Source organism: Bacillus sp. FSL W8-1202 (assembly GCF_038006165.1).
GTDB lineage: Bacteria > Bacillota > Bacilli > Bacillales > Bacillaceae > Bacillus > Bacillus subtilis.
Window position 1 is genome coordinate 1,705,459 of the sequence record NZ_JBBOUR010000001.1, and the last position, 57,671, is coordinate 1,763,129.

Consider the following 57,671-nt stretch of genomic DNA (forward strand, 5'->3'; position numbering starts at 1 on the left):
GGAAAAGTTTGCTCCAAAATATTTGCTGTTCGCAGTATGGCTGTTGTGCACAGTCGGGCCGACATCTATATTTCCGTTTTGCGTGACGCCGTTGATCTTAATATTTGCGATGTTAATTTGATATGGCATAGACGAAACCCCTTTAATCTAAAATTGGCGGTGGTGCAATCGGAGGAGCATTAACGTTGGATGTATCAGAGTTGCCGATAGATGTCTGGTCATTTACATCAGGATCGTTTAAGAAGTTTTCCATTACGGATTCTGTAGGTGATGTATCACCGAAAGAAGAGTTGGTCCCTTGAGATTTTTGATTGTTGGTAGGGCTGTTATAAGCAGCTTCGCCTATTGTAATTGAACCATTGCCCGAAATACTGTTGATCTTCAAATAATATAGGTTGATTACTGTAGACGGCATCCCATCACACCTTTCCATCTTTCTGTACAGTACATTATGCGCCGCTGCACCCAATTGTTCCTTGCATTTGCGGGCAAAACTCTATCTGGCCCCGGAGTGATGCTCGTTAGAAAAAAAGAATAAAGTTTGTCACAGCCTGAATGTCAATCTATTCAGAAAAAACTTATCAGTGAATGAAAAGCCATTGATATAGTAATCAATGAATTTATTCAGTTATTCGAAATACATGAGACCCTTTAATAAAGGAAGCTGGCAAACAGGATCAGTTTGAAATCATTGACAATGAAGCTAATGGCATGGAATAATACTCATGAGTAACATTACTTGTGAGTATTATTTTTGGGGGTGGTCCTCGTTGAAAAGTAAAAAAGGACGTAAAGGAGAAGAAAGCCGGAAACGGTTACTCAAAGCTGCTGCTAATGAATTTTCGGTTCGGGGATTCCATGACGCGAAGGTAAGTGAAATTGTGAAAAATGCTGGGTTCACGCAGCCTTCATTTTACCTGTACTTTCAAAGCAAAGAAGCCATCTTTGCCGAGTTAATAACCGATTTTCACTCTCGAGTCAGAAAGCTGACAGAGTCACTTCTTCTGGAAAACGGATTAAACACGGAGGATGTGTCAAAACGGGTACTGCTAGCTGTAGAGACTGTTTTTCAATTTTTGGATGAGGACAAGGATTTAACCAAGATCGGCTTTTTTCTCAACCCGGAAGCAAAACAAATGAAAAAAGACTTGGCGATGGTTTTGAAAGAGAACTTAGAAGCAGAACAGCGGCTTGGCTATTTTCACTCTGAACTGGATATGGAAACTGTCGCTGAGTGTTTGGTCGGCATGATTGAACATTTAACCGATTCATTTTTGTTAACCGGAATCAAAGATCCGGCAAGCCTCGCAGCAGAGGTTGTGAATCTTTTAATTTACGGGATGCTTCCGAAAGGGAATGATGTAAGATGATATCTATTATTACGAAAGTCAGTTTGGCAGTTTTTATGCTTGCGGGAGGCATCATAAAGGTAAGCCGCGTTCCCTTTCAAGTTGAGCATTGGTGGCATTATCAATATCCATTATGGTTTCTGACTGTTACTGGCATTCTTGAAATAGCCGGGGCACTTGCTATGACAGCGGGAATTTGGAATCGGTATGCAGCGATTGGAGCAGGTGTTCTGTTTGTCGTTCTCATGGCGGGAGCCATTCATGCGCATATGTTTCGAGCAAGACAATCGGTCATCATGGTGATACCAGCGATGATTTGTTTGATTGTTTCTATCATGATCATCATGGGGAGTTACACGTAAGCTTTTCACTAATGTTTAAGAACAAGCCCATTTGCAGGAAATCTCCTTTTCTTATCGAATAATAGAAAGTCCAGGAATTAACTGAATCAGTAAAATAGAGCTCCATTTCTGCGTTATTCGTCCGGCATCAGCTGGGCTTTTTTTATAAAGGAGGAATACAGGATGGCATTCACTTTGGAAGACATGACTGAGGAAGAGTTCGAAGCCTTTCGCGGGATGTCCGTGCAAAATTATGCGAAACAAAACATAACGTCAGGAACTTGGACGGAAAAAGAGGCGCTTGAGAAATCGGAGCAGGCATATGAGAACATGGTTCCGAATGGGCGAGACAGCAGCAATCATTATTTTTGGAACATCACAAATGACCAAGGGGAAAGAATGGGCTGGCTCTGGCTGTATGCTGATCCGTTTCATCCGCAAAAGGAAGCGTTTATCTATTCCTTTGGGTTGTATGAAGCCTTTCGCGGAAAAGGACTTGCTCAATTGGCGCTTCAAACGCTTGATGAAAGAGCAAGAGAGCTTGGTGCGGAAAGGCTGGCTCTTCATGTGTTTGCACACAACGAGACAGCCGTCTATCTTTATCAGAAGATGGGTTATGCCATGACCAACATACGTATGCGGAAACAGCTATGCTGAAAAGCCGCTTACGTTACCCAAATACAACATGCCTATCTGGAAGCAGTGGCAGGGTACTATAAGTCATCATTAGAAACATTAAGGTCATGGGAAGGCTTGAACATATAAAGAAAAAAGGACAACAGCTGTTGTCCTTTTCAATGCCGCTTGAACTTTCTCCCTCAGTCTTTTTTGTCTTGATGATCCAGCTCTTTTATTCGTTTCGTAAGCTCATTGAAAGCTTGATCAAGCTCTTTATACCCTTTATCATTTGGTATCATAAAACTGAGCTTTCCCAGCACTTCTTGTCTTTCTGTCTCAAGCTTTAACCGAAGCTCCTCCCGCTCATTTCTTTCTGAAGGAGCGTCGTTTAACTGCTTTTCGATGCCGTTGTTTGAGATGACGAGTTTACTGTTTGTTGTTTTTTCGAGAAAGTATCGGTCATGTGAAACCGCCAGCAATGTGCCGCTGTATTGTGATAGTGTTTCTTCCAGCTGTTCGCGTGACGGCAGGTCGAGATGGTTTGTCGGCTCATCTAAAATCAGCACGTCTTTTTCCTCCAGAATATATGCCATCAGCTTGATCTTTACACGCTCACCCATACTCATATGCTTGATCGGTTCAGTCCATTGGGCGGCTGTAAAACCTAAGTGCCTCATCAGATTTTGAACGTGCCCCCTTGCTTTGAATGTTTCATTCTTAAATAACTCTTCCGGTGTTTGTTCTAAAGGCAAATCAAACACCTCCTGCGTTAAATAGCCGATGTTTGCGGACGGCGACACCCATACGCTTCCTTCTGCTGTTTCCTGTCCAAGAATGATGTTCAGTAATGTCGTTTTTCCGCTGCCATTGGGGCCTATGATCGCAACCTTTTCGCCGTGCTGAATCGTAAAGTTTGCGTTTTTAAAGAGGGTCCTTTCTCCAAACGCTTTTGTTACATTCTGAACTTCTAAAAAACGTTTTCCTGTTTTGTGGGTTGTATCGATTGAAAAGCGGACTGTATATTCTGGGGTAACGGGTTCCGCCTTTGCTTTTTCAAGCTCTTTTTCAAGCCGCTTCTGCTTGGATTTTATCTGGGCATCCGTACGCTTCGCTTTTACCCGGTGATATTCTTTAAACCCTTCCTTTTTCGTCGATTGAGCATGGGCTTTTTCCGACCAAGAAGCGAGCCCATTCATTTGTGCTTCAATCCGTTCAATCATTTTTTGCTGCTTTTCATATTCACGCTGCTGGGTGAGTCTTTTCTTCTCCCGGAACTTCATATACCCGGAGTAATTCCCTTTGAATTCAATCAGCGTCTGATCCTCAAGCGACCATATTTTTGTTGCGGCTTCGTCTAAAAAATATCGATCGTGAGAAACGAGAATCACAGTGCCGTTATAATGTTTCAGCTGTTGGATGAGAAATTGCAGGCTTTTTTCATCAAGGTGGTTTGTCGGTTCATCTAACAGCAGCAGATCTGCATCCTCTGATAGTCCTTTCGCCAGCCGCGCTTTTAGTTTTTCACCGCCGCTTAACTGATGAAAATCACGAAGAGGCACATGCCATTTCTCCAGTAACTTCTTTTCGGCAGGTGTCTGATCCGCAAAGGAATATGCCGCTGTTTCCTGTTCAACCAAAGCCAGTTTTATATCCTTTCGAAGGATTTGACCCTGTGCAGGGGCTAAGTCATTGTGAATGAGGTGCAGCAGCGTAGATTTCCCAGCGCCGTTTTTTCCGATAATCCCAATGATATCTCCTTGCTGAACACTGGCGTTTACATGTTTAAAAACAGTCAGATCCTTTACTTCATAGCTAACGTTTGTTAATGTTACGATCTCTTTCATCCATATCCCTCGCTTTAAAGGGAGAATAAAAAAATCCTCCCAAATGTGTTGGAAGGATTAGCCGTGCCTGTGCATGATCAATAAGCTATTTTTTATAAATAGCAGTGTCGTTTATATAGAAAATGGGCAGACTAATCCTATTTTTTTGATTTGAAATATTGATTTCAAACGGTAAAAATAAGATTAGTTAATCATTGTCCACCCATCATCCCTTCTTGTTTTGATTACAAACACTATAGCATACCTTCAAATTCAAAAGCAAAGGTCATTTTCATCAAAAAAACTCCTGCTCTCATTTTTGAGGCAGGAGTTTCGAGTGTTATTGATGCTTCGCTTTTCTCACTTTATAAATCACAATCAGCAAAATAAACCAAACCGGTGTGACAAATAAGGAAACACGAGTATCCTGTGCCAGTGCCAGCACAACCAGAACAAACGCCAGGAACGCAAGAATCAGGTAATTTGTAAACGGATAAAGCGGAAGCTTAAACTTGTTTGTTTTCGCTAATTCAGGTCTTGTTTTGCGGTATTTCATATGGCAGATGACCGTAATTCCCCAAATGTAGATAAAGCATACGGTTGAAATACTTGTGATCAGGGTGAATACGCCTTCTGGCATGATGTAGTTTAACGTAACACCGATTAAAATCACGATAGCTGAAAAGAATAAAGCATTTCTTGGCACTTTACGCTGAGTCAGTTTCGCCATTGACTCAGGCGCATTGTGATCTTTCGCCAGGGAATAGACCATACGGCTTGTACTGAATACAGCGCTGTTGCACGCTGAAGCAGCGGAAGTCAATACAACAAAGTTGATAATACTTGCAGCCCCGACGATGCCAACCGCGACAAATACTTGTACGAATGGGCTTTCGCTGGGATTGATGACATCCCAAGGATAGATGCTCATAATCACGAGAAGAGCCCCGATATAAAAAAGCAGCACACGGACAGGGATATTGTTGATCGCCTTAGGGATTACTTTTTCAGGGTTTTCTGTTTCACCGGCCGTAAGCCCGACAAGCTCAATGCCGACAAAAGCAAACACAACCATCTGGAACGAGAGGATAAACCCGTGCATGCCATTCGGGAACAGGCCTCCGTGGCTCCAGAGGTTTGTGAAGCTGGACACTCCTGAGCTTGTGGAAAAGCCTTTGAAAATCATCACAAGGCCAATGACGATTAACGCCAAAATGGCAATGACTTTAATCAAAGCAAACCAAAATTCTAATTCTCCAAAAAGCTTGACTGTCGCCAGGTTCATAATCAGTAAAATAATTAGAGCGATTAAGCCGGGCACCCATTGCGGCACACCCGGGAGCCAATATTGAGTGTAGAGCCCGACTGCTGTCAGATCAGCCATCGCAATGGAAATCCAGCAGAACCAATATGTCCAGCCGGTGATAAATGCTGCCATATCGCCTAGGTAGTCTTGTACAAAGTCCACAAAAGAGTGATAGTTCAAGTTTGATAACAACAGTTCACCCAGCGATCTCATAATTAAGAAGCAAATAATCCCTGTGATCATATAAGCAAATAAAATCGAAGGTCCGGCAAAATGAATCGATTTGCCAGAGCCGAGAAATAAGCCTGTCCCAATGGCTCCGCCGATGGCGATGAGCTGGATATGCCTGTTTTTCAAGCCTCTCTGCAACGTTTGCTGATTTATATTGTCTTTCGTCATGTCGTCTGTCACTTTATGTGTTCCTCCATTGAAAATTGTTTATTGAGTCAGCAATCTATTTTTAATGATTATTATAACACTAAAATTTCTATCTTTTTTACTAAAAAAGGATTGATGAAAAGAATTTTAATGTGATTTGGACTATTTCCCGAAAAAAGCGGCTCCATTTAGGGAGCCGCTTTCTTATGCTTTTTCAGTTTTTTTCATAAACAGGTAGAGCCCGTAATCTGTCGGTGCGGATGCGTAGCCTGCCTGCCGCAGCATTGCTGTGATATTGCCGCGGTGGTATGTCCCGTGGTTGACAACGTGGGGAAGCAGTTCGGAAACAGTTGTTTTCATGATTCCGCTTGAGGGATTTTGAATCTGGAGTGGCTTATTGAGCTGTTCTTTTTGCTGTAAAAATAGTATATAGCGCTCGGATAACCTCAGAAAAAGGTCTTCCATTTCCTCTATTTCTTTAGCCTCTGTCTGTTCTTTAAGCTGTTCAGCTAAAGCCAAAGCATCGCTCAAGTTTTTGCCGGAAAACACTTCAATCCAGCCGAGATCAGAAAGATAAACATGAGACAATACATGGGATATTGACGGAAACACGCTTTGAATTTCTTGATGGTATACCTCTTTTGGAAGCTCTTTTAATCGGTTGAATATTTGTTGATTGGCCCAGACGTTATATTCATACAATTTGAATGCAAAATCTGACATGTTAAAATTCCCCCTTTCGTGTGTATAGCTTCCATTATACACGAACATGAGTTCCTATGTGGAGTTGCCCGTGAATAAAATTTGTTGACATATATAGTTTAGAGGAATAAACTAATTGACATTGGACTTAAAGTTTAGCGGGGTAAACTATAATAAGGAGGGGAAGATATTGAATGAACAAAAGCTATGTCAGGCGATAAACCTGTTTGTGGAAGTCCTGCTTGAAGGGACAGAATTTGTGCATCGTGAAATCAATCAGGATGTCTTCAAGCATATCTCAAGGGAACAGGCAGACCTGTTGAAAATTTTAAAAGTCAAGGGCCCAACATCTCCCGGCAGCCTGGCCATGTACCAAAATGTACATAAGAGCGCGATCTCTAACAGACTGAAAAAGCTGCTCGAAAAGGGATTGGTTCAATGGGACGACTGTCCGGAAAAAAGTGATAGGCGCTCTAAGCTTATTAACATTACACCCAGTGGTGAACACATACTAGAAGAATTAGATTCTGCCATCTTTAACGCGCTCAAACCGCTGATTGATGATATAGATGAGGAACACTTACATTCCATTATCGAGATATTCACCATTTTAAAAAGCAAATTTAAAGGAGGAGATTCTGCCGAATGAGAGCAATCATCAAATTCAAGTGGGCAATTGCAGCCATAGTATTAGCACTTACCGTCGTTTTGAGTTTGTTTTCTCCGAACTTAACGGAGCTGGCCAATCAAAAGGGGCAGGCCCAGCTTCCCGCTGATGCTGTTTCAGAAAGGGCAAACGCCATTTTAAAACAAGCGGGAGAAGACAATAATTCGATCAGTGTTGTCTTTACATTAGACAACGCTATAAAGAAAGAAACAGAGAATCAGCTCCGGATAATGATTGATAAAATTAAAAAGATCGACGGTGTAGAAGAGGTAACATCTCCTCTGTCAGCGGAAAAAGAAGTCAAAGACCAGTTGATGTCGAAAGACAAGAAAACCGTTCTCATGCCTGTCACGATTACAGGTTCTGATAAAAAGGCGGAAAAAATCGCGGACGAGATTTATCAAATCGTTCCTGATGATTTGACGGCTTATATTACGGGAGCTTCCCTTATCAACCAGGATTTCGCTCACAGCTCAGAGGAAGGGCTTAAGAAAACGGAAGTGATCACAGTCTGCCTGATCATCGGTTTACTGTTGATCGTGTTCCGATCTGTTGTGACGCCTTTTATCCCGATTGTGGTTGTCGGTTTTTCTTATCTGATCAGTCAATCCATACTGGGCATCCTTGTATACAATGTTGATTTTCCTATCTCGACGTTTACGCAAACCTTCTTAGTTGCGATCCTGTTCGGCATTGGAACAGATTACTGCATACTGCTTCTTACACGGTTCCGTGAAGAATTGGCAAACGGGCATGATAAAAAAGAAGCGGCGCTTATCGCTTACCGTACAGGGGGAAAAACCTTATTTATCAGCGGATTTGCGGTATTGATCGGATTTTCCGCCTTAGGATTTGCGAAGTTTGCGATTTTCCAATCCGCAGTAGGGGTAGCAGTCGGTGTGGGAATCTTAATGATCATCCTCTACACACTGCTGCCATTATTTATGGTGACGCTGGGTGAAAAATTATTCTGGCCTTCTAAGAAAGTGCTGTCACACAGTGATAACAAACTATGGGCGTTTCTCGGCAGACACTCCGTTGCGCGTCCGTTTCTGTTCATTGTCATAACGGTGGTGATTACGCTTCCGTTCATCTTGACCTATGATGACCAGATTTCATTCGACTCAACTGCGGAAATCAGCAACGATTATAAATCTATAAAAGCTCTCGAGGCCATTAAGGATGGATTCGGGGAAGGAAAAGCGTTCCCGATCAATGTTGTCGTAAAAGGAGACAAAGATCTTACAACAGCTGATACAATCCCTTATCTAGGAAATATCAGCAAAGCGATCGAGAAAGTTGATCATGTTGACTCTGTTATGACCATTACGCAGCCGACTGGTGAAAAAATCAAAGATTTATATATTGATAACCAGCTAGGATCGGTTTCAGACGGGCTGAATAAGACAGTAAAAGGGATTGCCGATGTCCAAAGCGGATTAACGGATATAGAAAACGGACTGAATCAAATGGCAGGGCAAACCGGCTCGGCCTCAAATGGAGGGTCTGGCGGTTCACTGGGCGATGCGGCAGATGGCTTGGGCAAAATCAATCAGCAGCTGCAGCTCGTGAGCAAACAGATTTCCCAAACCGGCAATACCGCACAGACCGTGCAGCAGCTTACGGCAATCAGCGGACAGCTTGGCCAGATTCAAACCGGCCTTGAACAAGCGAACCAACAGCTCTCAGGCCAGCAGGCACAAGCCGGAACGCTGACAGAAAGCCTAAAAAAGCTGTCCGAAGGCGTGAGGAGCGCAAATCAGGGCCTGACGAAAGTCTCTGACGGTATTACAGCTTCCAGTGATATGTTAGAGGACATGAGCAAAAGTCCAACTGTAAGAGATACAGGCATATTCATTCCTGGTCAAGTAATGAAGGACAAAGACTTTAAGAAGTCAATTGACCAGTATTCCTTTGCAGACGGCAAAGGTGTTCAATTAAGTGTCGTTCTGGATTCAAATCCGTACTCAGAACAAGCTATTGCGACAATAAACCAAATTAAAAAAGCGGTCGCAAACGAAGTTGACGGCACTCCTTTGGAGGATGCACAGATCGTATACGGCGGGGTCACGAGTATGAATGCGGACTTAAAAGAGCTATCCACAACGGACTTCTCCAGAACAATGGTGATTATGATTATAGGCCTGTTTATCGTGTTAACCATTTTGTTCCGCTCAATGATCATGCCGATTTATATGATCGCGTCATTGCTGCTGACGTACTATACGTCGATATCCATAACAGAATTAATTTTTGTAAACGGCTTAGGAAACGCCGGCGTCAGCTGGGCAGTGCCATTCTTCAGCTTTGTCATCTTGATCGCGTTAGGGGTAGATTATTCGATCTTCTTGCTGGATCGATTTAAGGAAGAGGTGCACCTTGGCATTGAGCAAGGTGTTGTCAGGTCAATGAGCAAAATGGGATCTGTCATTATTACAGCTGCCATTATATTGGCCGGTACGTTCGCGGCGATGATGCCTTCAGGTGTCAATACACTGATGCAGGTGGCAAGTGTTATCATCATCGGGCTCTTGCTTTACGGCCTTGTTATACTTCCGCTCTTCATCCCGGCAATCATTGCGACCTTTGGAGAAGGAAACTGGTGGCCGTTCGGCAGGAAGAAAGGAAAAGAGTAATCGAGAGAAGAGTGATGAATGGTCATCACTCTTTTTTCATGGCTAAACGACTAACTTCAAACGTGTTACCCAAAAAAGATCAGACGATCAAATGGCGGCTGTACTTAAAAACAAAGAGCCCGGAAAACATTCCCGGGCTCTTTGTTTTATTTCCATTCTGCAATTGTATCAATCGGCAGACGGTAGGAAGCATAGCCTTCGTCTGCTGCTTTTCCGATAGAAAGTAGCATAACCGGTACATAACGTTCTTTATCTAATCCGAAGGTTTCCGCGATGTTTTCTTTATCGTATCCGCCGATCGGGTTTGTATCGTAGCCATGCGCGCGTGCAGTCAGCATCAGCTGCATGGAAACAAGACCTCCATCAATCAGGATCGTTTCACGGTTGACCTGTGCCGGAAGCTTTTCAAAATGTGCGGTCAGCGCGGCGATTTGTCTGTCTTTGACCTCCTGCGGCATGTAACCAAGTTCCACGGCTTTTGAATAGATTTCTTCTAAGTAGTCTGCATTGTTCATGTCTGCAAATACAGCGATGACAGCAGATGATGTTGTGACCTGTGTTTGGTTAAAGCTTGCAAGCGGTGCGAGCTTTTCTTTTCCTTCCGGGCTGTCAATGACAAGAAAACGCCATGGCTGCGCGTTAACAGAAGATGGGGCAGTTGTTGCTTCCTCTAAGATCTCTGTCATTTCTTCTTTGCTGATTTTTACTGCCGGATCATAGTTGCGGATAGAACGGCGGCCTTTCATAATTTCCATAAAATCGTTTGTTTTGATCATGTTGATACACTCCTCTTAAGCTTCAATATTATCTATATTGTTTCGCATGCGCGCCAGCACATCAATGAGCAGGCGGCGTTCTTCTGCGCTTACATTTGCGAGCATTTCCTTCATGAAACGCTCCTTTTCCTTCTTAGAAGACTCAATTCGCTCTCTTCCTTGGTCTGTTAACCGAACAAGGGTGATGCGGTTGTCCTCAGGCTTGCGCCGCCTTGATACCATGCCTTTAGCTTCCAGCTGTTTCAGGTGTCTGGTAACGGCTGCGCTATCGATATTTACTTTCTTTTGAAGGTCGCTTTGACTGATCTCATCTGCATGATAAAGCAATGTCAGCAATTCCAAACGAGATTGGCTGATGCCCGTGCATGCCTCGAACTTCACGCCAATCACCTTGTTCACGCCTTGCAGCTGATATAAAATCTCGGCTTCCTCTGAACAAAATGACGCCAAAACCCATCCCTTCTTTCCTGTCAAAACTATTAATTGATATATCAATGATTGATACGTCAATTAATATACAACGATTGATTTCATCTTGCAAGCTATTTGCACTCTAGAAAAACCTCCCAGCGTATAAAATTCGCTAGGCTAGAACTTAGCAAAAAAAGCTGGCCGCTTCTTCAGATGATGCTGGTCACGATGATTCCCTGCAACATTCCCATTTATAGGTGTTCGGAATATCACTTTGCCGTGCCCATGCTCAAGCGGCTTTCACAGGCTGAAAGTTATGATACAATATACAAATGTTTCACAGCTTCAATCCATTGTTGGAGCTGACATCCATTATATAAGGGACTAGGTTGAAGGGAAGGTTTGATAACATGCTGCACAATCCAACTGGAAAAGAACGCTTGGCACTAGCGTTTCTGCTCGGTATGCTTGCTATATTGGGCCCGCTTAATATAGATATGTATTTGCCAAGTTTTCCTGAAATCGCGGAAGATTTATCAGCAAGTGCTTCACTTGTTCAGTTAAGTTTAACAGCCTGTCTGGTCGGACTTACGATCGGCCAGCTGATTGTCGGGCCGGTCAGCGATGCGCAGGGAAGACGAAAACCGCTATTAATCTGTATTTTTTTATTTGCGTTATCTTCTCTGTTTTGTGCACTGTCGCCCAATATAACAACTTTAGTGGCTGCGCGTTTTTTACAAGGCTTCACTGCTTCTGCAGGGCTTGTGCTGTCTCGCGCAATCGTCCGCGATGTGTTTACCGGAAGAGAGCTTTCTAAATTTTTCTCGCTGTTAATGGTCATTACCGCGGTGGCGCCAATGGTTGCGCCTATGACAGGCGGTGCCATTTTGCTTTTGCCGTTCGCAACGTGGCATACAATTTTTCACGTCCTCATGATCATCGGATTTTTACTAGTTCTTCTGATTGCATTGAGGTTAAAAGAAACGCTTCCGCCGGAAAAACGGATTCCAAGCTCAATCGGAACATCCGTCAAAACGATGGGCAGCCTGCTGAAGGATCGATCCTTTATGGGGTACGCGTTAACTGTCGGATTTATTCACGGGGGAAGCTTTGCATATGTGTCTGGTACGCCTTTTGTATACCAGGATATCTACGGGGTGTCGCCGCAGGTATTTAGTATTCTTTTTGGCATTAACGGGCTGGCGATTATATCGGGCAGCTTTATCATCGGACGCTTTGGCGGAATCATTCATGAAAAAAGCCTGCTTCGTATAGCGGTCATTACGGCTATGATTGCGACGGCTGTGCTATTAACCATGACCATGATTCACGGTCCTCTTGCTACATTAGTCATATCCATTTTCATTTACATGATTACGATCGGCATGGTTCTGACCAGCACGTTTACCCTGGCCATGGAAAAGCAGGGGCACCGCGCCGGAAGTGCAAGTGCGCTGCTTGGGATGCTCCCGCTGCTCCTTGGTTCAATCGTGTCACCGCTTGTAGGCATTAATGAGACAACAGCCGTTCCGATGGGAGCGATCATGTTTGTAACAGCTGTCATCGGCTCACTGGCGTTTTTTGGATTAACGAAAGAACGAGTAGGGCAGAATTCATAAAAAAAACCTGACATGACGTCAGGTTTTTTGTTTTATTTAGAATAACAACAGCAGGCCTGCAATCGCCGGAGTCAAAAAGATGGCTGATTTCAAAACCACCTTTGGCATGAGGTTGGTGAATTTCGCGCCTACATAGGCACCGCACATTGTCCCGACCAGAACTTTGACAAGCAAAACGTAATCAACAAAACCTTCTGTAATATATCCGATGCCTCCACCTACAGCCAGAGGGATGATCACAAGCATCGTCGTTCCGACAGAATGGCGAATGGACAGATTCAGCATAATCATTAAACCGATTTGAATAAAAGGTGCCGACCCGATGCCGAATGTGCCGGAAAGAACGCCGGCTGCAATTCCTAAGATGACCGCTCTCGTATACGTTGAAAGAGTGCTTTGATTCACTTGAGCCTTCTCTTTTAAAATAAATAATCTGATTAAAATGAGAATTGCTGATAAAAATAACATTCCAGCCGTCAAATAATGAAGCAAATCAGCCGGAATAAAAGAAGTCAGCTTGGCGCCGAAAAATGAGCCAACCGCAGCAAAGCCTCCGACTATTAAGCCGATTTTCATTTGAATGTTGCCCTCGCGATAGTGGCTGTATGCCCCTGATAAGCTTGTAAAAGCCATGCCGGCAAGCGAAGTGCCTAAAGCCGTATGAATCGGGATATGGAAAAGAAGCGTTAAAAGGGCAATGACAAAGCCGGCTCCACCGGCGCCAATAAAGCCTAAAATAATTCCTAGAAGAAACATAACAAGAATAATGAGCATATTTTTTCCTCCATTGAAAAAATGTAAAAATGTAATCGTGCGCTATTCTGGCGGAGGTATGGTGTCCTATTGACGAAGAAAAACATGCCGTTTTTTCAGTTGCCAGTAGTCCGTCGACCGTCGTTCAGCAAACATATCGTACCTCAAATTCAGGGATCTGACAAGGCAGTTTGTTGCTTCCCATTACCATCTGTTATATGATTTTGATGAAGAAAAGCCCTTGAATATATTCAAAAGAGGTATTATATATGGACGATTTTAAATTAGATAAACCGACTCCCTACTACCTGCAATTTTATAACCAGCTAAAAAAAATGATCTTCAACGGGACTTTTAAGCCTGGGGAACGGATAAACGAAACACAGCTGGCGAAAAGCTTTGGCGTCAGCCGCTCTCCGATAAGGGAAGCCATGCGATTGCTTGAGAAAGATGGTTTGTTAAAAGCGGATGACCGAAATGGGTTTTCGATCACGTCGTTAACGGCAAAAGATGTAGATGAGATTTATAAAATCAGAATTCCGCTGGAGCAGCTGGCAGTCGAATTAGTCATAGACGAAGCGGACGAAGAAGAGCTGACCATACTCGAAAAACAGCTTGAAGAAACAGAGAAAGCCATTCACAACGGCACGGAAGATACGGAAATCATTCGTTTAAACCAAAAATTTCATGAGCTGCTGGTTGATTTCAGCCATAACAGACATTTGAAAAATTTGCTTGAGCATGTAAATGACCTGATTCATTTTTGCAGAATCCTTAATTATACCGGCGACCACCGTGCAGAAACGATACTGCGTGAGCACCGCAGGATATTTGAAGAAGTGAAAAAGAAAAACAAAGAAGCAGCCAAACAGCATGTGCTGGCTCATTTCAATCATGACTGTGAGCATTTGAAGCATGTGCTTGAAGAAGGAAAAGAGAATTGACTTGTATGATCAGGTACCAAGGGAGAGCAGAACCCTTGGTATTTTTTTATGTATTCACCACATATCTAAGAGGCCCCGTTAATAAGATTTTATGATGGTTTGACTAACGAATAATGGGGGTTAAACATGTTTATCCATATCGTCGGGCCTGGTGATTCTTTGTTTTCGATAGGCAGAAGATACGGTGCTTCTGTTGATCAAATACGGGGTGTGAATGGTTTAGATGAAACGAATATCGTGCCGGGGCAGGCTCTGCTTATCCCTCTTTATGTATATACAGTCCAGCCGAGAGATACGCTTACCGCCATTGCAGCTAAAGCGTTTGTGCCATTAGAGCGACTGCGAGCGGCCAATCCGGGCATCAGCCCAAATGCTTTACAAGCGGGAGCAAAAATAACGATTCCTTCGATCTCAAATTACATTGCGGGGACATTGAGTTTTTATGTGCTCCGAAATCCTGACCTCGATCGGGAGCTGATCAATGATTATGCGCCATACTCGTCTTCAATTTCGATTTTTGAATATCATATTGCACCGAACGGCGACATTGCAAACCAATTGAATGATGCGGCTGCTATTGAGACAACTTGGCAAAGACGGGTCACGCCGCTGGCAACAATAACGAACCTTACATCAGGAGGCTTCAGTACGGAGATTGTTCACCAAGTGCTAAACAATCCGACAGCGAGAACCAATCTGGTCAACAATATTTATTACTTAGTTTCCACAAGGGGATATGGCGGTGTGACAATCGATTTTGAGCAGGTGAGCGCCGCGGATCGCGATCTTTTCACTGGGTTTTTACGCCAGCTGAGAGATCGCCTTCAGGCGGGAGGGTATGTGCTGACGATAGCCGTTCCTGCAAAAACAAGCGATAATATTCCATGGCTGAGAGGCTACGATTACGGGGGGATAGGAGCGGTTGTCAATTATATGTTTATCATGGCTTATGATTGGCATCATGCCGGAAGTGAGCCGGGTCCTGTAGCGCCGATTACTGAAATAAGGAGAACCATTGAGTTTACGATTGCGCAGGTGCCGAGCAGAAAAATCATTATCGGAGTCCCGCTCTACGGGTACGACTGGATCATCCCGTACCAGCCGGGCACAGTTGCTTCAGCGATTTCAAATCAAAACGCAATCGAAAGAGCGATGAGGTACCAAGCCCCGATACAATATTCAGCCGAATATCAATCACCGTTTTTCCGGTACAGTGATCAGCAGGGGCGGACGCATGAGGTATGGTTTGAGGATGTCAGGAGCATGAGCCGGAAGATGCAGATCGTCCGCGAATACAGATTGCAGGCTATTGGCGCTTGGCAGTTAACGCTGGGCTTTACACCGGGCCCATGGCTTCTGCGGAAATTTTTCACGATCAGAAAAGTGTAAAAAAAGACACCAGAGCTTGGGTGTCTTTTTTTGATTAAGTCCAGAGCAGCAGAATAGTTCATTCATTTGTACCTTGCATGGGTTGTGTTCCCATTTTACGATTAGTAGTAGTCTGATCAAACAAAGAGTCAGAATACGATTTGAGAGGGAGTTGTCTACATGAAGACAGTATTGATTTTGAATTTTCCTGCGGAAGGCCATGTGAATCCTACCTTAGGCATTACAAAAGCGTTTTCCGATAAGGGATATGATGTCCATTATATATCCACTGAAAAATATAAAAAACGATTAGAAGCAGCAGGAGCAACGGTCCATCTTCACCGGGATCTGCTGCGAACGACACCTATTCATGTCGGTTCGCCCAATGGCATTCTTGATTTCGTGAAAATCCATATCAAAACGTCATTGGACATTTTACAGATTGTCAAAGACTTATCTAAGAGCATTGAATTTGATTTTGTTTATTATGATAAATTCGGCGCGGGGGAATTGGTAAGGGATTACTTAGATATTCCAGGAGTCTCTTCATCGGCGTCTTTCTTGTTTGGCGAGGAGCATTTGAAAATCCTGCCGCTGCATCCGGAGTCTGGAGCGCCGCTTGAATTGGATCAAGAGTGCAAAGACCTTTTGGAAAAAATGAAAGAAACGTACGGTGTTGCCCCGAAAAACCTGGTTCAATTCATGAACAATAAAGGGGAATTGAACGTAGTGTATACAAGCCGTTATTTTCAGCCAGAAAGTGATCGTTTCGGGGATGAATGTCTGTTTATCGGGCCGAGCTTTCCAAAGAGAGCGGAAAAAACAGATTTCCCGATTGAACAGCTAAAAGATGAGAAGGTCATTTATATTTCAATGGGGACTGTACTGGATCATACAGAGGATTTCTTCAACCTTTGTATTGATGCATTTTCAGGCTTTAACGGAAAAGTCGTCATCGCTGCCGGAGAAAAAGCAGACCTGACCAAATTAAAGCAGGCGCCGGAAAACTTTATCATTGCTCCGTATGTCCCTCAGCTGGAAGTGCTGGAGCAATCGGATGTTTTCATTACACACGGCGGAATGAACAGCGTAAACGAAGGCATTCATTTCAGCGTGCCACTGGTTGTCATGCCTCATGACAAGGATCAGCCGATGGTGGCGCAGCGTCTCTCTGAACTCCATGCAGGCTATGTCATCTCTAAAGATGAAGTCAATGCTCAAATATTAAAACAGGCCGTAGATGAGGTTTTGCGCAACGATCAGTATACGGCAGGCATTAAAAAAATCAATCAAAGCTTCAAAGAATGTATGGACATGGAAGAAGTGATGGAGCGGATTGATGAGTTGATTCGCCAAAAAAACAAATAAGAAAAAGAACTCCCGTACCTTGTACGGGAGTTCTCAGACTGTAGACAAACTGGAAGAAATCCAGTTTGCCTACAGTCTTTTTTATTTTACAATGGAAGTACTACATAACTTGAGGTGATTGACATGCTTTCGAAACATAATCCCATTCAACGAGATCAATTAGAAATGATTACGTTAAATCAATTGGTACCGGCCAGCCACTTGGTTCGTAAAATAGAGGCAGCACTTGATTTTTCGTTCATCTATGACTTGGTGAAGGACATGTATTCAGAAATCGGTCGTCCCAGTATTGATCCTGTCATCTTAATTAAATTGACCTTCCTTCAATACACGTTTGGAATCCGGTCCATGCGCCAAACGATTGAACAAGTGGAAACCAATATGGCCTATCGCTGGTTCCTTGGGTATGGTTTTCACGATAAAGTGCCTCATTTCTCTACGTTCGGAAAAAACTATGAACGCCGTTTTAAAGATACCGATCTGTTTGAACAGATTTTCTATCGCATCTTAAAGGAAGCTGCCGAGAAAAAGCTAATCAGTGCCGAGCACGTTTTCGTGGATTCGACCCATGTTAAAGCGAGTGCGAACAAACGCAAATTTGAAAAGAAAGTCGTTCGCAAAGAGACACGCGCGTATCAGGAACGCCTTCAAGAAGAGATTAACCAGGACCGGGAAGATCACGGAAAAAAAACATTTCCTCCGGACAAGTTTGAGAAGGAAGAGAAGAAAGAAATCAAAGAAAGCACCACCGATCCAGAGAGTGGTTACTATGTGAAGGATGAACGGACGAAGCAGTTCGCCTATTCTTTTCACGCAGCCGCGGATCGTAACGGTTTTGTGCTTGGCACCATGGTCACACCTGGCAACACACATGATAGTCAGATTTTAGAGCCATTGGTCGGAAAGGTCATAGAGAGAGTCGGAAAGCCTGAAGCGGTCGCCGCAGATGCCGCGTACAAAACTCCTGCGATTACCCGTTACTTATTGGAACAGGGGATGACCCCTGCCTTGCCATACACACGACCACGTACGAAAAAAGGTTTTTTCCGAAAACATGACTATGTGTATGACGAATACTTTGACTGTTATCTTTGCCCGGCAGGTGAGATCTTGGCCTACTCGACAACGAATAAAGAAGGATATCGGGAGTACAAATCGCCAAAACAGATTTGTGCGACATGCCCATTTTTAGCCAGATGTACGGAGAGTAAAGACCACCAGAAAGTGGTGACGCGTCATATTTGGCAGGAATACGTAGAAGAGGCAGACCATCTTCGCTATCACGCAGAGGTGAAAGAGATTTATGCCAAACGTAAAGAAACCATTGAGCGTGTATTCGCAGATGGAAAAGAAAAGCATGGCATGCGTTGGACAACGTTAAGGGGACTTAAAAAATTGTCGATGCAGGCGATGCTTACTTTCGCTGCCATGAACCTGAAGAAGATGGCCAACTGGACGTGGCAAGGTCCAAAAATGGCCTAAATGATGAACTCGAAGAGGTCTGTCTTTTTATTAAATAGCTTAAAATCCCATAAAAAGCTAAAAAGGGGTTCGGAATGAGACCATTCCGAACCCCTTTTGTCGACAAACTGAGAACTCCCGTACCTTGTACGGGAGTTCTTAATTTAAAACTTGATTTTGATTTTTTGAGCATCGCTGATTTTCTTATGGTTATGGTCAAAGACGTCACTTGTCGTGATTTCGATCCACTCGATCTTTTTTGTTTTCTTCTCAGCATCCGCGGCCTTATCATGAGCATGGCCGCTTGATGCGTTCACAATAAAGCCGAGATTTCCGGACTTTTCGGCGCCGCCTTCCAATTCGCCGTTTAACTCTTCAAGATAAATATCTTTGTTCCAATCAAAGGTTTCACCCGTATTTGTTTTCATCAATGCAATCGGCGCAACATTTACTTTTTTTGTAGAGGTGTTCTTGATATCAACGAAAACCTTAACGAAATCAAACTCTTCATCATGTGTTAACTCATGAAAGTAATCAATCATGCTGTAGTCCGGGCGCAAGTGGATCAGCTTCATTTCTTTTACTGTTAACTCCACGTCGCCAATTTTATAGGTTTTGTTCACTTGTTTGATATCTTTTAAGACAGCTTTTCCTTTATCATCTGAAAACGTTTGGCCGACCTTATGCAATGACCGGTCATCAGTTACCTGGGAATTAGGCTGATAATCATCTGTGCTGTCCTTCTGGGATGAAGTGCTTTGCGGCTCGGCTTTTACTGTTTTCTCCCCGCCTGCATGCTGTTTTTCAGTACTGGCGTTTGATGAGCAGCCCGCAAGCATGATAGCAAAAACGAAAATTGAAAGAATTCTTCTCATGATGATTCCTCCATTAAAAAGAGATCCCGTTACTTCATACAAGCAACGGGACACCTTGTATTCTTTTACTTATCGTTAATCTTAATGTTGTATTGTAAAGCCTTGAAAACATTTTTGGCGATTTCTGTATTGTCGATTTGGCCGGCAAATGTCTCACTAGACGGACCGTATGCATAGACGGGAACATCTTCACCGGTATGTCCGCCTGTTGTCCATCCAGTGTGAGAGCGTTTATTAAAGATGTTCTCGATTGCGTTATCGATATCCAGTACTTCCTTCGATTTTGCCGCTTCTTCAACAGATTGAATTTCGGCTTTTGTTAAAGCCAATTTCTTTTGATCGATATATGTTTTCAACGTTTTTTCAACATCCGCGCCGTCAGCGATCTTTTCTGCCATAAAGTCTGGTGTGCGCTTTGCGGCTTTAATGGGTTCACTGAACCAATTGTAGATGCCGTCCGCACCGATGGAATATCCGCCGGTTGAGTGGTCAGCCGTTGCGACAACCAATGTGTGCTTGTCTTTTTTAGCGAAATCAATAGCCGCCTTATAAGCTTGTTCGAAGTCTTCCATCTCGCTCATGGCGCCGACGATATCATTGTCATGGCCCGCCCAGTCAATTTGGCTGCCTTCCACCATGAGGAAGAATCCGTCTTTATCCTTGTTTAATTTTTTAATGGCTGTGTTTGTCATGTCTTTAAGTGATGGAACATCCTTCGTCCGGTCAATCTTTTTAGGCAGGCCGCCGTCAGCGAATAGGCCGAGAACTTGGCTGTCTTTGTTTTTCAGCATGTCCTTGCGATTATCCACATAGCTGTACCCCGCCTTTTTGAATTCTTTAATCAAATTACGGTCCTTACGGTCAAAATTGCTCTTTCCTCCGCCTAAAAGGACATCAATTTTGTGCTTGCCGTTGACCATCTCATCAAAATAATCATCCGCAATTGAGTTCATATTTTTTCGGCTATGGTCGTGTGAACCGAAAGAGGCCGGAGTGGCGTGTGTAATTTCTGAAGTGGCCACAAGTCCTGTTGCTTTTCCTTTTTCTTTCGCAGCTTCAAGCACCGTTTTGGCTTCTGATCCGTCGTTATCAACGGCTATGGCATTATTGTATGTTTTAATTCCCGCAGACATAGCTGTTGCCGCCGCTGCAGAATCCGTTACATTTTGTTCAGGATCATCGGGGTAAGTTGTTTGCTGGCCGACAAGGTACTGATCAAAAGCTGTAGGCTCCACAACTTTTGTCTTTTTATTATCCTTTAAGTACCGATAAGCGGATGTATAAGACACACCCATACCATCACCAATCAGAACAATAACATTCTTAATTTCGTCGTGGTTCCCCTTTTTCTTTTCCTGGGCGCTGGCTTCAGGCACACTGCCGCTGGCTAAGCTGCTGAACGCAATTGATGATAAAACCGCGATAGGCAGTAATTTCTTCGGGAATTTTTTCAACTGGATAACCTCCTAAATATAGATGAATCTCAATGACAACCCAATTATATTTTTAAACTGTTAAGCTAGTATTAATGGATTTTAAAGATTGGATTTACAAGAATAATGAACTGCTATCAAGAGAAAGGAAAGAGTGATAGTACTATAGAAATAAATTGGAGGAATAGATACTGGCCGTGGATAGGCGGACTGAAATCTGCTATAGTCGCATAGAAGCAACCCGCTTACATCTTGAACAATTTTAAGTATTATGTTGGAAAGAGGTATTGTGTAAGCACATGTCTGAGCAGTTCATATGGAGTGGCATCATTTTATTTTAGGAGGGAACAACATGGACGTTTTTTCTGAGTATTTAGCGGGGATTGATGACCCGTTCCGCCGAGAAAGAACGGAAGAGGTGTTAACTTGGATAAAAAATAAATATCCAAATTTACATACAGAAATAAAATGGAACCAACCGATGTTTACGGATCACGGTACATTTATTATTGGCTTTAGTGTTTCTAAAAAGCATTTAGCTGTCGCTCCTGAAAAAGTAACGATAGCGCACGTAGAGGATGATATTGTGAAGGCCGGATATGATTACACCGAGCAGCTAATACGTATCCCTTGGAACGGTCCAGTTGATTACACGCTACTTGAGAAAATGATTGAGTTTAATATTCGGGACAAGGCGAACTGCTCCACTTTTTGGCGGAAATGAAGAAAAAGGCATAACATATGGGCTGTATAAAATATGTTACGCCTTTTCATTTGTCTATTTTTCGTTTTGATCATCTATTGCTGCTTTTCATCAAACAAGGTCTTTTCATTGAGCGTAAGCTGACTCGCAGAATAATGATCACCTTGTTTCCATTTCACTTCAATGGTTATATCATGGCCTTCAAGCTCATGTTCATCTAACCGCTCTAAAAAAGAAACGGACTTTTCCTTTGCGCTTCCATCAGAAAAAGTGCCTCCAGCATAATCATGCATCGGGATTTCCGTGTCAGAACTCAGCAGAACTTCATCATCCTTTTTTACAATCAGTGATTCCAAATAAGTGTTGTCTGTTTCATGTGGTTCACCGATCCAATAAAGTTCGCCGCTGTATTCATTCGGTGCATCTTCATTTTTTGTGAAAACAGCTTCCCAATTCTGGTCTTTGCTTTCTCCCTGCCAATTCGGATACTCCAAACGAACATGATGAATCAGATGATAGGAAAAAAAGATCAAGCAGAAAGCGATTAATAGGAATGCCGTGAAAATGAGAGGGTATTTATAATGACTGGACATAAAAGACTCCTATTCGTTTAATCAATTACCTTCGAAAATAGAATTTCATCCCGAATCAAAATGCCGTTTTCAGCCACCTCGGGAATTTCCGGCTTGAGTCGGCGCGCTTTTTCAACTGCGTTCGGAAACACTTCGGCGAATTGATAGCCTCTCTTTTGATAAAACGCAATCGCATGTACATTATCATTCGTTGTGATAAGCTTTATTCGTTGACAATGTGCATGTTTAGCCGTCTCTTCAACCTGCTGAAGTAAAGCTGTGCCGATTCCTTTATTTTCAATCATACTATCTAATGAAATAATTTCACAATCTTTCCCATCTATTGTGTATGTAATACAGCCAATGATTTCGCCGCTTTCATTTACTGCGGCAAATCCATCTAATTCATCACACCGAAAAATGCCGCTGGAAATCGCCATCTCGGGTGTACCCCAATGCTTGGCAAAAAAATCGGTCAACATATGTTTCGCTATCTCATTGTTTGGGATGATGATCATCGTAACACTCCTCTATTGAAAGATTGCATGTGTACTATCAATATAAACAATATATAACAAAAAAAATAGATGTTGAGGTGACGGCATGGAAATCAGCGATGTTATTTACGGGCACCACCATATAGATGGAGTGCTGGAAGAGCTTATCAAAAGCGCTCCTGTGCAAAGATTAAAAGGGATCTATCAAGGCGGAGCAAGCTTTTTAGTCAATCGAAAGTGGAATGTGACCAGGTATGAGCACTCCATCGGCGTAATGCTCCTGATCAAAAAGCTCGGAGGAACGATAGAAGAACAGATTGCGGGTCTGCTCCACGACGTATCACACACAGCTTTTTCTCATGTGGTCGACGTTGTCTTTGAAAATCAAGCAGAAGACTATCATGAAAGCATCTTTCAACAAGTCATTGTTCACTCTGAAATCCCGGACATTTTACAAAAACACGGCTATCATACTGAAGAACTTTTATCTGACGATTCAAGGTGGACATTGCTCGAACAGCCCGCACCGGAGCTGTGTGCTGATCGGACAGACTATACGCTGCGTGATATGTACCGATATGGACACATTAGCCTGCACGAAGCGCAAACCTTTTTGGATCATCTTATTGTGAGAAACGGAAGGATGTTTCCTGATAGTATTGAAGCCGCCGAATGGTTTGTCAGTGTGTACTACAAGGAAGTAATTGATTTCTTTTTGAATCCTGTGAATGTATATGGATATGAATATTTAGCGCGAGCATTGAAGGCAGCGCTGCGGCATGATGTCATATCCGCAGAGGATCTGCTGAAAACGGACCAAGAGGTACTGAACATCCTGCGTGCATCAAAAAATGAAGAAATCCTGAGCTTGCTTACATCCATTCATCCCGGCATACAAGTAATAGAAGATGACATCCAGTACGATTTCCATCAAAAGAAGAAAATGCGCCTAATCGATCCATCCATTTTTCTTGATGACAAATGGATCAAATCCTCAGATGTTTCTGAAAAGGTGAGGAAAATGGGTGAGGCCGCTTATCAAAAAGCAAAAAAAGGTGTGTATATAAAAATCTTAAATTAGTAATTGCCGCCTGACAGCGGCTTTTTTTATGTTTGGCTTTGCAAACAAAGGGGAATAGGACAAACTGCGGGAACGCATTATGAGAATATCAGCGTATTTACATACCATTCGGGGGTATAGTATTATCGAGAGGGCATGTTTTCATTGTCTGCGGGCAAAAGTTACAGGAAAAAAATGAAGCAAAGGAGAATGAACATGAAAATCTCTAAAAATGCACTGGGAATTCTGATGTTATCTCTTGTTTTTGTTTTATCAGCATGCGGCAATAACAACAGTACGAAAGAAAGCACACATGACAATCATTCAGACTCCTCATCACATGAAGAGATGGACCATTCTGGATCAGCTGACGTTCCAGAGGGATTACAGGAATCTAAAAATCCGAAATACAAAGTAGGCAGCCAGGTAATCATCAATACTTCCCATATGAAAGGCATGAAAGGTGCCGAAGCTACGGTAACAGGCGCCTATGATACAACTGCGTATGTGGTTTCTTATACTCCGACTAATGGGGGACAGCGTGTGGATCATCACAAATGGGTGATCCAAGAAGAAATCAAAGATGCCGGAGATAAAACGTTACAACCCGGAGATCAGGTGATTTTAGAGGCTTCTCATATGAAAGGCATGAAAGGAGCAACAGCCGAGATCGATTCCGCGGAAAAAACAACTGTATACATGGTTGACTATACATCGACAACAAGCGGCGAAAAAGTGAAAAACCACAAATGGGTCACCGAAGATGAGCTTTCAGCTAAATAATAAAAAATCCTCCTTTTACAAGGAGGATTTTTTTGCTGTTTGAACAGGTCTTGTTAAAGAAATGAAAGCAAACAGGACAGCGATGATCACAATCGATCCGCCGCACCATGCTGTTGACACCACAGTACCCGTCTGATCCAAAACAACACCGCCAATGGCTGAGCCAAGGGCAATTCCGACTTGGAGGGCCGATGTGTTAAAGCTTTGCTGAATGTCAGACGAATCAGGTGCAATTTCAATTAAATAGCTTTGCTGAGCCGGGGCGAGGCTCCAGCTCAGAAGACCCCAAATCACCATGACAGGCAAAAAGAAAATCATAGACGATGTAGACAGCGGCAGTAAGAACATAATGATGGCAAAGGAACCGGTCACCAGCAAAATGCTCTTAAAGGAACCAAGCCGGTCAGATAGCGCTCCTCCGAAAGGGCCTCCGCATACAGCAGATATCCCGAAAAGGAAATAACAAATGCTGACCCAGAAAGAGCTCAGGTGAAGAGTCTCTTCTAAAAACGGCGCAAAGTAAGCGTAAAGCGTGTAGTGGCCAGCTAATGTAAACATCGTGACGAGGTGTGAACTCGCGATTTTCAGATTACCGATCGTCTTGAGTTGTTCCCGGAAAGGAATCATTTTCTCCGCCGGTATTCTTTCAAAGAAGATTGAAATAATCAGCATGGAGATCAGTGCCAACAGGCCGATGCCAAGGAACAAAATCCGCCACCCGAAGGAATCGCTGATTAAGATTCCGAGCGGCACGCCTAATGCGATAGCAGAGCTGAATCCCATAAAAATAATTCCGATTGCGCGGGCTCTGTATTCAGGCGCTACAATTTTCGGGGCAATTGTTAAAGAAAGCACAACAATCAGCCCTGTACTCATTGCTGCCAATACCCTAGATACCATCAGTGTTGCGAAATTAGGGCTGAAATAGGCGACAAGATTGCTAAGGAAGAAAACAAATAAAGCAATTAGATATAAGCGCTTCCGCTCAATCTTCGCAGTCAATGCCAAAAGCAGCGGCCCAGATACTGCATATCCCAGCGCAAACACACTGATCAGCTGTCCGGCTGAAACAATGGAAATGTCTAAATCATTTGCGATCTGAGGAAGAATTCCCCCCACAATTAACTCAACCAATCCGACTGCAATCGTAGAAGCTGCAAGCAGGAAAACTTTGAAATTCATAACAAACTCCTTTACTTAAATGTTTTGATAAATAAAAAAAATCCTGATTACAAAAAATGTCATAAACAAATTTTGTAATCAGGATTTTACGGTTCCTGGTAGACACCCTCAAACCATATTATTGAGGTTATACAAGTGATAATAGCTATTTAATTGATTCGTTTCCGTTGATGAGTGTACCACATTATGAATGAATCTTCCATAGAAAAATTTACAAAATGATGAACCGGACAAGCGTATGATTATATTTATTTTATAAAAGTATAGACATTTAAAAATAAATGACTATAATAATCGGTGTAAGCGTTTTAATCACAAGGGGGAATAGCAGTTGAAAAAAATATTACTCGCGTGCAGTTCAGGAATGTCTACCAGTTTATTGGTGACAAAAATGAAGGAATACGCACAGTCTATCGGTGAGGAAGCAGAGATTTGGGCTGTTGGCCAGGATAAAGCAAAAGAAGACATGAGAAAAGCGGATGCCGTTTTGATCGGTCCGCAAATGAGCTTTCTGAAAAGCGAACTCCAAAAAGAAGCGGATCAATACAACATTCGGGTTGAAGTCATTGACATGATGGCCTACGGAATGGCAGATGGGAAAAAAGCGTATGAGCAGGCATTGTCCTTAATGGAGAATCAATAATGGAACAGGTGAAAATCACGAATTTAACAGACGAACAAATCAGTTTTCAGCTTATCCTGCACAGCGGCAATGCCCGCAGCTGCATCATACAATCACTGCGCGCCTACAAAGAAGGAAACAAGGATGAGGCGGATGCTCTCATTGCCAAGGCTGAGCAGGATTTATCCGCGGCCCATGACATTCACTTTCAAATGATACAGAAGGAATCCGGCGGAGAAGCACAAGCTTTCTCATTGCTGCTCATGCATGCGGAGGATCACCTGATGTCAACATTATCCATGAAAGAATTAGTGAAAGAGATGCTTGATATTTTTAAAACCAAGAATCTATAAATAATCGGGGTGGATAGGGTGTTCGAGAAAATCAGCCAATTCCTTGTTCCAATTGCAGGGAGGTTAAACAATAACCGTTATTTGCAAGTGCTGCGTGATGCATTTATGCTGGCTTTCCCGCTTACGATATTCGGGTCCATTTTTGTCGTGTTAACGAATTTGCATTTGCCGTTTCTAAACAAAATCATGAATGCCTCAATGCTTACATCGTTTCAGTCTCATTTCGGCATTGCCTCCACGGCGACTATGGGCATTATGTCTGTCTTTGTTGTGTTCGGGATAGGCTATTACCTGTCAAAAAGCTATCAGGTCGAAGCTGTATTTGGCGGAGCGATCGCTTTGGTTTCCTTTTTGCTCTTAACGCCATTTATCGTTCAGCCGGAAACAGGAGATGCCGTTACAGGGGTTATTCCGGTCGACCGTCTCGGTGCAAAAGGGATGTTTCTTGGGATGATTACGGCATTTCTTTCTGGCGAAATCTACAGAAGAATCGTTCAAAAAAACCTGACAATCAAAATGCCAGCTGGCGTTCCGCCTGCTGTAGCAAAATCATTTGCCGCACTTATTCCGGCTTTTATCACATTGACCGTATTTTTGCTGATTAACATAATGGTGACTCTGTTTTTTAAAACAAATATGCACGACGTCATTTATCACGCGATTCAGGCTCCGCTTGTCGGACTTGGAAGCGGTATCATTCCGACGCTGATTGCCGTGTTTTTCATTCAAATTCTTTGGTTTTTCGGACTGCATGGACAGATCATTATCAACTCCGTGATGGACCCGATTTGGAATACACTGCAGGTAGAAAACCTTTCTGCTTACACGGCGGGAAAAGAAATCCCTCATATTATTTCAAAACCGTTTATGGAGATTTATACAGTAGGGATGGGCGGAACCGGGATGACGCTTGCGATTGTGTTTACCATTCTCATATTCATGAAAAGCAGGCAGATGAAGCAAGTATCAAAACTTGGCCTCGCTCCCGGTATTTTTAACGTAAACGAACCGATTATCTTCGGGCTTCCGATTGTCATGAATCCGATCATTATTGTGCCTTGGGTGCTGGCACCGATGGTTGTTACGCTCGTCACCTATCTGGCTATGTCAGCCGGGCTCGTTCCGCCTCCGACTGGTGTGACAGTGCCGTGGACGGTTCCATTATTCATTAATGGCATCATGGCGACGAACTCAATCATGGGGGGCGTGATGCAGCTTATCAATCTGCTGATTGTCTTCGTGATCTGGTTTCCGTTCCTAAAAGCAATGGATAAATTAAATCTGGCAAAAGAAAAAGAACAGGCTGTGCAGGAGACAGCTGCTCAGCAAAATGATAACAGCATAAAAATGTGACATAAGGGGAGAGAGACTTGGCACAAACAGAACAATATCGTTTTCCAAAGGATTTTTGGTGGGGATCATCGGCTTCAGCAACACAAACGGAGGGTGCCGCCGACAGAGACGGAAAAGGCCAGAATATATGGGATTATTGGTTTGAAAAAGAACCGCATCGTTTTTTTGATCATGTCGGCCCCGCAGACACATCCCAATTTTACGACAACTATAAAGAAGATATCAGGCTGATGAAGGAGCTTGGCCACAACTCGTTCCGGATGTCGATTTCCTGGTCACGTTTAATACCAAACGGAACGGGCGAGATCGACGATACAGCCGCAGATTTCTATAACAATGTCATTGATGAGTTGATCGCTAACGGAATTGAACCTTTTGTCAATTTGTTTCATTTCGATATGCCGATGGCGCTTCAAAAAATCGGCGGCTGGGTCAATAGAGAGACGGTTGACGCGTATGAAAACTATGCAAGAACTTGCTTCCGTTTGTTTGGCGGCCGGGTGAAAAAATGGTTTACGCATAATGAACCAATCGTTCCCGTGGAAGGCGGATACCTATATGATTTTCATTACCCAAACAAGGTCGACTTTAAAGAGGCCGTCCAGGTTGGATTTCATACGATGCTATCAAGTGCCCGCGCCATTCAGGCTTACAGGGAGATGAAGCAGGACGGAAAAATCGGCATCATCTTAAATTTGACCCCTTCATACCCGAGAAGCAGCCATCCGGCGGATGTGAAAGCCGGGAAAATCGCAGACGCGTTTTTTAACAGATCTTTTTTAGACCCATCTGTCAAAGGCGAATTTCCCAAAGAGCTGGTTGACATTTTGAAGCATGAAGGCTTTATGCCAGATTACAACGCTGAAGATCTTGACATCATCAAAAAGAACACGGTTGACCTGTTGGGAGTGAATTATTACCAGCCGAGACGTGTGAAAGCGAAAGAACATCTTCCGAATCCCGACGCTCCTTTTTTACCGGACAGGTATTTTGATCCCTACGTCATGCCGGGCCGCAAAATGAATCCGCATCGCGGCTGGGAGATCTATGAAAAAGGCGTTTATGATATTTTGATCAATTTAAAAGAAAACTACGGCAACATCGAGTGTTTTATCTCTGAAAACGGCATGGGGGTTGAAGGTGAAGAGCGCTTCAGGGATGAACAAGGCATCATTCAAGATGATTACCGGATTGAATTTATAAAAGAGCACCTCAAATGGATTCACCGCGCCATACAGGAAGGCTCGAACGTAAAAGGCTATCACTTATGGACGTTCATGGACAACTGGTCTTGGACAAATGCCTATAAAAACCGATACGGATTTGTATCAGTCAATCTCGAGAAAGACGGAGAAAGAACCGTCAAAAAGAGCGGAAATTGGTTCAAAAAGGTTGCTGAGCAACACGGTTTCTAGATTTTCCTAAAGGTCAAGATCTTCCGGCAATCATCATAACGAATAGAGATGACGAAAATCCGCAACATTGATGAAATAGGGAAAAGAACTTATGATATCCGTAAAAGCTTATGTGATATCAAACTCTAACAGCTGCCGGAGGATACCAATGAATAAATATGAAATCATTGCAAATGAAATGAGAAATAGAATTAAAAATAACGTATATCCGATCGATCAGCCCATTCCTGATGAAGTATCTCTTGCAAAAGAATTTAACTCAAGCCGCATGACGATGAAGAGAGCCTTGGATAATTTAGTTGCCGAGGGTCTGCTGTTTAGAAAACGAGGCCATGGCACGTTTATTATTCAATCTGCAATACAGGATGACCATGTCCATGTAGTCAGCAATGAGATTCTCGGATTGACCAACTTGCTGAAAGATAAAAAAATCCAAAGCAAGGTCATTCAGTTTGAAGTGCAATTTCCCACTGAGGAAGTGGCCGCCCATTTGTCTATTGATCAGAAAACACCGGTTTATTATGTCGTTCGGCTGCGAATTGTAGAAGGTGAACCCTATGTATTAGAAAAAACATATATGCCGACTCATTTAATACCGGGCATTAATGACGATGTCCTTCATGATTCGATCTACAATCATATTACAAATGTGCTGCAGCTCAAAATCGCCGGAACGCATCGGAAAATCAGAGCCTGCAAATCTGATCATATTGACCAGCAGCATCTGGGCTGTAAACAGGATGATCCAATTCTTGAAGTGGAACATGTGGGCTTCTTAGATACCGGGATTCCATTTGAATATTCCTTTTCACGTCATCGGCATGACAAGTTTGTTGTGACTTCTGTAAACATACGGCGCTGATTGCGGAGACAACAAGGAGGCCATCTGCATGCTTGGCGGTATTGAAGCAGGCGGCACAAAGTTTGTTTGTGCTGTCGGTAGAGAAGATGGAACAATCATTGACCGAATAGAATTCCCCACAAAGATGCCGGATGAAACGATAGAGAAAGTAATTCAATATTTTCGACAATTTTCATTACAGGCAATCGGCATTGGTTCCTTTGGTCCCGTTGATAACGATAAAACCAGTCAAACATACGGTACCATTATGGCCACGCCGAAAGCGGGCTGGAGACACTACCCCTTTTTGCAAACTGTTAAGAACGAAATGAAAATCCCAGTCGGATTTAGTACAGATGTCAACGCTGCGGCGCTGGGTGAATTCCTTTTCGGTGAAGCGAAGGGTCTTGACAGCTGCCTGTATATAACGATTGGCACTGGCATCGGAGCGGGGGCTATTGTAGGGGGCAGGCTCCTTCAGGGGCTGTCGCACCCAGAGATGGGCCATATTTATATCCGGAGGCACATGGATGACGCATACCAAGGAAAGTGCCCTTATCATGGAGATTGTTTTGAAGGCTTAGCTTCAGGCCCCGCTATCGAAGCCCGCTGGGGAAAAAAAGCCGCGGATTTATCAGATATAGCACAAGTCTGGGAACTGGAAGGGTACTATATTGCCCAAGCGGTGGCTCAGTATATTTTGATCCTTGCCCCTAAAAAAATCATTCTTGGCGGCGGCGTCATGCAACAGAAACAAGTGTTTTCTTATATCTATCAATATGTACAGAAAATCATGAACAGCTACTTGGATTTTTCTGAATTGTCAGATGATATAAGTGATTATATTGTACCTCCACGTTTAGGCAGTAACGCCGGAATCATCGGCACGCTAGTTTTAGCGCATCAGGCCTTACAAGCAGAGGCAGCATCCGGGGAGGTGCGATCATGACGCATCCTTTATTTTTGGAGCCTGTCTTTAAAGAAAGACTATGGGGAGGGACGAAGCTTCGTGACGCTTTTGGCTACGCAATACCCTCACAAAAAACAGGTGAGTGCTGGGCCGTTTCTGCACATGCCCATGGCCCGTCGGCTGTAAAGAACGGCCCGCTGGCAGGAAAGACACTAGATCAAGTATGGCAAGATCACCCAGAGATATTCGGGTTTCCGGATGGTAAGGTGTTTCCGCTGCTGGTAAAGCTGCTGGACGCCAATATGGATCTCTCCGTACAAGTCCATCCTGATGATGATTATGCAAAACTGCATGAAAATGGCGACCTTGGTAAAACGGAGTGCTGGTATATCATTGATTGCAAAGATGACGCCGAACTGATTTTGGGACATCACGCAAGCACAAAGGAGGAATTCAAACAACGAATAGAAAGCGGTGATTGGAACGGGCTGCTGAGGCGAATCAAAATCAAGCCCGGAGATTTCTTTTATGTGCCAAGCGGTACACTCCATGCTTTATGTGAGGGAACCCTTGTCCTTGAAATCCAGCAAAACTCTGATACAACGTATCGCGTATACGATTATGACCGCTGTAATGACCAGGGCCAAAAAAGAACTCTTCATATAGAAAAAGCCATGGAAGTCATAACGATACCGCATATCGATAAAGTGCATACACCGGAAGTAAAAGAAGTTGGTAACGCTGAGATCATTGTTTATGTGCAATCAGATTATTTCTCAGTGTACAAATGGAAGATTAGCGGCCGAGCTGCTTTTCCTTCACATCAAACCTATTTGCTGGGGAGTGTTCTGAGCGGATCAGGACGAATCATAAATAATGGTATTCAGTATGAATGCAATGCAGGCTCACACTTTGTCTTGCCTGCGCATTTTGGCGAGTTTTCAATAGAAGGAACATGTGAATTCATGATATCTCATCCTTAATGAATGGGGGAGTTGCATTTGTTTAAGAAACATACGATCTCTTTGCTCATTATATTTTTACTTACGTCTGCTGTTTTAGCAAAACCAATTGAAGCGCATACTGTGTCGCCTGTGAATCCTAATGCCCAGCAGACAACAAAAACAGTGATGAACTGGCTTGCGCACCTGCCGAACCGAACGGAAAACAGAGTCCTTTCCGGAGCGTTCGGAGGTTACAGTCATGACACATTTTCTATGGCTGAGGCTGATAGAATCCGAAGCGCCACCGGGCAATCGCCTGCTATTTATGGCTGCGATTATGCCAGAGGATGGCTTGAAACAGCAAATATTGAAGATTCAATAGATGTAAGCTGCAACAGCGATTTAATATCGTATTGGAAAAATGGTGGAATCCCTCAAATCAGCTTGCACCTGGCGAATCCTGCTTTTCAGTCAGGGCATTTTAAAACACCGATTACAAACGATCAGTATAAAAAAATACTAGATTCTTCAACAGCAGAAGGGAAGCGGCTGAATGCCATGCTCAGCAAAATTGCTGACGGACTTCAAGAGCTGGAGAACCAAGGTGTGCCTGTTTTGTTCAGGCCGCTGCATGAAATGAACGGTGAATGGTTTTGGTGGGGACTTACATCATATAACCAAAAGGATAATGAAAGAATCTCTCTATATAAACAGCTCTACAAGAAAATCTATCATTATATGACCGACACAAGAGGACTTGATCATTTGATTTGGGTTTACTCTCCCGACGCCAACCGAGATTTTAAAACTGATTTTTACCCGGGCGCGTCTTACGTGGATATTGTCGGATTAGATGCGTATTTTCAAGATGCCTACTCGATCAATGGATACGATCAGCTAACAGCGCTTAATAAACCTTTTGCTTTTACAGAAGTCGGCCCGCAAACAGCAAACGGCAGCTTCGATTACAGCCTATTTATCAATGCAATAAAACAAAGATATCCTAAAACCATTTACTTTCTGGCATGGAATGATGAATGGAGCCCAGCTGTAAACAAGGGTGCTTCAGCTTTATATCATGACAGCTGGACACTCAACAAGGGAGAAATATGGAATGGTGATTCTTTAACGCCAATCGTTGAGTGAATCCGTAATGTCACAATTAAGAAGGTGCTCAAGAAGTTTCTTGAGCACCTTCAGCTTGTAGAGAAAACGATGTTTTTTCTACAAGCTTTTTTGTTTTATACTGTTTCTTTAGATATTCACCAGGTTTCAGATGCAGAAAAAGCGCTCCCACATGCCTAGCCTTGCTTGGCTAGGTATGTGGCAATCTTCTTCATGTTCTGGCATGCGGCTGTGAGGAGAACTTGTTCACTCACATTTCGTTTTCCCCTCAACCTGCAATAGCGAAGCCCATGCAGCTGTTTTGAATCTGCAAAGCTTCGCTCTATTTTTTCTTTTCTTTTTTTGTAGAGGTTTTTTCCTGAAACAGACAAGCGATTTTGTCTGACCTTTTCTTTATGATCTTCCCATACATGTCGAGTAATCACTTTCTGCCGATTCTTTGATTTTGTACAGTTTTCAAGCAGTGGGCATGAGGAACATATTTCAGGATTTGATTTATATGACCGGTAGCCTTTTCGGTCAGTTGTTGAGTATGTAAGTGTTTGGTGATTTGGACAAATGTATCTGTCTTGTTCACTGTCATAATGAAATTTCCATTTTGGAAACAAGCCTCGGATAGGGTGATAACGTCTATGTGCGATGACACCAAAGATTTGGCGGTCAGATAATCCTTTACAGATCGGAGTCGTTAAATATCCGGAATCAAGGGCGACGGCTTCTACTTGAAAACCAAATCGTGCGATTTGGTGGTCTAATCGGTCAAGATAAGGCACAGAATCATGGACATTTCCAGGTGTGACGTAGGCATCGGTGATAATGTTGTATTTCATATCTGTTGTGCGGTGATCTAAATAGAAAAAACCTTCTGGTTTGTTTTCACGATACAGATAGCCACTTTCCGGATCGGTTGTACTGTGGCGGATCTCTTTTTCAGCTTTCACCTCCTCTTTGGCTGTTAATGGTTTTTTTCCGTGTTCCTCCCGATCCTCTTGAATGGCTTCATTTAAATCCTTGATATAGTTTTGGGTATCCTGCGCAATTGTTTTTCTTGTGTATTTATGCTTGTTGGCATTGGCTTTAAGGTGTGTGGAGTCGGTGAATAGGACTCGTCCGCCCACCATGTCATGATTGATGGCCTGAAGAACGATCTCATCAAAAATGTCTTGGAAGATGGTTGTATCTTTAAAGCGTGTGCGTCTGTTCCAGCTGATGGTGGAGTGGTGTGGAACCGGGTCGTTTATGTTCAATCCGAGAAACCATCTGTACGCCATATTGTAGTAAATTTCTTTTTCAAGCTGTCTTTCTGAACGGATACCATAGAGGTATCCGATAAACATCATTTTAAATAAAATAAGCGGATCAAGTGAGGGGCGGCCTTTGTTTTCACTGTAGTAAGGTTTCACCTTTTCAATGATGAAAGAGAAGTCTATGTGTTTATCAATTTTCCGAAGCAGGTGATCCTCTTCAACGAGTTGGTCAAGCAGAACAAATTCGGCTGTGTTTTGAGAAGAGTTTCTTGTGTGGAACATGAGAAAGACACCGTCCTTTTAAGTCTTTCTTTTATTTTATTACAGAAGAATGGATATTTTAAGGAAAAATAAAGGCTGACGAGATTTTCTCGACAGCCTGAAGGTGCTCAAGAAGTTTCTTGAGCACCTTCCCACTGGATTAAGCATTCATATCGCCTAACCCAGGACTGTGTTCATTTGGTATTTCAGGAAGCACTGGTACGGGAAAGCCTGCCGGAGGATCTATTACTTGTAACTCTCCGCCATTTCGGCTTGGAGATTTCCCTTGATAGATTTCACTGATTCTCGTTTCATCCAACCTAAAGTTAAACTGTGCATTATGGTAGCCTAATTCGACATACTTTCTGCACTCAGGATATTTATTAATGTCATAATTCGGCACAGGGAGCAGCTTCGCCCATTCAACGCCCAATGTCTCGAGCGCTTTCGCGAATGCATTCTGGTGAGCATTGTCGCGTACAATCAGAAAAGCAAGTGTTTCGCGGAACGTCTGATTAGAGCTCATTTCATAAATTCTTGTTTTTTGCAGCACACCTGTCGACTCAAGAAGCAGGTTATCCAGCAGGTCAGTAATTAAGTTTCCGTGGTTATACACCCACGACCCGTTCCACGGATTGCCCCCTGCATCAACAGGAAGGGAACTTTGCGCTCCAATAATATAATGATGAGGATTAGCATGTTTAACCGCTTCATCAAGTGGCGCTTGATCTGTACCTTGACTGCCGACACCTTCACCGCCTGATTCATCTAATAAAGCATTGATTGTGTTTTGAACCAGTTCAACGTGGGCAATCTCCTCTAAAAAAATGCCGCGAAGCAGATCGCGATACTGTTTCTGCTTTCCTCTGAAATTAGAGCTTTGGAAAAAAAACTGCATCATTGTACGCATTTCTCCGTAATGACCGCCTAATATCTCCTGCAGGACCTTAGCAGCTGCCGGGTCTGGCTTGTCCGGTTTAATGATATTAATCAGTTCCTCTTTGTAGTAATACATAACACGCCTCATTTCTTCTTAAGAGATTTTCTTATATTATTTGTAAGATGAGATAAAATATATACATGATAAGCATGGGAAGGCGTGAAAGAAGAAAATAAAAAAATACAGGAAAAGTGTTGACCAAATAAAACAGGCATGGTATATTATTAAACGTCGCTGATGAACAGCGTGAAACAAAACAGAAAAACAAAAAAGTTTTTCTAAGGTGTTTACAAGATTTCGAAAATGTGTATAATAAGATAAGTCGAATTGAAAAAGATTCGAAAAACATTTTTAAAAAACTTCTTGACTTCAACATCAAATGATAGTATGATAGTTAAGTCGCTTGATAAGCGCCCGTAGCTCAATTGGATAGAGCGTTTGACTACGGATCAAAAGGTTAGGGGTTCGACTCCTCTCGGGCGCGCCATATAAGATACCACGCGGGTGTAGTTTAGTGGTAAAACCTCAGCCTTCCAAGCTGATGTCGTGAGTTCGATTCTCATCACCCGCTCCATTATTGAATGATCTTTGAAAACTAAACAAGACAAAACGTACCTGTTAATTCAGTTTTTAAAAATCGCACAGCGATGTGCGTAGTCAGTCAAACTACTTTATCGGAGAGTTTGATCCTGGCTCAGGACGAACGCTGGCGGCGTGCCTAATACATGCAAGTCGAGCGGACAGATGGGAGCTTGCTCCCTGATGTTAGCGGCGGACGGGTGAGTAACACGTGGGTAACCTGCCTGTAAGACTGGGATAACTCCGGGAAACCGGGGCTAATACCGGATGGTTGTTTGAACCGCATGGTTCAAACATAAAAGGTGGCTTCGGCTACCACTTACAGATGGACCCGCGGCGCATTAGCTAGTTGGTGAGGTAATGGCTCACCAAGGCAACGATGCGTAGCCGACCTGAGAGGGTGATCGGCCACACTGGGACTGAGACACGGCCCAGACTCCTACGGGAGGCAGCAGTAGGGAATCTTCCGCAATGGACGAAAGTCTGACGGAGCAACGCCGCGTGAGTGATGAAGGTTTTCGGATCGTAAAGCTCTGTTGTTAGGGAAGAACAAGTACCGTTCGAATAGGGCGGTACCTTGACGGTACCTAACCAGAAAGCCACGGCTAACTACGTGCCAGCAGCCGCGGTAATACGTAGGTGGCAAGCGTTGTCCGGAATTATTGGGCGTAAAGGGCTCGCAGGCGGTTTCTTAAGTCTGATGTGAAAGCCCCCGGCTCAACCGGGGAGGGTCATTGGAAACTGGGGAACTTGAGTGCAGAAGAGGAGAGTGGAATTCCACGTGTAGCGGTGAAATGCGTAGAGATGTGGAGGAACACCAGTGGCGAAGGCGACTCTCTGGTCTGTAACTGACGCTGAGGAGCGAAAGCGTGGGGAGCGAACAGGATTAGATACCCTGGTAGTCCACGCCGTAAACGATGAGTGCTAAGTGTTAGGGGGTTTCCGCCCCTTAGTGCTGCAGCTAACGCATTAAGCACTCCGCCTGGGGAGTACGGTCGCAAGACTGAAACTCAAAGGAATTGACGGGGGCCCGCACAAGCGGTGGAGCATGTGGTTTAATTCGAAGCAACGCGAAGAACCTTACCAGGTCTTGACATCCTCTGACAATCCTAGAGATAGGACGTCCCCTTCGGGGGCAGAGTGACAGGTGGTGCATGGTTGTCGTCAGCTCGTGTCGTGAGATGTTGGGTTAAGTCCCGCAACGAGCGCAACCCTTGATCTTAGTTGCCAGCATTCAGTTGGGCACTCTAAGGTGACTGCCGGTGACAAACCGGAGGAAGGTGGGGATGACGTCAAATCATCATGCCCCTTATGACCTGGGCTACACACGTGCTACAATGGACAGAACAAAGGGCAGCGAAACCGCGAGGTTAAGCCAATCCCACAAATCTGTTCTCAGTTCGGATCGCAGTCTGCAACTCGACTGCGTGAAGCTGGAATCGCTAGTAATCGCGGATCAGCATGCCGCGGTGAATACGTTCCCGGGCCTTGTACACACCGCCCGTCACACCACGAGAGTTTGTAACACCCGAAGTCGGTGAGGTAACCTTTTAGGAGCCAGCCGCCGAAGGTGGGACAGATGATTGGGGTGAAGTCGTAACAAGGTAGCCGTATCGGAAGGTGCGGCTGGATCACCTCCTTTCTAAGGATATTATACGGAATATAAGACCTTGGGTCTTATAAACAGAACGTTCCCTGTCTTGTTTAGTTTTGAAGGATCATTCCTTCGAAACGTGTTCTTTGAAAACTAGATAACAGTAGACATCACATTCAAGTAATACAAGATATCACATAGTGATTCTTTTTAACGGTTAAGTTAGAAAGGGCGCACGGTGGATGCCTTGGCACTAGGAGCCGATGAAGGACGGGACGAACACCGATATGCTTCGGGGAGCTGTAAGCAAGCTTTGATCCGGAGATTTCCGAATGGGGAAACCCACCACTCGTAATGGAGTGGTATCCATATCTGAATTCATAGGATATGAGAAGGCAGACCCGGGGAACTGAAACATCTAAGTACCCGGAGGAAGAGAAAGCAAATGCGATTCCCTGAGTAGCGGCGAGCGAAACGGGATTAGCCCAAACCAAGAGGCTTGCCTCTTGGGGTTGTAGGACACTCTGTACGGAGTTACAAAGGAACGAGGTAGATGAAGAGGTCTGGAAAGGCCCGCCATAGGAGGTAACAGCCCTGTAGTCAAAACTTCGTTCTCTCCTGAGTGGATCCTGAGTACGGCGGAACACGTGAAATTCCGTCGGAATCCGGGAGGACCATCTCCCAAGGCTAAATACTCCCTAGTGACCGATAGTGAACCAGTACCGTGAGGGAAAGGTGAAAAGCACCCCGGAAGGGGAGTGAAAGAGATCCTGAAACCGTGTGCCTACAAGTAGTCAGAGCCCGTTAACGGGTGATGGCGTGCCTTTTGTAGAATGAACCGGCGAGTTACGATCCCGTGCAAGGTTAAGCAGAAGATGCGGAGCCGCAGCGAAAGCGAGTCTGAATAGGGCGCATGAGTACGTGGTCGTAGACCCGAAACCAGGTGATCTACCCATGTCCAGGGTGAAGTTCAGGTAACACTGAATGGAGGCCCGAACCCACGCACGTTGAAAAGTGCGGGGATGAGGTGTGGGTAGGGGTGAAATGCCAATCGAACCTGGAGATAGCTGGTTCTCTCCGAAATAGCTTTAGGGCTAGCCTCAAGGTAAGAGTCTTGGAGGTAGAGCACTGATTGGACTAGGGGCCCCTACCGGGTTACCGAATTCAGTCAAACTCCGAATGCCAATGACTTATCCTTGGGAGTCAGACTGCGAGTGATAAGATCCGTAGTCGAAAGGGAAACAGCCCAGACCGCCAGCTAAGGTCCCAAAGTATACGTTAAGTGGAAAAGGATGTGGAGTTGCTTAGACAACCAGGATGTTGGCTTAGAAGCAGCCACCATTTAAAGAGTGCGTAATAGCTCACTGGTCGAGTGACTCTGCGCCGAAAATGTACCGGGGCTAAACGTATCACCGAAGCTGCGGACTGTTCTTCGAACAGTGGTAGGAGAGCGTTCTAAGGGCTGTGAAGCCAGACCGGAAGGACTGGTGGAGCGCTTAGAAGTGAGAATGCCGGTATGAGTAGCGAAAGAGGGGTGAGAATCCCCTCCACCGAATGCCTAAGGTTTCCTGAGGAAGGCTCGTCCGCTCAGGGTTAGTCGGGACCTAAGCCGAGGCCGAAAGGCGTAGGCGATGGACAACAGGTTGATATTCCTGTACCACCTCCTCACCATTTGAGCAATGGGGGGACGCAGGAGGATAGGGTAAGCGCGGTATTGGATATCCGCGTCCAAGCAGTTAGGCTGGGAAATAGGCAAATCCGTTTCCCATAAGGCTGAGCTGTGATGGCGAGCGAAATATAGTAGCGAAGTTCCTGATTCCACACTGCCAAGAAAAGCCTCTAGCGAGGTGAGAGGTGCCCGTACCGCAAACCGACACAGGTAGGCGAGGAGAGAATCCTAAGGTGATCGAGAGAACTCTCGTTAAGGAACTCGGCAAAATGACCCCGTAACTTCGGGAGAAGGGGTGCTCTGTTAGGGTGCAAGCCCGAGAGAGCCGCAGTGAATAGGCCCAGGCGACTGTTTAGCAAAAACACAGGTCTCTGCGAAGCCGTAAGGCGAAGTATAGGGGCTGACGCCTGCCCGGTGCTGGAAGGTTAAGAGGAGCGCTTAGCGTAAGCGAAGGTGCGAATTGAAGCCCCAGTAAACGGCGGCCGTAACTATAACGGTCCTAAGGTAGCGAAATTCCTTGTCGGGTAAGTTCCGACCCGCACGAAAGGCGCAACGATCTGGGCACTGTCTCAACGAGAGACTCGGTGAAATTATAGTACCTGTGAAGATGCAGGTTACCCGCGACAGGACGGAAAGACCCCGTGGAGCTTTACTGCAGCCTGATATTGAATGTTGGTACAGCTTGTACAGGATAGGTAGGAGCCTTGGAAACCGGAGCGCCAGCTTCGGTGGAGGCATCGGTGGGATACTACCCTGGCTGTATTGACCTTCTAACCCGCCGCCCTTATCGGGCGGGGAGACAGTGTCAGGTGGGCAGTTTGACTGGGGCGGTCGCCTCCTAAAAGGTAACGGAGGCGCCCAAAGGTTCCCTCAGAATGGTTGGAAATCATTCGCAGAGTGTAAAGGCACAAGGGAGCTTGACTGCGAGACCTACAAGTCGAGCAGGGACGAAAGTCGGGCTTAGTGATCCGGTGGTTCCGCATGGAAGGGCCATCGCTCAACGGATAAAAGCTACCCCGGGGATAACAGGCTTATCTCCCCCAAGAGTCCACATCGACGGGGAGGTTTGGCACCTCGATGTCGGCTCATCGCATCCTGGGGCTGTAGTCGGTCCCAAGGGTTGGGCTGTTCGCCCATTAAAGCGGTACGCGAGCTGGGTTCAGAACGTCGTGAGACAGTTCGGTCCCTATCCGTCGCGGGCGCAGGAAATTTGAGAGGAGCTGTCCTTAGTACGAGAGGACCGGGATGGACGCACCGCTGGTGTACCAGTTGTTCTGCCAAGGGCATCGCTGGGTAGCTATGTGCGGACGGGATAAGTGCTGAAAGCATCTAAGCATGAAGCCCCCCTCAAGATGAGATTTCCCATTCCGCAAGGAAGTAAGATCCCTGAAAGATGATCAGGTTGATAGGTCTGAGGTGGAAGTGTGGCGACACATGGAGCTGACAGATACTAATCGATCGAGGACTTAACCATATTTTTGAATGATGTCACACCTGTTATCTAGTTTTGAGAGAACACTCTCAATTTGTTTGGTGGCGATAGCGAAGAGGTCACACCCGTTCCCATACCGAACACGGAAGTTAAGCTCTTCAGCGCCGATGGTAGTCGGGGGTTTCCCCCTGTGAGAGTAGGACGCCGCCAAGCATTACTTTTATCATCGCGGGGTGGAGCAGTTCGGTAGCTCGTCGGGCTCATAACCCGAAGGTCGCAGGTTCAAATCCTGCCCCCGCAACCAAATATATGATTAAATAAGGAGTGCCCTAAGGGTGCAACCAAAATAATCTTATACAAATATGGTCCGGTAGTTCAGTTGGTTAGAATGCCTGCCTGTCACGCAGGAGGTCGCGGGTTCGAGTCCCGTCCGGACCGCCATTAATGTAAACGAAACGATCATGTTTTCGTTTTTTTTGTGTTTTCTTTTACTGTATCTTCTGCTTGGTGTCATAGCCAAGCTTTCTTTATATCGGGAACATCTTGGATATTCCAGCAAAATTCGATAAACTAGGAAGAGCACATATAGGCATAAGCAGGGTTGAAAGGAGATTTTGGTTCATGGATGAATTTGATTTGATACATAGCATTACTCCGCGGACCATTCACCATTCTTCCGTTGATGTAGGAATAGGTGATGATGCAGCGCTCTACACTGCGAAACACGGCGTTCAGGAAATTGTTTGTGTTGATACTATGGTAGAAGACGTACACTTCAAATTACACTATTCCTCACCTGAAGATATCGGGTATAAGGCGTTAGCCGTTAATATAAGTGATATTGCCGCGATGGGAGGCATTCCTAAGTTTTATCTGGTATCACTTGCGATACCTTCAAAATGGACTGAATCTGAAATTAAGGCGATGTATGAAGGAATGAATGAACTGGCGAAACTATATCATATGGATCTGATTGGCGGCGATACAGTTTCTACCGCTGACAAATTAGTCGTTACAGTCACTGTGATCGGTGAAATTGAAAAGGGACAGGCCTGTTTGCGCAGCTTGGCAAAACCGAATGATATTGTGTTTGTAACCGGTGAAATCGGTTCTTCTGCAGCAGGGCTTTCTTTATTGCTGGAAGAGACTAATCCTCAAAACTCATCTGTGGAAACGGATTACTTTATCCACAGGCATAAACGGCCTGAGCCAAGAGTAAGCGTCGGCAGATTATGCTCGATTTTTAAACGGGCAGCTTTAAATGATGTTAGTGACGGATTGGCTAGTGAACTGAACGAGATTGCAGAAGCCAGCTGTGTTTCAATTGAAATTGATGAAAGCATGCTTCCAATTCATTCTGATTTGCCTAAGCTTCATCCTAACTGGAAAGAATGGGCTTTGTTTGGCGGTGAGGATTTTGAGCTGACAGGGACGGTTTCAAATGAGGAGTGGGAAGTGTTGAAGCAACAGTGCGCAGCACGTCAACTTCCCATTACAAAGATTGGCCATGTCAGGGAAAAAACAAAATCTAAAGTGATCCTAAAAACAGATCAAACATCAATGATCTTAGAGAAAAAGGGATATAATCATTTTAAATAAGACGGGTGACTTGTGTGAAGCAATTAAAATGGAGAACTGTAAATCCAGAAGAAACAAAAGCAATTGCCAAGCTGACGGCATCGTTTGCTAAACCGGGAGACGTCCTGACATTAGAGGGCGATTTAGGTGCAGGAAAAACGACTTTTACGAAAGGTTTTGCAGAAGGGCTGGGAATTACACGTGTTGTAAACAGTCCGACTTTTACAATTATAAAAGAATATAACGATGGCGTACTTCCTCTTTATCATATGGATGTGTATAGAATGGAAGATGAAAGTGAAGATTTGGGACTTGATGAATATTTTCACGGACAAGGTGTCTGTCTCGTTGAATGGGCTCATTTAATTGAAGAACAGCTGCCGCAGGAGCGACTGCAAATTGTCATCAAAAGAGCTGGTGATGATGAGCGGGAAATTACCTTTACTGCTGTCGGGAATCGGTATGAAATGCTTTGTGAGGAGTTAAGTAGACATGACAATATTAGCAATTGATACATCAAATTATACATTGGGCATTGCGCTGCTTCGAGAAGACACCGTTATAGCAGAATACATTACATACTTGAAAAAGAACCACTCTGTAAGAGCGATGCCTGCTGTTCATTCATTGCTGAATGATTGTGATATGGCACCGCAGGACCTTTCTAAAATTGTCGTTGCAAAAGGCCCTGGTTCATACACAGGAGTAAGAATAGGTGTGACGTTGGCCAAAACACTTGCCTGGTCTTTAGACATTCCAATAAGTGCTGTATCAAGTCTTGAGACGCTTGCGGCAAATGGTCGGCATTTTGACGGTCTGATCAGCCCAATCTTTGATGCTAGACGGGGACAGGTGTACACAGGTCTGTATCAATATAAAAATGGACTTTTAGAGCAAGTTGTTCCAGATCAAAATGTGATGCTGGCAGATTGGCTGGAGATGCTAAAAGAAAAGAATCGTTCTGTTTTGTTTTTAGGTCACGACACTTCTATTCACAAGCAGATGATCGAGGATGTGCTTGGAACAAAAGGGTTCATTGGAACTGCCGCCCAGCATAACCCGCGTCCTTCAGAATTGGCTTTTCTCGGGAAGGAAAAGGAAGCAGCTGATGTTCATGGGCTTGTCCCGGATTACTTGCGGCTGGCAGAAGCTGAAGCGAAATGGATTGAAAGTCAAAAGTAGGGTGATAGGATGAAAACAAAAGCAGCGGTCAGAAATATGCGGCTTGAAGATATAGATCACGTATACGAAATCGAAGCATCCTCCTTTACGTCTCCTTGGACGAAGGATTCGTTTTATCATGAGCTGCTGGAAAATCCGTATGCTCATTATCTCGTGATTGAAAAGGACGGCCATCTTGCTGGGTATTGCGGGATTTGGATTGTGATGGACGATGCCCAAATTACAAATATAGCGATAAAACCAGAGTATCGCGGCCAGTCTTTAGGAGAAACGCTTTTTCGCTCAGCTGTTGAACTGTGCAAAGAAAAAGACGCAAGGCGGCTTTCGCTTGAAGTGAGGGTTTCGAATCATCCTGCTCAAGGCTTATATAAGAAATTCGGGATGCAGCCCGGCGGAATAAGAAAGAACTATTATACTGATAACGGGGAAGATGCGTTAATTATGTGGGTGACGATAAATGAGTGAGCAAAAAGACATGTACGTATTAGGAATTGAAACAAGCTGTGATGAGACTGCTGCAGCTATTGTGAAAAACGGGAAAGAGATCATTTCAAATGTAGTAGCCTCTCAAATTGAAAGCCATAAGCGCTTCGGAGGCGTTGTTCCGGAAATTGCTTCAAGACATCATGTTGAACAAATCACTTTGGTTATAGAAGAGGCTTTTCGCAAAGCTGGCATGACGTATAGTGATATTGATGCGATTGCAGTAACAGAAGGTCCGGGACTGGTGGGAGCGCTTCTTATCGGAGTGAATGCCGCTAAAGCATTGAGCTTTGCACATAACATTCCGTTAGTAGGCGTTCATCATATAGCCGGTCATATATACGCGAACCGTCTTGTAGAAGACATCGTGTTCCCGGCACTGGCATTGGTCGTTTCAGGAGGCCATACAGAACTGGTTTATATGAAGGAACATGGATCATTTGAAGTCATTGGGGAAACCCTTGATGATGCGGCAGGAGAAGCCTACGACAAAGTGGCGCGGACGATGGGATTGCCATATCCGGGTGGACCGCAAATTGACAAGCTAGCTGAAAAAGGGAATGACAATATTCCGCTTCCTCGCGCATGGCTTGAAGAAGGCTCTTACAACTTCAGCTTTAGCGGATTGAAGTCTGCGGTGATCAATACGCTTCATAATGCATCCCAAAAAGGGCAAGAGATTGCTCCGGAAGATTTGTCTGCCAGTTTCCAAAATAGTGTGATCGATGTCTTGGTAACCAAAACGGCGCGCGCGGCAAAGGAATATGATGTCAAACAGGTCCTTTTAGCCGGAGGAGTAGCTGCAAACAGAGGCCTCAGAGCTGCATTAGAAAAGGAATTTGCCCAGCATGAAGGGATTACGCTTGTCATTCCTCCATTAGCTTTATGCACGGATAATGCTGCGATGATTGCTGCTGCTGGTACAATTGCTTTTGAAAAAGGAATTCGCGGTGCATATGATATGAATGGCCAGCCCGGCCTTGAATTGGCTTCTTATCAAAGTCTCACGAGATAATAGCGTGAGACTTTTTATATGTTTGTTATTAACAGACAATTCACAATTTATCCACATGTCTGTGAGTAATTATAGAGATATTGATGGATAAAGGGCTGAGGTCACTGTTAATAAAGTGGATAAATTCAGAATATTTTGTGGATAGTGTGTATAAAGCGCTTACTTTGTTTATTTATTAGGGGATGTTCTGTGGATAAAAAGCACCTCTAAAAAGAGGTGCTTGACTTTTTTAATCTTCTTCTGTGGATAGTTCTTCCCATTCGGCCAAAAGAGATTCCAGCTCCTGATTAAGCTTCTCATTGTCTGCATGGATAGCTTGTACTTTTTCATGATCCTGATAGACTTCAGGGTCACATAGCAATTCATCATTGCGGCTAATGTTCTCTTCAATGGTTTGAACAGTGGTTTCAATTTCTTCAATCCGACGGAGGCGTTGGCGCTCTTTCTTTTTCCATTCTTTTTCTTCCTCGTAGGAACGTTTGGAGTCAGACTTCACTGTAGCTGGCGTTTTTTCAGTTTCCTCTTGCTGATTTATTTTCTCCAATTCAAGCTGCTCTGTTTTTTTCTCTGTATAATAATCGTAATCTCCCAGATACTCCTCTATATGGCTTGAAGAAAGCTCCAATACTCTTGTGGCGATTCTGTTAATAAAATATCTGTCATGTGAGACAAATAACAGTGTGCCTGGATAATCAATCAGCGCGTTTTCGAGAACTTCTTTGCTGTCTAAGTCCAGATGGTTCGTCGGTTCATCAAGGATGAGAAAGTTGGCTTTTTGAAGCATCAGCTTAGCTAGAGCCAATCTTGCTTTTTCGCCTCCGCTCAGTGAATGAACTGGTTTCAGCACATCATCTCCGGAGAATAAGAAATTTCCGAGACACGTTCTGATTTCTTTTTCTGGGAGCCCGGGGTACTCGTCCCACAGCTCATCAAGGACACGTTTAGAGGAAGTCAACTCAGCCTGTTCCTGATCATAATAGCCGACACTGACATTTGAGCCGTATGAGATCGTTCCTTGATCTGGTTTTAGGGTGTCTATCAATGTTTTCAGTAATGTCGATTTACCAATTCCGTTAGGGCCGACAAGCGCTGCGCTTTCTCCTCTTGTGAGCATGAATGACACTTCTGTTAAAAGCGGCGGCTGGTTTTCATAGCTGATTGTGAGATCCTGAACACGGAGGACTTCATTTCCGCTCTGTTTTGTAATATCAAAATGAAAGTTTGCAGATTTTTCATCGCCAAGCGGTATTGACATGACTTCCATTCGCTCAAGCTGCTTTCTGCGGCTCTGCGCCCTTTTGGTGGTAGAGGCTCTCGCCAGATTTCGGTCTACGAAGTCCTGCAGCTTTGCAATCTCGTCCTGCTGCTTTTCATACATTTTAAGATCTTTTTCATACTGCGCGGCTTTTTGGTCGAGATAAGCGCTGTAGTTGCCGTGATACTTTTTGCTTTCTGCTCTTGATACCTCGTATACCTGGTTTACTACTTTGTCCAAAAAGTAGCGGTCATGCGAAACGATGAGGATGGCGCCTGAATAGCCTTGTAAATAATGCTCAAGCCAGGTAAGCGTATCAATATCCAGATGGTTTGTCGGCTCATCGAGAATGAGCAAATCAGGCTGTGTTAACAGAAGCTTACCTAAAGCCAGTCTTGTTTTCTGGCCTCCGCTGAGGCTTTGAACCTGTGTAGAATCGTCAAAATGGCTGAAGCCGAGACCATGCAGCACAGATCTTACATCCGCTTCATATTGATAGCCGCCTTTATCTTTGAATTCCTGCTGAAGGCGGTCGTAGGTTTTCATGATGCTTTCTAATTCACCCGGGTCAGCTGCCGCCATTTTTTCTTCCATAGCCCGCATTTCCTTTTCCATTGCTTTTAAGTGGTCAAAAACAGTCAGCAGCTCTTCTTTTATGGTAAGCTTAGAATCCAAGCCAGTATGCTGGGCGAGATATCCCATTGTAATATCTTTCGGTTTAATAATTTCGCCCTTTTCATACGAAAGCTGGCCTGCGATAATTTTAAGGAGCGTGGATTTTCCGGCGCCATTTCTTCCTACAATGGCGATGCGATCACGATTTCTGACTTCCAGCTTTATATTGTTTAAAATAGTATCAGCACCAAATGATTTGGACAGCTGATTAACTTGTAAGATCATCATATTATTTCACCTCTGCTATAATAAGTTAAGTGTAGCTTATGAACCAGAAGTCAGCAAACAATACATTGGCCATATAAGACATAGAGAAGAAAATAGTGTATGATCTGTTTAAGGAGCGTTTTAATATGAATGGATTTTCTCATTTTAATGAACAGGGCAGAGCCCAGATGGTGGATATCAGCGAAAAATCTTCGACTGTCCGTACTGCGGCGGCTGTTTCAAGCGTACACATGAAGAATGAGGTGTACGAGAAAATACAAAGTCACGATATCGGCAAAGGAGATGTACTGGCTGTCGCGCAGGTGGCAGGCATTATGGCCGCAAAGCAAACGTCGAATATCATTCCGATGTGCCATCCGCTTTCATTGAGCGGGGTAGATATATCGTTTGACTGGAAAATAAAAGAAGCAGAAGTTATACTTCATATAAAAGCACAGGTCAAAACGAAAGGGAGTACAGGTGTGGAAATGGAAGCGCTCACTTCTGCATCGGTGTGCGCTCTTACCGTTTACGATATGTGCAAGGCCCTTGATAAGGGGATGGTCATCGGCCCTACTTTCTTGCTGGAGAAGACAGGCGGGATAAACGGTGACTTTAAAAGAGAACTATCCGAGTATAATTTGGAGGACCAAAAATGAATAAGGATCAATCAAAAATTCCGCAGGCGACGGCGAAACGGCTGCCGCTTTACTATCGCTTTTTAAAGAATCTGCATGCGTCAGGAAAACAGCGTGTATCATCCGCTGAACTCAGTGATGCCGTAAAGGTTGATTCTGCCACGATTCGGAGGGATTTTTCCTATTTTGGAGCTCTTGGCAAAAAAGGATACGGATATAATGTGGATTATTTGCTGTCTTTTTTCCGAAAAACGCTTGATCAGGATGAGATGACAGACGTCATCTTGATTGGTGTCGGGAACTTGGGAACGGCATTTCTTCACTATAATTTCACAAAAAACAATAACACAAAAATTTCTATGGCTTTTGATATAAATGAGAGTAAAATAGGAACTGAGGTAGGCGGCGTGCCCGTCTATAACCTTGATGACCTTGAACAACACGTAAAAGATGAATCAGTTGCCATTCTTACAGTGCCTGCAGTTGCCGCTCAATCCATTACAGATAGATTGGTCGCATTAGGAATCAAGGGAATCCTTAATTTTACGCCGGCCCGTTTGAATGTGCCGGAACACATTCGAATTCATCATATAGATTTAGCAGTTGAGCTTCAGTCACTGGTTTATTTTTTGAAGCATTATTCAGTTTTAGAGGAAATCGAATAGAGGGAAAGGAGGAGCCCAAATATGCCGATCGGTCCTGGAAGCCTTGCTGTTATCGCAATCGTTGCTCTTATTATCTTCGGTCCCAAAAAGCTGCCTGAATTGGGGAAAGCAGCGGGAGACACACTTCGTGAATTCAAAAACGCTACAAAAGGATTAACGAGTGATGAAGAGGAAAAAAAGAAAGAAGATCAGTAAGTTAGGATGACACGAATGAAAGTGAATCAAATGTCGCTGCTGGAGCATATTGCTGAGCTTCGAAAACGGTTGCTGATTGTAGCGCTGGCGTTTGTCGTTTTCTTTATTGCTGGATTTTTTTTAGCGAAGCCGATTATTGTGTATCTGCAAGAAACAGATGAAGCGAAGCAGCTTACGCTTAACGCGTTTAACCTGACAGACCCGCTTTATGTGTTTATGCAGTTTGCGTTTATCATCGGCATAGTCCTGACCTCGCCGGTTATTCTTTATCAGCTTTGGGCTTTTGTGAGCCCGGGTCTCTATGAGAAAGAGCGCAAAGTAACGCTCAGCTACATTCCGATCTCTATTTTGCTGTTTTTAGCGGGCTTATCTTTTTCATATTATATTTTATTTCCTTTTGTTGTTGATTTTATGAAGCGGATTTCTCAGGATTTGAATGTCAATCAGGTGATCGGAATTAATGAATATTTTCATTTTCTTCTGCAGCTGACGATTCCGTTTGGACTGCTGTTTCAAATGCCGGTCATCCTCATGTTTTTGACCAGGCTCGGAATTGTGACACCGATGTTCTTGGCGAAAATCAGAAAGTATGCGTATTTTACGCTGCTGGTGATCGCAGCCCTGATTACACCGCCTGAGCTTCTGTCCCATATGATGGTCACAGTCCCGCTTTTGATTTTATATGAAATCAGTATCCTTATATCGAAGGCCGCCTATCGGAAAGCGCAGAAAAGCAGTGCTGCCGATCAGGACGTGTCTTCGGGGCAATAATAAAAAATCCATTTCTCATGAGAGAAATGGATTCAGCGTGTTGACAAACCCCCCGCATTCGTTGTCAAGCCTGTGCGTTGGTGCTCACGAATGAAAACATTCGCTCCGCTCCGATGCTCGCCTTTCCTAGACTTCAAGGGTTTTCAACCACGCTGAAAATGACAAAATCCTAAAACGAAAGCCGTTTTAGGATTTAATTTGAATCCATTTCTCATTCAGAAATGGATTTTCTTTATTTTTGGTTCTTTTTGATTTTAAATGAAAAGGCGAACATCTTAAAAGAAATGCTGATGTTGTAAGCGGCGAACACCATCAGCAGGATGGAGTAAAATGACCACATGCTGCCTGGCGAGCTTGCGGCAAGATAAGTAAAGATGCACCCTACGGCAAAGTAGATCATTCCCCAAACTACCGGGTTTCTCATAAAAATAATCCTCCAATAATCAATTGCATTTGTGTGCTCTGCTGTTCAAGGTAATTCCGAACAGGCTCAAGCTGCATGATGACGACGAATGTATTCATCATTAAATGGGCGAAAATCGGCACCCATATCCGTTTTGTTCTGGCATATAAAAAGGCAAAGGTAAAGCCCATTGCTGTATATAGAAGAAGATGCTTCAAATCAGCGTGAACAATACCGAAAATAACTGAGCTGATCAGTCCTGCAAAAAAGAAATTCGTTTTTTCGTACAGCGCGCCGAAAATGATTTTTCTGAAGATGATTTCTTCTAATATAGGCCCGACGATGGAAGAAACGATAATCATGAGCGGGACTGCCTGAATGACATCCAGAATCGCTTGTGTATTTTCTGATTCTCTTCCGATGCCAAAAACATAATATTCAATAGAGCCTGCTATTCCTTGAGAGAAAAGGGCAATGAAAAAACCGGCTATCGCCCAAAGGATAGAAAGTCCGATTGAGTCCTTCTGTCCGTTTCGCAGCGTTTCTTTCGGAACGGTTCTCAGAATGAGCAGAACAACAACGAGACAGGCGATAAAGCTGATAACGGACCATAATCCTTGTGCATGCAGCATATTTTCATCTGTAGGCTGTCCTCCGGCATAACCGAATTTAAATAACAAGGGAATCGCGATTAATGCGGAAAACTGCATGATGATATATGTCAAAATAATAAACCAATACTGTTTTCTCAAATGGTATGTACTCCTTTGTTAAGTGGGTTTCGTTCATCTACAGCTATTGTAACATAATCGGTACGGGGGTGAAAAAGCTAACGGAAAAGCGAGCGGAAAAGAATGATGTAAGCGTGAAAAAATTTTTATCTTATCACTTGAAATTGGAAGGGAGATTCTTTATTATAAGAATTGTGTTAGCACTCTTTAGTGCTGAGTGCTAAAATTGCATATTCATACTATTGAGGAGGTTATTACATTGTTAAAGCCATTAGGTGATCGCGTTGTCATTGAACTCGTAGAATCTGAAGAAAAAACTGCCAGCGGAATTGTGTTGCCGGATTCTGCAAAAGAAAAACCGCAAGAAGGCAAAATCGTGGCAGCTGGTTCAGGTCGCGTGTTAGAAAGCGGAGAGCGCGTTGCTTTAGAAGTAAAAGAGGGCGACCGCATTATCTTCTCAAAATACGCAGGTACTGAAGTGAAATACGAAGGTACTGAATACTTAATCTTACGTGAAAGCGACATTTTAGCTGTTATCGGCTAATTCTTAAATAAACAATACTTAAAACATTTGAGGAGGTCTTGTAAACATGGCAAAAGAAATTAAGTTTAGTGAAGAAGCTCGCCGCGCAATGCTTCGCGGTGTCGATGCACTTGCTGATGCTGTTAAAGTAACTTTAGGACCAAAAGGACGCAACGTGGTTCTAGAGAAAAAATTCGGTTCTCCGTTAATCACAAATGACGGTGTAACAATCGCTAAAGAAATCGAGCTTGAAGATGCGTTTGAAAACATGGGTGCGAAGCTTGTAGCTGAAGTAGCCAGCAAAACAAACGACGTTGCCGGTGACGGTACAACAACTGCGACAGTTCTTGCGCAAGCAATGATCCGTGAAGGCCTTAAAAACGTAACAGCAGGCGCTAACCCTGTAGGCGTGCGTAAAGGGATGGAACAAGCTGTAGCGGTTGCGATCGAAAACTTAAAAGAAATTTCTAAGCCAATCGAAGGCAAAGAGTCTATCGCTCAGGTTGCTGCGATCTCTGCTGCTGATGAGGAAGTCGGAAGCCTTATCGCTGAAGCAATGGAGCGCGTAGGAAACGACGGCGTTATCACAATCGAAGAGTCTAAAGGCTTCACAACTGAGCTTGAAGTTGTTGAAGGTATGCAATTCGACCGCGGATATGCGTCTCCTTACATGGTAACTGACTCTGATAAGATGGAAGCGGTTCTTGACAATCCTTACATCTTAATCACAGACAAAAAAATCACAAACATTCAAGAAATCCTTCCTGTGCTTGAGCAGGTTGTTCAGCAAGGCAAACCATTGCTTCTGATCGCTGAGGATGTTGAAGGCGAAGCACTTGCAACACTTGTTGTGAACAAACTTCGCGGCACATTCAACGCAGTTGCTGTTAAAGCTCCTGGCTTCGGTGACCGCCGTAAAGCAATGCTTGAAGACATCGCTGTCCTTACTGGCGGAGAAGTCATCACAGAAGATCTTGGCCTTGACCTGAAATCTACTCAAATCGCTCAATTGGGACGCGCTTCTAAAGTTGTCGTTACTAAAGAAAACACAACAATCGTTGAAGGCGCTGGCGAAACAGACAAAATTTCTGCCCGCGTGACTCAAATCCGCGCTCAAGTGGAAGAAACAACTTCTGAATTCGACAGAGAAAAATTACAAGAGCGTCTTGCTAAACTTGCTGGCGGCGTAGCTGTCATCAAAGTCGGCGCTGCGACTGAAACTGAGCTGAAAGAGCGTAAACTTCGCATCGAAGACGCCTTGAACTCAACTCGCGCAGCTGTTGAAGAAGGCATCGTATCCGGTGGTGGTACAGCGCTTGTAAACGTATATAACAAAGTCGCTGCAGTTGAAGCTGAAGGCGATGCTCAAACAGGTATCAACATCGTGCTTCGCGCGCTTGAAGAGCCAATCCGTCAAATCGCACACAACGCTGGTCTTGAAGGATCTGTCATCGTTGAGCGCCTCAAAAACGAAGAAATCGGCGTAGGCTTCAACGCTGCAACTGGCGAATGGGTAAACATGATCGAAAAAGGTATCGTTGACCCAACGAAAGTTACACGCTCAGCTCTTCAAAACGCTGCGTCTGTAGCTGCAATGTTCTTAACAACTGAAGCCGTTGTCGCTGACAAGCCAGAAGAAAACGCTGGCGGCGGAATGCCTGACATGGGCGGCATGGGCGGTATGGGCGGCATGATGTAATCATTCCCCCTGAACTCCATTAACGATGGGTTTCTAGACCCTTAAATACTTTACGATACCCAAGGGGTAACAAAAGGGTAACATTTTCTTTCAATAAGGGCCTAAATCAGAGGTTTCCCATTAGTTCTTTGAACTTTTGGGAAGCCTTTTTTTTCATTTCTTTTGTAACATGTAAATATACATTTTTCGTTGTGTCTTCATTTTTTATTTCCTAATCGTTCCATTATTTGTGTAAGACTTACTTTTGCTTCAGCTAATAGAGTGTATGGGTATGAAATAATAAATGAGGTGTAAGTTTAGGATTTAATTCTGCTATTTTCAACAAGCGTCTCATACGGTTCTATATTTTAGGACGCCATATTTTATTTAAAAATCCAGGTCAGGTCAAAAATCGAACAAACATACTGCCTGGATTAGATATTAGGGGGGAGGAGGATACATAGTGGTTTCTTCCTCTCTACATGCTTGTAGGAAAAGGTACGAATGGGAGTTATCAAGTAGACGCTTGAAGTACCATTATCTGATATGCCGGAGTGGTTGTTACAGCTGATTGTCGAGCCTGCAAAAGGTGAGGCTGTAAAGAAACCAGACCAACTATTGGGTAAATATCATTCAAGGAGTTGGTGAGGGAAAAAGGAACATGTCTGTTGCTTCCTTAGCCGGGTACTTGCTAAGACATGGTATAGCTGCTCCTATAGTATACGAAAAGAACGTAAAAAATAAGATCTTAAAAGTGTTAGTTATTCTGGTCAGTTCTCTAAATACTAATTACCAATATACTATAAAATGTAGAGAAAGAAATGATCCCTCTATTTATTCAGAGGGATCTCTTTTTGACTACATTTTGATCATGAAGCATATGTAACAGTATATTATCTTATTTTAATTTTTAACAATAAGGGATTAAAAATTTCTTATTCAACAAACGGACTATTTAATGGAATAAGGAAATGATAAAATAGGAGAATTGACTGTTTAAGCTCTAAAAAACGGTCTACTTGTGGCTTTGTAAAAAAGTTGATCATTTAAAACAAAGTTTGTTTAAAAAGCCTGTTTTTCAGGATTCTTCTCTTTAACTATAGGGCAGGTTGTTACTAAGAAGTGCTATAATATTATTAATATGGTTCAAGGGATGATAGATATTAAGGGGGGGTTATTGTGGATTTATTTAGTATTCAAGTTAATGAGGATAAACTGCATCCTAATTTTTTAAATGTATCTAATGATCCAGATTTAGTAAAAGTGCTAAGTTCCTGGGCAATGGGTTTTCAGGATAGAGATCACAAGTTTGTAAAGGAGTTTCAGACCACATTTAATACTTCTTTCTGGGAGCTTTATCTACATGCTTGCTTCAGTAATTTAGGTTTCAAAATAGACTATTCTTATTCTTCACCTGATTTTGTTATTAAAACTAGAAAGCAAAAGTTAGAGATGGTTATCGAAGCTGTAAGTACTAGACATGCTGAAGATGGTACGCCTGAATACGAAAGAATAAATGCGATAGATAATTTGTATAAAAAAGGAAAAATAGATACTGAATATCATAAAGAAATTGTCCATTTAGCAACAGAACGTTTAGCTAGCAGCATAAGCAACAAGGCTAATAAATATTATAAAACCTATTCTAAACTTGATCATGTTAAAGGAAAGCCATTTATCCTTGCAGTAGGCTCATTTGAACAGCCGTTCTTTTACCTGCAAGGCATAGGCGCAATACAAAGAGTACTATATGGCCTGGTAAATGCTGAGTGGAGAGGGAATGTTCCATATTTTGAATACTCCGATAATATATTAAAAAGAAAGAATGGTAAAAAGATTCCAATAGGCTTATTTAATGATCAGAAATATAGTTATATCAGTGGGATATTATTTAGTTCTGTAGCTTCGATAGGAAAAGTGAGAGCACTTTCTCTAAATAAAAAAAAGAATGTGTTCTTTAATACTTATACTTATAACGATTATGATACAAAAGGGCAAATAAAGACTACTCCTCATAAAAAGTACAAAGAATCTTTGTTAGACGGGCTATCGCTATACCTGAACCCATATGCAGATAACCCCATAGATCCAACAGAATTTGACAGCAATGATATAGCTATAGTACATAGTAATGAATTAGCTAAATTAAAGCACGGTTTCGTTTATTCAAGAACTGTTTATGATATATCGGAGAGATAAATTCGAGGAATAGGATTGTCCATGATGGGGCAGATATCACTCTTGAGGCCATTAAGGAAACATCGAAAGTGATTCCCCTTTTAGAAAAAACATCAAAAGTGTTAATCGGTAAAATAATTGATGACAAATATGATAGGTCTGAATTTGAATACTTTGATTTTTTATTTTTAGCCGTTCAAATTTTGTAAGTATTTATCAAAGAATAGTTATTTCTCATGTATAAGTTGCGAATATTGCATCAATTTTAAAAAAATTCCTGAATTTATTAAATTTATTATAGAAATCGGGAGTCTGTTTTAAAGAAAAATTCTTTTACTATGATCGATCTTTTTTCAAAATGCGGGTTTCTTCTATTTATCTAAATAAACGTTTGAAACACTCTTTTATCAAACTTTATTCTAAACCAACACTACGGTTATTATTTTTAATCATTGAGGGGGATTTAAAAGATGGAATTTAACTTTCTTGAACTACAAGAAAAAAGAAATTTAATATCCCTAGAAATACCAAGTAAAAAAGATTATTTTTTTGATTTGTTTCAGCTTGAAAATAGCTTTGTAAGTAGGGTTGATGTTATTCAAATAGCTAATACCTTTTTATGGAATCGGTGCAATTAATTACAAATGCTGTATCATTATTTGAGAAAGGATATTTTGATAGTGCTTATTACTCTTTAAGACAATCACTTGAAACTGCACTTACAATGGTCTATTTATCGGATCTTGAAGGAGATAAAAGAGAAAAGGAACTCCTGAAATGGAAGGAAAAGAGTAGATTTCCGATGTATAAGGCTATGATTGAATTATTAGAAAAGCAAATGGCAATATTTTCGGATGTAAAAGAAACAATGACCGATTATTTTGATGAAATGGAACGAACTAAGAAACACCTTAATAAATATGTTCATAAGCAAGGATTTAATACTTTTTATGTTTCTAGAAATCATTTTTTAAATAAAAAAAGAAATAAAACTCTTATCATTGAAGAGTTTGAGTTTTTCTTAGAACGATGTATCAGTGCAATAACAGTATTCAGACTGTGTATTGATCCTTTACCTGTACTATTAATGGATGAAGAGGTCTATTCACGAACAGAAGTATTTATGTCAGATGCTTTTTCAAGTGAATTTATTGAAAAATACATTGGTATCAATAACCTAGAAAATTATAAACGAACAAATATTTATAAAGATACTTATGATTATTTTATAAAATTAGAAAAAAGACTACCTGCTGTTTTAGACGTTACGAAAAATAGATATATTGATAAAAGAAAAACAGATGAAATTATATCACAGACTCATTTACTAAGAAATATTGAAATACAAGCAATTGTTATAGCAATGATGTCGGAAAAGGTCACAAGAATTATGCTTTCTGACTTCACTATAGAGTCTTTTTTTACAAATACGAAGTCAGTTAGAGAAGGTTTGGGGTTATCTTCGGAGAAATACTTGGAGTTACAAAATCAGGATATGACTGTATTAAACTTTCCTATAGATAATGCGTTTATAAGTACAATAAATGTAGGAGGGGATAATTTCTTCATAGAGCATAATCAAGAGTTTGATTTTGAAGAATTTGAGGAATTTAAAACCAAGGCGAGAAATAGGTTTAATGAGATTGTAACCCAGTAAAATAAGAGACGTGGTTATGAAACGTGGCTTTATATGCTATCCAATTGCACGAACTGGATCAAATGAAAGGAAAGTGGAAAAGATATGTTTCCATTATGTGATTTGTATGGACTATTCATATGTAAGAGAAGCAGCCATTAATTTTTATAATGAGATTAATGGTGAGTACTTAAATTTCGATGAAAAATATCATTTCTTTTATGATGAAACCAATAACATAAGAAAGTATAGTATTAAAAATGGAAAACTAAGTTACGATAAATCTGCAGACTTCGTACTTGGTGGAATAGTATTAAGTTCAAGTTTAATAGATATTAATAATAATTTTCGCTTATTTAAGGAACAAGTTGATATTGAAAACGGCGTTGAATTGAAGTTAACAAGACTATCTACTGGAAAAAGGGATTTTCTTGGGTATTTATCTTCTACAAAAGTTACTGCATTTTTTGACTTTTTATTAAAAGAAAATATTTATGTGCATTACGCAGTCTTAGATAATTTCTTTTTTTCTTTAGTAGATATAATCGATTCTAGTGTTTTTATAACTTTATTAAATGTTGATCCCAATTTTTTAAAAACCTTATTATATGTTTATGCTTATAAAGATACGAGTGGATTTTTAGCTATATTATGGAAATATGGTTATCCTAATATATATAATAAAAATGTTGAGTCATTTTGTTTAGATTTAATTAAATGGTTAGATACTGTAGAAGGAGTACCAGAATCCTATTCAAATTACATTGATTATTTAAAGAAATTCCTGTTCCTTACTAAAGACACAAGGGAGTTAGTTTTTCTTCAGGGCAATCCTGAAAGAATATTAATTGAAAATTACGTTGAATTGTACACTCGACCAATATATATGTTTAAAAACTCTTTCCATACTTTTGATTCAGAAAAAAATATCGAAAAAATAATAAAGAT

General features: G+C 42.9%; 54 protein-coding genes, 4 tRNA genes, 3 rRNA genes and 1 riboswitch (2 of these 62 only partly in view). Of the genes, 43 read left to right on the plus strand and 18 right to left on the minus strand.

Translation table 11 applies throughout. The annotated features are described in order from the left end of the window. Both NSQ09_RS08915 and NSQ09_RS08920 read right to left on the minus strand, forming a co-directional pair. On the minus strand, positions 1-129 hold the 5' portion of the coding sequence (locus tag NSQ09_RS08915) for a spore germination protein (protein ID WP_014478992.1). The gene continues 114 nt to the left of window position 1, outside the view; 129 of the gene's 243 nt are visible here — the first part of the coding sequence; the start codon lies at positions 127-129; its stop codon lies beyond the left edge, outside the window. Between the two features lie 13 nt (positions 130-142). Continuing rightward, positions 143-415 carry a spore germination protein gene (locus NSQ09_RS08920; RefSeq protein WP_003243854.1) on the minus strand — a complete coding sequence of 91 codons (273 nt, stop codon included), beginning with the start codon at positions 413-415 and terminating at the stop codon, positions 143-145. 355 nt (positions 416-770) lie between these two features. On the opposite strand from NSQ09_RS08920, the gene NSQ09_RS08925 reads away from it, so the two are divergent. The 3 genes from NSQ09_RS08925 to NSQ09_RS08935 all read left to right on the plus strand — a co-directional run bounded on the left by NSQ09_RS08925 (position 771) and on the right by NSQ09_RS08935 (position 2,347). Beyond that, a complete protein-coding gene (locus NSQ09_RS08925; protein WP_341031009.1) occupies positions 771-1,370 on the plus strand; it encodes a TetR/AcrR family transcriptional regulator in 600 nt (199 codons plus the stop codon). Continuing rightward, a complete protein-coding gene (locus NSQ09_RS08930; RefSeq protein ID WP_017695988.1) occupies positions 1,367-1,711 on the plus strand; it encodes a DoxX family protein in 345 nt (114 codons plus the stop codon). The genes NSQ09_RS08925 and NSQ09_RS08930 overlap by 4 nt, the downstream gene beginning before the upstream one ends. A 162-nt stretch (positions 1,712-1,873) precedes the next feature. Then, entirely contained in the window at positions 1,874-2,347 is a 474-nt protein-coding gene (locus NSQ09_RS08935; RefSeq protein WP_026113662.1) for a GNAT family N-acetyltransferase, read from the plus strand. Between the two features lie 161 nt (positions 2,348-2,508). Here the strand turns inward: NSQ09_RS08935 and vmlR are convergent, their stop codons facing one another. The 3 genes from vmlR to dinB form a co-directional block, all read right to left on the minus strand. Beyond that, positions 2,509-4,152, minus strand: a complete 1,644-nt coding sequence (gene vmlR, locus NSQ09_RS08940; protein ID WP_341031013.1) for an ABC-F type ribosomal protection protein VmlR — start codon at positions 4,150-4,152, stop codon at positions 2,509-2,511. Between the two features lie 319 nt (positions 4,153-4,471). Further along, entirely contained in the window at positions 4,472-5,848 is a 1,377-nt protein-coding gene (locus NSQ09_RS08945; RefSeq protein ID WP_014475969.1) for an amino acid permease, read from the minus strand. Positions 5,849-6,019: 171 nt separating this feature from the next. Further along, positions 6,020-6,538: a damage-inducible protein DinB gene (dinB, locus tag NSQ09_RS08950; RefSeq protein ID WP_041351245.1), complete on the minus strand. Its 519-nt coding sequence runs from the start codon at positions 6,536-6,538 to the stop codon at positions 6,020-6,022. Between the two features lie 169 nt (positions 6,539-6,707). Between dinB and NSQ09_RS08955 the strand changes: the two genes are divergently transcribed. Together NSQ09_RS08955 and NSQ09_RS08960 are read left to right on the plus strand one after the other, a co-directional pair. Next, entirely contained in the window at positions 6,708-7,166 is a 459-nt protein-coding gene (locus tag NSQ09_RS08955) for a MarR family transcriptional regulator (protein WP_003242874.1), read from the plus strand. Then, on the plus strand, positions 7,163-9,820 hold the full coding sequence (locus NSQ09_RS08960; protein WP_014478998.1) for an MMPL family transporter: 2,658 nt from the start codon (positions 7,163-7,165) through the stop codon (positions 9,818-9,820). Before NSQ09_RS08955 ends, NSQ09_RS08960 begins: the two co-directional genes overlap by 4 nt. A 146-nt stretch (positions 9,821-9,966) precedes the next feature. Here NSQ09_RS08960 and NSQ09_RS08965 read toward each other — a convergent pair whose 3' ends face one another. After that, on the minus strand, positions 9,967-10,596 hold the full coding sequence (locus NSQ09_RS08965) for a nitroreductase family protein (RefSeq protein ID WP_003234135.1): 630 nt from the start codon (positions 10,594-10,596) through the stop codon (positions 9,967-9,969). Positions 10,597-10,611: 15 nt separating this feature from the next. Continuing rightward, the gene (locus NSQ09_RS08970; RefSeq protein WP_341031020.1) at positions 10,612-11,106 is read right to left on the minus strand and encodes a MarR family transcriptional regulator; all 495 of its coding nucleotides are present in this window, start codon (positions 11,104-11,106) and stop codon (positions 10,612-10,614) included. Between the two features lie 311 nt (positions 11,107-11,417). On the opposite strand from NSQ09_RS08970, the gene NSQ09_RS08975 reads away from it, so the two are divergent. Then, positions 11,418-12,626 carry an MFS transporter gene (locus NSQ09_RS08975; RefSeq protein WP_014475975.1) on the plus strand — a complete coding sequence of 403 codons (1,209 nt, stop codon included), beginning with the start codon at positions 11,418-11,420 and terminating at the stop codon, positions 12,624-12,626. A 36-nt stretch (positions 12,627-12,662) separates the two neighbouring features. Here the strand turns inward: NSQ09_RS08975 and NSQ09_RS08980 are convergent, their stop codons facing one another. Further along, positions 12,663-13,400: a sulfite exporter TauE/SafE family protein gene (locus NSQ09_RS08980; RefSeq protein ID WP_003234130.1), complete on the minus strand. Its 738-nt coding sequence runs from the start codon at positions 13,398-13,400 to the stop codon at positions 12,663-12,665. A 248-nt stretch (positions 13,401-13,648) separates the two neighbouring features. On the opposite strand from NSQ09_RS08980, the gene NSQ09_RS08985 reads away from it, so the two are divergent. The 4 genes from NSQ09_RS08985 to NSQ09_RS09000 all read left to right on the plus strand — a co-directional run bounded on the left by NSQ09_RS08985 (position 13,649) and on the right by NSQ09_RS09000 (position 18,541). Further along, positions 13,649-14,323, plus strand: coding sequence for a GntR family transcriptional regulator (locus NSQ09_RS08985; RefSeq protein ID WP_003234129.1), 675 nt, complete (start codon positions 13,649-13,651; stop codon positions 14,321-14,323). Between the two features lie 126 nt (positions 14,324-14,449). Continuing rightward, a complete protein-coding gene (locus NSQ09_RS08990; RefSeq protein ID WP_017695989.1) occupies positions 14,450-15,712 on the plus strand; it encodes a glycoside hydrolase family 18 protein in 1,263 nt (420 codons plus the stop codon). A gap of 159 nt (positions 15,713-15,871) precedes the next feature. After that, entirely contained in the window at positions 15,872-17,059 is a 1,188-nt protein-coding gene (locus tag NSQ09_RS08995) for a macrolide family glycosyltransferase (protein ID WP_017695990.1), read from the plus strand. 123 nt (positions 17,060-17,182) lie between these two features. Then, positions 17,183-18,541, plus strand: a complete 1,359-nt coding sequence (locus tag NSQ09_RS09000) for an IS1182 family transposase (RefSeq protein ID WP_041339714.1) — start codon at positions 17,183-17,185, stop codon at positions 18,539-18,541. Between the two features lie 143 nt (positions 18,542-18,684). Here NSQ09_RS09000 and NSQ09_RS09005 read toward each other — a convergent pair whose 3' ends face one another. Both NSQ09_RS09005 and phoB read right to left on the minus strand, forming a co-directional pair. Beyond that, positions 18,685-19,395 carry a membrane lipoprotein lipid attachment site-containing protein gene (locus NSQ09_RS09005; RefSeq protein WP_033882275.1) on the minus strand — a complete coding sequence of 237 codons (711 nt, stop codon included), beginning with the start codon at positions 19,393-19,395 and terminating at the stop codon, positions 18,685-18,687. Between the two features lie 65 nt (positions 19,396-19,460). Then, the gene (phoB, locus tag NSQ09_RS09010) at positions 19,461-20,849 is read right to left on the minus strand and encodes an alkaline phosphatase PhoB (RefSeq protein WP_017695992.1); all 1,389 of its coding nucleotides are present in this window, start codon (positions 20,847-20,849) and stop codon (positions 19,461-19,463) included. Positions 20,850-21,180: 331 nt separating this feature from the next. On the opposite strand from phoB, the gene fra reads away from it, so the two are divergent. Next, positions 21,181-21,552: an iron chaperone frataxin gene (gene fra, locus NSQ09_RS09015; RefSeq protein WP_270581682.1), complete on the plus strand. Its 372-nt coding sequence runs from the start codon at positions 21,181-21,183 to the stop codon at positions 21,550-21,552. A 74-nt stretch (positions 21,553-21,626) separates the two neighbouring features. Here the strand turns inward: fra and NSQ09_RS09020 are convergent, their stop codons facing one another. Then, positions 21,627-22,124 (minus strand): YdhH/YoaO family protein, encoded by a 498-nt coding sequence (locus NSQ09_RS09020; protein WP_017695994.1) that lies wholly within the window; start codon positions 22,122-22,124, stop codon positions 21,627-21,629. A 17-nt stretch (positions 22,125-22,141) separates the two neighbouring features. After that, positions 22,142-22,621, minus strand: a complete 480-nt coding sequence (locus NSQ09_RS09025) for a GNAT family N-acetyltransferase (RefSeq protein ID WP_017695995.1) — start codon at positions 22,619-22,621, stop codon at positions 22,142-22,144. 85 nt (positions 22,622-22,706) lie between these two features. Here NSQ09_RS09025 and NSQ09_RS09030 point away from each other — a divergent pair, with 85 nt between their 5' ends. Both NSQ09_RS09030 and NSQ09_RS09035 read left to right on the plus strand, forming a co-directional pair. Next, positions 22,707-23,681 (plus strand): HD domain-containing protein, encoded by a 975-nt coding sequence (locus NSQ09_RS09030; RefSeq protein WP_341031034.1) that lies wholly within the window; start codon positions 22,707-22,709, stop codon positions 23,679-23,681. Positions 23,682-23,825: 144 nt separating this feature from the next. After that, positions 23,826-24,443, plus strand: coding sequence for a YdhK family protein (locus tag NSQ09_RS09035; RefSeq protein WP_072557152.1), 618 nt, complete (start codon positions 23,826-23,828; stop codon positions 24,441-24,443). 15 nt (positions 24,444-24,458) lie between these two features. On the opposite strand, the gene pbuE is transcribed toward NSQ09_RS09035, so the two are convergent. Beyond that, the gene (pbuE, locus tag NSQ09_RS09040; protein WP_003234105.1) at positions 24,459-25,625 is read right to left on the minus strand and encodes a purine transporter PbuE; all 1,167 of its coding nucleotides are present in this window, start codon (positions 25,623-25,625) and stop codon (positions 24,459-24,461) included. Positions 25,626-25,680: 55 nt separating this feature from the next. Beyond that, positions 25,681-25,780, minus strand: a riboswitch (purine riboswitch). A gap of 176 nt (positions 25,781-25,956) precedes the next feature. Here pbuE and NSQ09_RS09045 point away from each other — a divergent pair. The 8 genes from NSQ09_RS09045 to gmuG all read left to right on the plus strand — a co-directional run bounded on the left by NSQ09_RS09045 (position 25,957) and on the right by gmuG (position 33,209). After that, on the plus strand, positions 25,957-26,268 hold the full coding sequence (locus tag NSQ09_RS09045) for a PTS sugar transporter subunit IIB (protein ID WP_014112863.1): 312 nt from the start codon (positions 25,957-25,959) through the stop codon (positions 26,266-26,268). Then, positions 26,268-26,600: a PTS lactose/cellobiose transporter subunit IIA gene (locus NSQ09_RS09050; RefSeq protein ID WP_024571325.1), complete on the plus strand. Its 333-nt coding sequence runs from the start codon at positions 26,268-26,270 to the stop codon at positions 26,598-26,600. Before NSQ09_RS09045 ends, NSQ09_RS09050 begins: the two co-directional genes overlap by 1 nt. Positions 26,601-26,618: 18 nt before the next feature. Beyond that, a complete protein-coding gene (gene celB, locus NSQ09_RS09055) occupies positions 26,619-27,953 on the plus strand; it encodes a PTS cellobiose transporter subunit IIC (protein WP_341031039.1) in 1,335 nt (444 codons plus the stop codon). 17 nt (positions 27,954-27,970) lie between these two features. Continuing rightward, on the plus strand, positions 27,971-29,368 hold the full coding sequence (gene gmuD / locus NSQ09_RS09060; RefSeq protein WP_129133897.1) for a 6-phospho-beta-glucosidase GmuD: 1,398 nt from the start codon (positions 27,971-27,973) through the stop codon (positions 29,366-29,368). 148 nt (positions 29,369-29,516) lie between these two features. Continuing rightward, positions 29,517-30,230 carry a transcriptional regulator GmuR gene (gene gmuR / locus NSQ09_RS09065; protein WP_015715336.1) on the plus strand — a complete coding sequence of 238 codons (714 nt, stop codon included), beginning with the start codon at positions 29,517-29,519 and terminating at the stop codon, positions 30,228-30,230. A gap of 28 nt (positions 30,231-30,258) precedes the next feature. Next, the gene (gene gmuE, locus NSQ09_RS09070) at positions 30,259-31,158 is read left to right on the plus strand and encodes a fructokinase GmuE (protein ID WP_017695999.1); all 900 of its coding nucleotides are present in this window, start codon (positions 30,259-30,261) and stop codon (positions 31,156-31,158) included. Continuing rightward, on the plus strand, positions 31,155-32,102 hold the full coding sequence (gene manA / locus NSQ09_RS09075; protein WP_041850757.1) for a mannose-6-phosphate isomerase, class I: 948 nt from the start codon (positions 31,155-31,157) through the stop codon (positions 32,100-32,102). Before gmuE ends, manA begins: the two co-directional genes overlap by 4 nt. A gap of 18 nt (positions 32,103-32,120) precedes the next feature. Beyond that, a complete protein-coding gene (gmuG, locus tag NSQ09_RS09080) occupies positions 32,121-33,209 on the plus strand; it encodes a mannan endo-1,4-beta-mannosidase (RefSeq protein WP_257986458.1) in 1,089 nt (362 codons plus the stop codon). 155 nt (positions 33,210-33,364) lie between these two features. Here the strand turns inward: gmuG and NSQ09_RS09085 are convergent, their stop codons facing one another. Together NSQ09_RS09085 and NSQ09_RS09090 are read right to left on the minus strand one after the other, a co-directional pair. Then, complete coding sequence (locus NSQ09_RS09085; RefSeq protein WP_014478984.1) at positions 33,365-34,717, minus strand: IS1182 family transposase; 1,353 nt, start codon at positions 34,715-34,717, stop codon at positions 33,365-33,367. A 139-nt stretch (positions 34,718-34,856) separates the two neighbouring features. Continuing rightward, complete coding sequence (locus NSQ09_RS09090; RefSeq protein ID WP_024573398.1) at positions 34,857-35,711, minus strand: manganese catalase family protein; 855 nt, start codon at positions 35,709-35,711, stop codon at positions 34,857-34,859. A gap of 335 nt (positions 35,712-36,046) precedes the next feature. Between NSQ09_RS09090 and NSQ09_RS09095 the strand changes: the two genes are divergently transcribed. From NSQ09_RS09095 to tsaD, 12 genes are all read left to right on the plus strand, one after another. Then, positions 36,047-36,123 (plus strand) — tRNA-Arg (locus NSQ09_RS09095). Positions 36,124-36,136: 13 nt separating this feature from the next. Beyond that, positions 36,137-36,210, plus strand: a tRNA-Gly gene (locus tag NSQ09_RS09100). Between the two features lie 97 nt (positions 36,211-36,307). After that, positions 36,308-37,857 (plus strand): 16S ribosomal RNA (locus NSQ09_RS09105). Between the two features lie 167 nt (positions 37,858-38,024). Beyond that, positions 38,025-40,952: ribosomal RNA gene (locus NSQ09_RS09110) — 23S ribosomal RNA — on the plus strand. A gap of 55 nt (positions 40,953-41,007) precedes the next feature. Continuing rightward, positions 41,008-41,123, plus strand: a 5S ribosomal RNA gene (rrf, locus tag NSQ09_RS09115). Together the 16S, 23S and 5S rRNA genes with 4 tRNA genes alongside form the textbook arrangement of a ribosomal RNA operon. A gap of 14 nt (positions 41,124-41,137) precedes the next feature. Then, positions 41,138-41,214 (plus strand) — tRNA-Met (locus NSQ09_RS09120). A gap of 60 nt (positions 41,215-41,274) precedes the next feature. Further along, positions 41,275-41,351, plus strand: a tRNA-Asp gene (locus NSQ09_RS09125). Positions 41,352-41,531: 180 nt separating this feature from the next. Then, the gene (gene thiL, locus NSQ09_RS09130; protein WP_086343520.1) at positions 41,532-42,509 is read left to right on the plus strand and encodes a thiamine-phosphate kinase; all 978 of its coding nucleotides are present in this window, start codon (positions 41,532-41,534) and stop codon (positions 42,507-42,509) included. A gap of 14 nt (positions 42,510-42,523) precedes the next feature. Then, positions 42,524-43,000 (plus strand): tRNA (adenosine(37)-N6)-threonylcarbamoyltransferase complex ATPase subunit type 1 TsaE, encoded by a 477-nt coding sequence (tsaE, locus tag NSQ09_RS09135; RefSeq protein ID WP_015715341.1) that lies wholly within the window; start codon positions 42,524-42,526, stop codon positions 42,998-43,000. Then, entirely contained in the window at positions 42,981-43,670 is a 690-nt protein-coding gene (gene tsaB / locus NSQ09_RS09140; RefSeq protein ID WP_086343521.1) for a tRNA (adenosine(37)-N6)-threonylcarbamoyltransferase complex dimerization subunit type 1 TsaB, read from the plus strand. Before tsaE ends, tsaB begins: the two co-directional genes overlap by 20 nt. Before the next feature lie 9 nt (positions 43,671-43,679). After that, on the plus strand, positions 43,680-44,135 hold the full coding sequence (gene rimI, locus NSQ09_RS09145; protein ID WP_003243019.1) for a ribosomal protein S18-alanine N-acetyltransferase: 456 nt from the start codon (positions 43,680-43,682) through the stop codon (positions 44,133-44,135). Continuing rightward, a complete protein-coding gene (gene tsaD, locus NSQ09_RS09150) occupies positions 44,128-45,168 on the plus strand; it encodes a tRNA (adenosine(37)-N6)-threonylcarbamoyltransferase complex transferase subunit TsaD (protein WP_029317384.1) in 1,041 nt (346 codons plus the stop codon). Before rimI ends, tsaD begins: the two co-directional genes overlap by 8 nt. Positions 45,169-45,397: 229 nt before the next feature. Here tsaD and NSQ09_RS09155 read toward each other — a convergent pair whose 3' ends face one another. Then, the gene (locus tag NSQ09_RS09155) at positions 45,398-47,326 is read right to left on the minus strand and encodes an ABC-F family ATP-binding cassette domain-containing protein (protein WP_341031057.1); all 1,929 of its coding nucleotides are present in this window, start codon (positions 47,324-47,326) and stop codon (positions 45,398-45,400) included. Positions 47,327-47,451: 125 nt separating this feature from the next. On the opposite strand from NSQ09_RS09155, the gene moaC reads away from it, so the two are divergent. From moaC to tatC, 4 genes are read left to right on the plus strand one after another with little or no spacing between them, the layout of a single operon-like run. Continuing rightward, a complete protein-coding gene (gene moaC / locus NSQ09_RS09160; protein WP_017697373.1) occupies positions 47,452-47,964 on the plus strand; it encodes a cyclic pyranopterin monophosphate synthase MoaC in 513 nt (170 codons plus the stop codon). Then, on the plus strand, positions 47,961-48,608 hold the full coding sequence (locus NSQ09_RS09165; RefSeq protein ID WP_003234073.1) for a redox-sensing transcriptional repressor Rex: 648 nt from the start codon (positions 47,961-47,963) through the stop codon (positions 48,606-48,608). Before moaC ends, NSQ09_RS09165 begins: the two co-directional genes overlap by 4 nt. A gap of 21 nt (positions 48,609-48,629) precedes the next feature. Further along, on the plus strand, positions 48,630-48,803 hold the full coding sequence (gene tatAY, locus NSQ09_RS09170; protein ID WP_003234072.1) for a sec-independent protein translocase protein TatAY: 174 nt from the start codon (positions 48,630-48,632) through the stop codon (positions 48,801-48,803). A gap of 6 nt (positions 48,804-48,809) precedes the next feature. After that, entirely contained in the window at positions 48,810-49,574 is a 765-nt protein-coding gene (gene tatC, locus NSQ09_RS09175; protein ID WP_015252680.1) for a twin-arginine translocase subunit TatC, read from the plus strand. A 232-nt stretch (positions 49,575-49,806) separates the two neighbouring features. Here tatC and NSQ09_RS09180 read toward each other — a convergent pair whose 3' ends face one another. Together NSQ09_RS09180 and NSQ09_RS09185 are read right to left on the minus strand one after the other, a co-directional pair. Further along, on the minus strand, positions 49,807-49,998 hold the full coding sequence (locus NSQ09_RS09180; protein WP_003225680.1) for a YdiK family protein: 192 nt from the start codon (positions 49,996-49,998) through the stop codon (positions 49,807-49,809). After that, positions 49,995-50,729: a CPBP family intramembrane glutamic endopeptidase gene (locus NSQ09_RS09185; RefSeq protein ID WP_003234069.1), complete on the minus strand. Its 735-nt coding sequence runs from the start codon at positions 50,727-50,729 to the stop codon at positions 49,995-49,997. The genes NSQ09_RS09180 and NSQ09_RS09185 overlap by 4 nt, the downstream gene beginning before the upstream one ends. Before the next feature lie 238 nt (positions 50,730-50,967). Between NSQ09_RS09185 and groES the strand changes: the two genes are divergently transcribed. The 6 genes from groES to NSQ09_RS09215 all read left to right on the plus strand — a co-directional run. Continuing rightward, positions 50,968-51,252, plus strand: coding sequence for a co-chaperone GroES (groES, locus tag NSQ09_RS09190; RefSeq protein WP_003155970.1), 285 nt, complete (start codon positions 50,968-50,970; stop codon positions 51,250-51,252). Between the two features lie 46 nt (positions 51,253-51,298). Further along, entirely contained in the window at positions 51,299-52,930 is a 1,632-nt protein-coding gene (gene groL / locus NSQ09_RS09195) for a chaperonin GroEL (protein ID WP_003234067.1), read from the plus strand. A gap of 1,158 nt (positions 52,931-54,088) precedes the next feature. Then, positions 54,089-55,108 carry a hypothetical protein gene (locus tag NSQ09_RS09200; protein WP_017697430.1) on the plus strand — a complete coding sequence of 340 codons (1,020 nt, stop codon included), beginning with the start codon at positions 54,089-54,091 and terminating at the stop codon, positions 55,106-55,108. Positions 55,109-55,557: 449 nt separating this feature from the next. Beyond that, positions 55,558-55,725, plus strand: a complete 168-nt coding sequence (locus NSQ09_RS09205) for a hypothetical protein (RefSeq protein WP_017697432.1) — start codon at positions 55,558-55,560, stop codon at positions 55,723-55,725. Beyond that, the gene (locus tag NSQ09_RS09210) at positions 55,707-56,744 is read left to right on the plus strand and encodes a hypothetical protein (RefSeq protein WP_017697433.1); all 1,038 of its coding nucleotides are present in this window, start codon (positions 55,707-55,709) and stop codon (positions 56,742-56,744) included. Before NSQ09_RS09205 ends, NSQ09_RS09210 begins: the two co-directional genes overlap by 19 nt. A 16-nt stretch (positions 56,745-56,760) precedes the next feature. Then, positions 56,761-57,671, plus strand: the 5' portion of a protein-coding gene (locus NSQ09_RS09215; protein WP_017697434.1) for a DUF3800 domain-containing protein. It continues 313 nt past the right edge of the window; the window shows 911 of its 1,224 coding nt (coding positions 1-911); its start codon is at positions 56,761-56,763; its stop codon lies beyond the right edge, outside the window.

Bases quoted from the DNA above. Each gene is read 5' to 3' on its own strand.
- NSQ09_RS08920 (WP_003243854.1), bottom strand. From the start codon at position 415: ATGCCGTCTACAGTAATCAACCTATATTATTTGAAGATCAACAGTATT.
- NSQ09_RS08930 (WP_017695988.1), top strand. From the start codon at position 1,367: ATGATATCTATTATTACGAAAGTCAGTTTGGCAGTTTTTATGCTTGCG.
- NSQ09_RS08935 (WP_026113662.1), top strand. From the start codon at position 1,874: ATGGCATTCACTTTGGAAGACATGACTGAGGAAGAGTTCGAAGCCTTT.
- vmlR (WP_341031013.1), bottom strand. From the start codon at position 4,152: ATGAAAGAGATCGTAACATTAACAAACGTTAGCTATGAAGTAAAGGAT.
- dinB (WP_041351245.1), bottom strand. From the start codon at position 6,538: ATGTCAGATTTTGCATTCAAATTGTATGAATATAACGTCTGGGCCAAT.
- NSQ09_RS08960 (WP_014478998.1), top strand. From the start codon at position 7,163: ATGAGAGCAATCATCAAATTCAAGTGGGCAATTGCAGCCATAGTATTA.
- NSQ09_RS08965 (WP_003234135.1), bottom strand. From the start codon at position 10,596: ATGATCAAAACAAACGATTTTATGGAAATTATGAAAGGCCGCCGTTCT.
- NSQ09_RS08975 (WP_014475975.1), top strand. From the start codon at position 11,418: ATGCTGCACAATCCAACTGGAAAAGAACGCTTGGCACTAGCGTTTCTG.
- NSQ09_RS08980 (WP_003234130.1), bottom strand. From the start codon at position 13,400: ATGCTCATTATTCTTGTTATGTTTCTTCTAGGAATTATTTTAGGCTTT.
- NSQ09_RS08985 (WP_003234129.1), top strand. From the start codon at position 13,649: ATGGACGATTTTAAATTAGATAAACCGACTCCCTACTACCTGCAATTT.
- NSQ09_RS08990 (WP_017695989.1), top strand. From the start codon at position 14,450: ATGTTTATCCATATCGTCGGGCCTGGTGATTCTTTGTTTTCGATAGGC.
- NSQ09_RS08995 (WP_017695990.1), top strand. From the start codon at position 15,872: ATGAAGACAGTATTGATTTTGAATTTTCCTGCGGAAGGCCATGTGAAT.
- NSQ09_RS09000 (WP_041339714.1), top strand. From the start codon at position 17,183: ATGCTTTCGAAACATAATCCCATTCAACGAGATCAATTAGAAATGATT.
- NSQ09_RS09005 (WP_033882275.1), bottom strand. From the start codon at position 19,395: ATGAGAAGAATTCTTTCAATTTTCGTTTTTGCTATCATGCTTGCGGGC.
- fra (WP_270581682.1), top strand. From the start codon at position 21,181: ATGGACGTTTTTTCTGAGTATTTAGCGGGGATTGATGACCCGTTCCGC.
- NSQ09_RS09020 (WP_017695994.1), bottom strand. From the start codon at position 22,124: ATGTCCAGTCATTATAAATACCCTCTCATTTTCACGGCATTCCTATTA.
- NSQ09_RS09025 (WP_017695995.1), bottom strand. From the start codon at position 22,621: ATGATCATCATCCCAAACAATGAGATAGCGAAACATATGTTGACCGAT.
- NSQ09_RS09030 (WP_341031034.1), top strand. From the start codon at position 22,707: ATGGAAATCAGCGATGTTATTTACGGGCACCACCATATAGATGGAGTG.
- pbuE (WP_003234105.1), bottom strand. From the start codon at position 25,625: ATGAATTTCAAAGTTTTCCTGCTTGCAGCTTCTACGATTGCAGTCGGA.
- NSQ09_RS09050 (WP_024571325.1), top strand. From the start codon at position 26,268: ATGGAACAGGTGAAAATCACGAATTTAACAGACGAACAAATCAGTTTT.
- gmuR (WP_015715336.1), top strand. From the start codon at position 29,517: ATGAATAAATATGAAATCATTGCAAATGAAATGAGAAATAGAATTAAA.
- gmuE (WP_017695999.1), top strand. From the start codon at position 30,259: ATGCTTGGCGGTATTGAAGCAGGCGGCACAAAGTTTGTTTGTGCTGTC.
- manA (WP_041850757.1), top strand. From the start codon at position 31,155: ATGACGCATCCTTTATTTTTGGAGCCTGTCTTTAAAGAAAGACTATGG.
- NSQ09_RS09085 (WP_014478984.1), bottom strand. From the start codon at position 34,717: ATGTTCCACACAAGAAACTCTTCTCAAAACACAGCCGAATTTGTTCTG.
- NSQ09_RS09090 (WP_024573398.1), bottom strand. From the start codon at position 35,711: ATGTATTACTACAAAGAGGAACTGATTAATATCATTAAACCGGACAAG.
- thiL (WP_086343520.1), top strand. From the start codon at position 41,532: ATGGATGAATTTGATTTGATACATAGCATTACTCCGCGGACCATTCAC.
- tsaB (WP_086343521.1), top strand. From the start codon at position 42,981: ATGACAATATTAGCAATTGATACATCAAATTATACATTGGGCATTGCG.
- rimI (WP_003243019.1), top strand. From the start codon at position 43,680: ATGAAAACAAAAGCAGCGGTCAGAAATATGCGGCTTGAAGATATAGAT.
- tsaD (WP_029317384.1), top strand. From the start codon at position 44,128: ATGAGTGAGCAAAAAGACATGTACGTATTAGGAATTGAAACAAGCTGT.
- NSQ09_RS09155 (WP_341031057.1), bottom strand. From the start codon at position 47,326: ATGATGATCTTACAAGTTAATCAGCTGTCCAAATCATTTGGTGCTGAT.
- moaC (WP_017697373.1), top strand. From the start codon at position 47,452: ATGAATGGATTTTCTCATTTTAATGAACAGGGCAGAGCCCAGATGGTG.
- NSQ09_RS09165 (WP_003234073.1), top strand. From the start codon at position 47,961: ATGAATAAGGATCAATCAAAAATTCCGCAGGCGACGGCGAAACGGCTG.
- tatAY (WP_003234072.1), top strand. From the start codon at position 48,630: ATGCCGATCGGTCCTGGAAGCCTTGCTGTTATCGCAATCGTTGCTCTT.
- tatC (WP_015252680.1), top strand. From the start codon at position 48,810: ATGACACGAATGAAAGTGAATCAAATGTCGCTGCTGGAGCATATTGCT.
- NSQ09_RS09180 (WP_003225680.1), bottom strand. From the start codon at position 49,998: ATGAGAAACCCGGTAGTTTGGGGAATGATCTACTTTGCCGTAGGGTGC.
- groL (WP_003234067.1), top strand. From the start codon at position 51,299: ATGGCAAAAGAAATTAAGTTTAGTGAAGAAGCTCGCCGCGCAATGCTT.
- NSQ09_RS09205 (WP_017697432.1), top strand. From the start codon at position 55,558: ATGGAATTTAACTTTCTTGAACTACAAGAAAAAAGAAATTTAATATCC.
- NSQ09_RS09210 (WP_017697433.1), top strand. From the start codon at position 55,707: ATGGAATCGGTGCAATTAATTACAAATGCTGTATCATTATTTGAGAAA.